At 61.3% G+C, this 57,671-nt stretch carries 47 protein-coding genes and 2 pseudogenes (1 of these 49 running past the window's edge); 21 read left to right on the top strand and 28 right to left on the bottom strand.

Annotated features, from left to right (window positions below; genetic code table 11):
* The 5 genes from AC1DW2_RS33960 to AC1DW2_RS33940 all read right to left on the bottom strand — a co-directional run.
* Positions 1–281, bottom strand: the beginning of a protein-coding gene (locus AC1DW2_RS33960) for a flavin-containing monooxygenase (protein ID WP_477008158.1). The gene continues 1,186 nt to the left of window position 1, outside the view; 281 of the gene's 1,467 nt are visible here — the first part of the coding sequence; the start codon lies at positions 279–281; the stop codon falls past the left edge of the window.
* 49 nt (positions 282–330) lie between these two features.
* The gene (locus AC1DW2_RS33955; RefSeq protein ID WP_477008157.1) at positions 331–750 is read right to left on the bottom strand and encodes a nuclear transport factor 2 family protein; all 420 of its coding nucleotides are present in this window, start codon (positions 748–750) and stop codon (positions 331–333) included.
* Positions 751–913: 163 nt separating this feature from the next.
* Positions 914–2,335, bottom strand: coding sequence for an adenosylhomocysteinase (ahcY, locus tag AC1DW2_RS33950; protein ID WP_063982186.1), 1,422 nt, complete (start codon positions 2,333–2,335; stop codon positions 914–916).
* A gap of 125 nt (positions 2,336–2,460) precedes the next feature.
* Positions 2,461–3,657 carry a methionine adenosyltransferase gene (metK, locus tag AC1DW2_RS33945; RefSeq protein WP_028151996.1) on the bottom strand — a complete coding sequence of 399 codons (1,197 nt, stop codon included), beginning with the start codon at positions 3,655–3,657 and terminating at the stop codon, positions 2,461–2,463.
* Positions 3,658–3,719: 62 nt separating this feature from the next.
* Positions 3,720–5,075 carry a hypothetical protein gene (locus AC1DW2_RS33940; RefSeq protein ID WP_038957543.1) on the bottom strand — a complete coding sequence of 452 codons (1,356 nt, stop codon included), beginning with the start codon at positions 5,073–5,075 and terminating at the stop codon, positions 3,720–3,722.
* Between the two features lie 166 nt (positions 5,076–5,241).
* On the opposite strand from AC1DW2_RS33940, the gene AC1DW2_RS33935 reads away from it, so the two are divergent.
* Complete coding sequence (locus tag AC1DW2_RS33935) at positions 5,242–6,948, top strand: caspase family protein (RefSeq protein WP_477008156.1); 1,707 nt, start codon at positions 5,242–5,244, stop codon at positions 6,946–6,948.
* 175 nt (positions 6,949–7,123) lie between these two features.
* On the opposite strand, the gene AC1DW2_RS33930 is transcribed toward AC1DW2_RS33935, so the two are convergent.
* From AC1DW2_RS33930 to AC1DW2_RS33905, 6 genes are all read right to left on the bottom strand, one after another.
* Positions 7,124–8,242 (bottom strand): cobalamin-independent methionine synthase II family protein, encoded by a 1,119-nt coding sequence (locus AC1DW2_RS33930; protein ID WP_038957542.1) that lies wholly within the window; start codon positions 8,240–8,242, stop codon positions 7,124–7,126.
* 19 nt (positions 8,243–8,261) lie between these two features.
* On the bottom strand, positions 8,262–8,978 hold the full coding sequence (locus AC1DW2_RS33925; protein WP_071912048.1) for an ABC transporter ATP-binding protein: 717 nt from the start codon (positions 8,976–8,978) through the stop codon (positions 8,262–8,264).
* The gene (locus tag AC1DW2_RS33920; protein ID WP_135214497.1) at positions 8,971–9,726 is read right to left on the bottom strand and encodes an ABC transporter ATP-binding protein; all 756 of its coding nucleotides are present in this window, start codon (positions 9,724–9,726) and stop codon (positions 8,971–8,973) included. Before AC1DW2_RS33920 ends, AC1DW2_RS33925 begins: the two co-directional genes overlap by 8 nt.
* On the bottom strand, positions 9,723–10,751 hold the full coding sequence (locus AC1DW2_RS33915; RefSeq protein ID WP_477008155.1) for a branched-chain amino acid ABC transporter permease: 1,029 nt from the start codon (positions 10,749–10,751) through the stop codon (positions 9,723–9,725). Before AC1DW2_RS33915 ends, AC1DW2_RS33920 begins: the two co-directional genes overlap by 4 nt.
* Before the next feature lie 8 nt (positions 10,752–10,759).
* The gene (locus AC1DW2_RS33910; protein ID WP_283017111.1) at positions 10,760–11,629 is read right to left on the bottom strand and encodes a branched-chain amino acid ABC transporter permease; all 870 of its coding nucleotides are present in this window, start codon (positions 11,627–11,629) and stop codon (positions 10,760–10,762) included.
* Between the two features lie 134 nt (positions 11,630–11,763).
* On the bottom strand, positions 11,764–12,954 hold the full coding sequence (locus AC1DW2_RS33905) for an ABC transporter substrate-binding protein (RefSeq protein WP_477008154.1): 1,191 nt from the start codon (positions 12,952–12,954) through the stop codon (positions 11,764–11,766).
* A 523-nt stretch (positions 12,955–13,477) separates the two neighbouring features.
* On the opposite strand from AC1DW2_RS33905, the gene AC1DW2_RS33900 reads away from it, so the two are divergent.
* Positions 13,478–13,762 (top strand): hypothetical protein, encoded by a 285-nt coding sequence (locus AC1DW2_RS33900; protein ID WP_212095446.1) that lies wholly within the window; start codon positions 13,478–13,480, stop codon positions 13,760–13,762.
* A gap of 72 nt (positions 13,763–13,834) precedes the next feature.
* On the opposite strand, the gene purU is transcribed toward AC1DW2_RS33900, so the two are convergent.
* Positions 13,835–14,698 (bottom strand): formyltetrahydrofolate deformylase, encoded by an 864-nt coding sequence (gene purU / locus AC1DW2_RS33895; RefSeq protein WP_477008153.1) that lies wholly within the window; start codon positions 14,696–14,698, stop codon positions 13,835–13,837.
* Positions 14,699–14,840: 142 nt separating this feature from the next.
* Here purU and AC1DW2_RS33890 point away from each other — a divergent pair, with 142 nt between their 5' ends.
* Complete coding sequence (locus AC1DW2_RS33890) at positions 14,841–15,680, top strand: uroporphyrinogen-III synthase (protein ID WP_354134770.1); 840 nt, start codon at positions 14,841–14,843, stop codon at positions 15,678–15,680.
* Between the two features lie 17 nt (positions 15,681–15,697).
* Here the strand turns inward: AC1DW2_RS33890 and AC1DW2_RS33885 are convergent, their stop codons facing one another.
* On the bottom strand, positions 15,698–16,378 hold the full coding sequence (locus tag AC1DW2_RS33885) for a redoxin family protein (protein ID WP_354134769.1): 681 nt from the start codon (positions 16,376–16,378) through the stop codon (positions 15,698–15,700).
* A 21-nt stretch (positions 16,379–16,399) separates the two neighbouring features.
* Entirely contained in the window at positions 16,400–19,720 is a 3,321-nt protein-coding gene (locus AC1DW2_RS33880) for an adenylate/guanylate cyclase domain-containing protein (protein ID WP_477008152.1), read from the bottom strand.
* Positions 19,721–20,010: 290 nt separating this feature from the next.
* On the opposite strand from AC1DW2_RS33880, the gene AC1DW2_RS33875 reads away from it, so the two are divergent.
* Complete coding sequence (locus tag AC1DW2_RS33875; RefSeq protein WP_354134767.1) at positions 20,011–21,261, top strand: MFS transporter; 1,251 nt, start codon at positions 20,011–20,013, stop codon at positions 21,259–21,261.
* Here AC1DW2_RS33875 and AC1DW2_RS33870 read toward each other — a convergent pair.
* A complete protein-coding gene (locus AC1DW2_RS33870; protein WP_028160237.1) occupies positions 21,258–21,932 on the bottom strand; it encodes a Crp/Fnr family transcriptional regulator in 675 nt (224 codons plus the stop codon). The two genes, AC1DW2_RS33875 and AC1DW2_RS33870, sit on opposite strands and share 4 nt — an antisense overlap.
* Positions 21,933–22,269: 337 nt before the next feature.
* Between AC1DW2_RS33870 and AC1DW2_RS33865 the strand changes: the two genes are divergently transcribed.
* The 6 genes from AC1DW2_RS33865 (at position 22,270) to AC1DW2_RS33840 (ending at position 29,508) form a co-directional block, all read left to right on the top strand.
* On the top strand, positions 22,270–23,091 hold the full coding sequence (locus AC1DW2_RS33865) for an ABC transporter ATP-binding protein (RefSeq protein WP_354114940.1): 822 nt from the start codon (positions 22,270–22,272) through the stop codon (positions 23,089–23,091).
* Positions 23,088–25,019 (top strand): AMP-binding protein, encoded by a 1,932-nt coding sequence (locus tag AC1DW2_RS33860; protein ID WP_477008151.1) that lies wholly within the window; start codon positions 23,088–23,090, stop codon positions 25,017–25,019. The genes AC1DW2_RS33865 and AC1DW2_RS33860 overlap by 4 nt, the downstream gene beginning before the upstream one ends.
* 223 nt (positions 25,020–25,242) lie before the next feature.
* Positions 25,243–26,136: a branched-chain amino acid ABC transporter permease gene (locus AC1DW2_RS33855; RefSeq protein WP_477008150.1), complete on the top strand. Its 894-nt coding sequence runs from the start codon at positions 25,243–25,245 to the stop codon at positions 26,134–26,136.
* Positions 26,137–26,139: 3 nt separating this feature from the next.
* Positions 26,140–27,213: a branched-chain amino acid ABC transporter permease gene (locus AC1DW2_RS33850; RefSeq protein WP_071912027.1), complete on the top strand. Its 1,074-nt coding sequence runs from the start codon at positions 26,140–26,142 to the stop codon at positions 27,211–27,213.
* A 46-nt stretch (positions 27,214–27,259) separates the two neighbouring features.
* Positions 27,260–28,543, top strand: a complete 1,284-nt coding sequence (locus AC1DW2_RS33845; RefSeq protein WP_208070463.1) for an ABC transporter substrate-binding protein — start codon at positions 27,260–27,262, stop codon at positions 28,541–28,543.
* 125 nt (positions 28,544–28,668) lie between these two features.
* Positions 28,669–29,508, top strand: a complete 840-nt coding sequence (locus AC1DW2_RS33840; protein ID WP_354134765.1) for an ABC transporter ATP-binding protein — start codon at positions 28,669–28,671, stop codon at positions 29,506–29,508.
* Positions 29,509–29,511: 3 nt separating this feature from the next.
* Here the strand turns inward: AC1DW2_RS33840 and AC1DW2_RS33835 are convergent, their stop codons facing one another.
* Complete coding sequence (locus tag AC1DW2_RS33835; RefSeq protein ID WP_477008149.1) at positions 29,512–30,663, bottom strand: AGE family epimerase/isomerase; 1,152 nt, start codon at positions 30,661–30,663, stop codon at positions 29,512–29,514.
* Positions 30,664–30,749: 86 nt separating this feature from the next.
* Here AC1DW2_RS33835 and AC1DW2_RS33830 point away from each other — a divergent pair, with 86 nt between their 5' ends.
* A complete protein-coding gene (locus AC1DW2_RS33830) occupies positions 30,750–31,973 on the top strand; it encodes a phenylacetate--CoA ligase family protein (protein ID WP_477008148.1) in 1,224 nt (407 codons plus the stop codon).
* Between the two features lie 152 nt (positions 31,974–32,125).
* Here AC1DW2_RS33830 and AC1DW2_RS33825 read toward each other — a convergent pair.
* The 3 genes and pseudogenes from AC1DW2_RS33825 to AC1DW2_RS33815 all read right to left on the bottom strand — a co-directional run bounded on the left by AC1DW2_RS33825 (position 32,126) and on the right by AC1DW2_RS33815 (position 33,974).
* A pseudogene (locus AC1DW2_RS33825) lies at positions 32,126–32,661 on the bottom strand (NAD-dependent epimerase/dehydratase family protein).
* 151 nt (positions 32,662–32,812) lie between these two features.
* Positions 32,813–32,896, bottom strand: a complete 84-nt coding sequence (locus tag AC1DW2_RS33820) for a hypothetical protein (RefSeq protein ID WP_477008173.1) — start codon at positions 32,894–32,896, stop codon at positions 32,813–32,815.
* 544 nt (positions 32,897–33,440) lie between these two features.
* A complete protein-coding gene (locus AC1DW2_RS33815; protein WP_477008147.1) occupies positions 33,441–33,974 on the bottom strand; it encodes a D-glycero-alpha-D-manno-heptose-1,7-bisphosphate 7-phosphatase in 534 nt (177 codons plus the stop codon).
* A gap of 2,421 nt (positions 33,975–36,395) precedes the next feature.
* On the opposite strand from AC1DW2_RS33815, the gene tnpA reads away from it, so the two are divergent.
* From tnpA to AC1DW2_RS33795, 4 genes are all read left to right on the top strand, one after another.
* The gene (gene tnpA / locus AC1DW2_RS33810) at positions 36,396–36,818 is read left to right on the top strand and encodes an IS66-like element accessory protein TnpA (RefSeq protein WP_477008146.1); all 423 of its coding nucleotides are present in this window, start codon (positions 36,396–36,398) and stop codon (positions 36,816–36,818) included.
* Positions 36,812–37,054: an IS66 family insertion sequence element accessory protein TnpB gene (gene tnpB / locus AC1DW2_RS33805; protein ID WP_477008145.1), complete on the top strand. Its 243-nt coding sequence runs from the start codon at positions 36,812–36,814 to the stop codon at positions 37,052–37,054. The genes tnpA and tnpB overlap by 7 nt, the downstream gene beginning before the upstream one ends.
* 150 nt (positions 37,055–37,204) lie before the next feature.
* Entirely contained in the window at positions 37,205–38,770 is a 1,566-nt protein-coding gene (gene tnpC / locus AC1DW2_RS33800) for an IS66 family transposase (protein ID WP_477008144.1), read from the top strand.
* On the top strand, positions 38,767–39,369 hold the full coding sequence (locus tag AC1DW2_RS33795; RefSeq protein ID WP_477008143.1) for a plasmid pRiA4b ORF-3 family protein: 603 nt from the start codon (positions 38,767–38,769) through the stop codon (positions 39,367–39,369). The genes tnpC and AC1DW2_RS33795 overlap by 4 nt, the downstream gene beginning before the upstream one ends.
* A gap of 303 nt (positions 39,370–39,672) precedes the next feature.
* On the opposite strand, the gene AC1DW2_RS33790 is transcribed toward AC1DW2_RS33795, so the two are convergent.
* Positions 39,673–41,598 carry an acyltransferase family protein gene (locus AC1DW2_RS33790; RefSeq protein WP_477008172.1) on the bottom strand — a complete coding sequence of 642 codons (1,926 nt, stop codon included), beginning with the start codon at positions 41,596–41,598 and terminating at the stop codon, positions 39,673–39,675.
* 525 nt (positions 41,599–42,123) lie between these two features.
* Positions 42,124–42,336, bottom strand: coding sequence for a hypothetical protein (locus tag AC1DW2_RS33785; protein ID WP_477008142.1), 213 nt, complete (start codon positions 42,334–42,336; stop codon positions 42,124–42,126).
* Positions 42,337–44,235: 1,899 nt separating this feature from the next.
* Here AC1DW2_RS33785 and AC1DW2_RS33780 point away from each other — a divergent pair.
* Positions 44,236–44,568, top strand: a complete 333-nt coding sequence (locus tag AC1DW2_RS33780) for a hypothetical protein (RefSeq protein ID WP_477008171.1) — start codon at positions 44,236–44,238, stop codon at positions 44,566–44,568.
* A 308-nt stretch (positions 44,569–44,876) separates the two neighbouring features.
* On the opposite strand, the gene AC1DW2_RS33775 is transcribed toward AC1DW2_RS33780, so the two are convergent.
* Entirely contained in the window at positions 44,877–45,062 is a 186-nt protein-coding gene (locus AC1DW2_RS33775) for a hypothetical protein (protein ID WP_477008141.1), read from the bottom strand.
* A 523-nt stretch (positions 45,063–45,585) separates the two neighbouring features.
* Here AC1DW2_RS33775 and AC1DW2_RS33770 point away from each other — a divergent pair.
* Positions 45,586–46,554 carry a hypothetical protein gene (locus tag AC1DW2_RS33770; RefSeq protein WP_477008140.1) on the top strand — a complete coding sequence of 323 codons (969 nt, stop codon included), beginning with the start codon at positions 45,586–45,588 and terminating at the stop codon, positions 46,552–46,554.
* Positions 46,555–47,359: 805 nt separating this feature from the next.
* On the opposite strand, the gene AC1DW2_RS33765 is transcribed toward AC1DW2_RS33770, so the two are convergent.
* The gene (locus tag AC1DW2_RS33765) at positions 47,360–47,578 is read right to left on the bottom strand and encodes a hypothetical protein (protein ID WP_477008139.1); all 219 of its coding nucleotides are present in this window, start codon (positions 47,576–47,578) and stop codon (positions 47,360–47,362) included.
* 549 nt (positions 47,579–48,127) lie between these two features.
* On the opposite strand from AC1DW2_RS33765, the gene AC1DW2_RS33760 reads away from it, so the two are divergent.
* From AC1DW2_RS33760 to AC1DW2_RS33745, 4 genes are all read left to right on the top strand, one after another.
* A complete protein-coding gene (locus AC1DW2_RS33760; protein WP_477008138.1) occupies positions 48,128–49,150 on the top strand; it encodes a hypothetical protein in 1,023 nt (340 codons plus the stop codon).
* 242 nt (positions 49,151–49,392) lie between these two features.
* The gene (locus AC1DW2_RS33755; protein WP_477008137.1) at positions 49,393–49,569 is read left to right on the top strand and encodes a hypothetical protein; all 177 of its coding nucleotides are present in this window, start codon (positions 49,393–49,395) and stop codon (positions 49,567–49,569) included.
* A gap of 582 nt (positions 49,570–50,151) precedes the next feature.
* Positions 50,152–51,894: an oligosaccharide flippase family protein gene (locus AC1DW2_RS33750; protein WP_477008136.1), complete on the top strand. Its 1,743-nt coding sequence runs from the start codon at positions 50,152–50,154 to the stop codon at positions 51,892–51,894.
* Positions 51,891–53,216, top strand: coding sequence for a hypothetical protein (locus tag AC1DW2_RS33745; protein ID WP_477008135.1), 1,326 nt, complete (start codon positions 51,891–51,893; stop codon positions 53,214–53,216). Before AC1DW2_RS33750 ends, AC1DW2_RS33745 begins: the two co-directional genes overlap by 4 nt.
* A gap of 64 nt (positions 53,217–53,280) precedes the next feature.
* Here the strand turns inward: AC1DW2_RS33745 and AC1DW2_RS33740 are convergent, their stop codons facing one another.
* The 5 genes and pseudogenes from AC1DW2_RS33740 to AC1DW2_RS33720 all read right to left on the bottom strand — a co-directional run.
* On the bottom strand, positions 53,281–54,390 hold the full coding sequence (locus tag AC1DW2_RS33740; RefSeq protein WP_477008134.1) for a DegT/DnrJ/EryC1/StrS family aminotransferase: 1,110 nt from the start codon (positions 54,388–54,390) through the stop codon (positions 53,281–53,283).
* A gap of 4 nt (positions 54,391–54,394) precedes the next feature.
* Entirely contained in the window at positions 54,395–54,862 is a 468-nt protein-coding gene (locus AC1DW2_RS33735) for an acyltransferase (RefSeq protein WP_477008133.1), read from the bottom strand.
* The gene (locus AC1DW2_RS33730) at positions 54,859–55,920 is read right to left on the bottom strand and encodes a Gfo/Idh/MocA family protein (RefSeq protein ID WP_477008132.1); all 1,062 of its coding nucleotides are present in this window, start codon (positions 55,918–55,920) and stop codon (positions 54,859–54,861) included. The genes AC1DW2_RS33735 and AC1DW2_RS33730 overlap by 4 nt, the downstream gene beginning before the upstream one ends.
* A 405-nt stretch (positions 55,921–56,325) precedes the next feature.
* Entirely contained in the window at positions 56,326–57,273 is a 948-nt protein-coding gene (locus AC1DW2_RS33725; protein WP_477008131.1) for an NAD-dependent epimerase/dehydratase family protein, read from the bottom strand.
* Positions 57,270–57,671 (bottom strand): annotated as a pseudogene (locus AC1DW2_RS33720) (glycosyltransferase family 4 protein); the annotation flags it as partial. The pseudogene AC1DW2_RS33720 and the gene AC1DW2_RS33725, both read right to left, overlap by 4 nt.

Genomic DNA, 57,671 nt, shown 5'->3' with positions numbered 1-57,671 from the left:
TCAGCTGCTGTCTCGCGCACGTAGTTCAGGATCTGCGGCCCGTCCGCGATCGCCTTCGGATCGGTCCACGGCTTGAAGGAGTAGCCGAGCGTGAACATGTCGCTGTCGGAGCGGACGCCGGGATAGCGGAACAGGTCCCAGGTGCCGCCGATACAGTCGCGGCCTTCGAGGATGACGTAGCTCTTGTCCGGGCACTTGCTCTGAAGATGATAGCCAGCGCCGATGCCGGACAGGCCGGCACCGACGATCAGGACGTCGAAATGTTCTGCGGCTTTAGCCATAGCGTTCTCCCCGGCACAGGATGGGCGACGCCGTGCCGAATTGCAACCGTCAGGCGGTGGTAGCGCCGTAGACAAGGGCTGTGTCGAAATACTCGTAGAATTCGACTGCCTTGCCATCCTTGAAACGCCAGAAATCGACCTTCGGGGTCTCAGCGATCTTCCCGGTCCTTTTGTTGGTCCAGGCACATGAGCCGCGCGCGAAAACAACGTCGCCCTGCGCGACGTATTCATTCATGGTGTAGTACTGCATGCTCCAGTCAGCCAGCAGACCGTCGAAATAGCCACGAAGCTGCGCGCGGTCGTCATAACACTTGGCAAAGGGCACCGCCGGAGCCCCCTGCGGAAGCGAGTCGAATTTGATCTGCGGGCCGATGACGCTGTCGAACCAATAGTCGACGCTGCCGCCCTTGCTGTCGTTCCACCGACGATAGGCTTCTTTGAGCAACTGAACGTTGGCTTCGCTGGACATCGCATTCCCTCCATATGCATTTGACAATGAACGTGGGAAACGCGGCCACCCGCTTCAGAAAGTGGCGGGCTTGTTTTGGCTCTACCTCCGAGCGTAGCACAATGAGTCTACAAAAAAGGCCCCGGATCGCTCCGGGGCCTTCGTGTCGCAGCTGGATGCGATCTCAGTAGCGGTAGTGGTCCGACTTGTACGGACCTTCCTGCTTCACGCCGATGTAGTCGGCCTGGTCCTTGCGCAGCTCGGTGAGCTTGACGCCGATCTTGGCGAGGTGCAGACGCGCGACCTTTTCGTCCAGCGACTTCGGCAGCACGTACACTTCCTTCTTGTACTTGCCGTCCTTGTTGTTGGCGAACAGCTCGATCTGCGCCAGCGTCTGGTTGGTGAAGGAGGCCGACATCACGAAGGACGGATGGCCCATCGCGTTGCCGAGGTTCACGAGGCGGCCTTCCGACAGCATGATGATGCGGTGCTTGTCGGGGAATTCGATCTCGTCGACCTGCGGCTTGATGTTGGTCCACTTCAGGTTACGCAGACCCGCGATCTGGATCTCGTTGTCGAAGTGGCCGATGTTGCAGACGATGGCGCGATCCTTCATCGCGCGCATGTGCTCGATCGTGATGATGTCCTTGTTGCCGGTCGCGGTGACGAAGATGTCGGCGCGCGGGGCGGCGTCTTCCATGGTCACGACCTCGTAGCCTTCCATCGCGGCCTGGAGCGCGCAGATCGGATCGACTTCCGACACCATCACGCGGCAGCCGGCCTGGCGCAGCGACGCGGCCGAGCCCTTGCCGACGTCGCCGAAGCCCGCGACCATCGCGACCTTGCCCGACATCATCACGTCGGTGCCACGACGGATGCCGTCGACCAGCGATTCACGGCAGCCATAGAGGTTGTCGAACTTCGACTTAGTGACGCTGTCGTTGACGTTGATCGCCGGCCACAGCAGCGTGCCGGCCTTCTGCATGTCATAGAGACGATGCACGCCCGTAGTGGTCTCTTCGGAAACACCCTTGATGCTCTTGGCGATCTCGGCGAAGTAGCCCTTCGGCTTCTCCTTGAGCTGCTTCTTCAGGAGCGCGAAGAAGACTTCCTCTTCCTCGGAGCCAGGCTTGTCGAGGAAGGCGGTGTCGCCGTTCTCGGCGCGCAGACCGAGATGGACGTACATGGTGGCGTCACCGCCGTCATCGAGGATCATGTTCGGGTGGCCGCCGCCGTGCCAGTCGAACAGTTTTGCGGTGTAGTCCCAGTATTCGGCCAGCGTCTCGCCCTTGACCGCGAACACCGGAATGCCGGCGGCCGCGATCGCGGCGGCGGCGTGGTCCTGCGTCGAATAGATGTTGCAGGAGACCCAGCGAATGTCGGCGCCGAGGGCTGCCAGCGTCTCGATCAGCACGCCGGTCTGGATCGTCATGTGCAGCGAGCCGGCGATGCGCGCGCCCTTCAGCGGCTGCTTCGGGCCGAACTCCTCGCGGGTGGCCATCAGGCCGGGCATCTCAGTCTCGGCCAGCGAGAGTTCCTTGCGGCCGAAGTCGGCCAGCGAAATGTCCTTGACGATGTAGTCGGTGAAGCCGGGCTTCGCATTCATAGCGGAGGTCCTGTTGTTGAATTGGTCGTTCCGGGTCGCCCTGGAGGGGCGGCCCGGAATCTCGGCATGATGGATAAGGATCCCGGGTTCGCCGCTGTCGCGGCGCCCCGGAATGACGTTGGTACTTAGACTGCGCGCTTGAGCGCTTCGACCAGGTCGGTCTTCTCCCAGGAGAAGCCGCCCTCGTTGTCGGGCGTGCGGCCGAAATGGCCGTAGGCCGAGGTGCGCGCGTAGATCGGGCGGTTGAGGTCGAGATGGCTGCGGATGCCGCGCGGGGTGAGATCCATCGCCTTGGCGGCGGCCTTCTCGAGCTGGTCCTCCGACACCTTACCGGTGCCGTGGGTGTCGATGTAGATCGACAGCGGACGCGCGACGCCGATGGCGTAGGCGAGTTGGAGGGTGCAGCGATCGGCGAGACCGGCGGCAACGATGTTCTTGGCGACGTAGCGCGCTGCGTAAGCCGCCGAACGGTCGACCTTGGTCGGATCCTTGCCGGAGAACGCACCGCCGCCATGCGGGGCCGCGCCGCCGTAGGTGTCGACGATGATCTTGCGGCCGGTCAGGCCGGAATCGCCGTCCGGACCGCCGATGTAGAACTTGCCGGTCGGATTGATGTGCCAGATGGTCTTCGGCGTGATCCAGTCCTTCGGCAGCGCCTCGCGGACATAGGGCTCGACGATGTCGCGGATCTGCTTCGACGAGATGTCCTCGACCAGATGCTGGTGCGACACGACGATCTCGCGCACGCCGACCGGCTTGCCGTTCTCGTACTGCACGGTGACCTGGCTCTTGGAGTCCGGACCCAGCACCTTCTCGCGGCCGGAGTGACGGGCTTCCGAGATGAGACGCAGGATCTTGTGGGCATAGAAGATCGGCGCCGGCATCAGATCAGGCGTCTCGTTGGTGGCGTAACCAAACATGATGCCCTGGTCGCCTGCGCCCTCTTCCTTGACCTCGCCCGGCTGCAGCGCATCGACGCCCTGCGCGATGTCGGCCGACTGCGGGTGCAGCAGGATCTCGATGTCGGCCTTCTCCCAGTGGAAGCCGTCCTGCTCGTAGCCGATGTCCTTGATCGCGGCGCGCACGACGCCTTCGATCTGCTCGTTGGTGACGGATGCGGGACCGCGGGTCTCGCCGGCGATCACCACCTTGTTGGTGGTCGCGAGCGTCTCGCAGGCCGCACGGATCTGCCACGGATCGATGCCAGCCTTCGGCCCTTCGCGGTAGAACAGATCGACGATTTCATCGGAGATCCGGTCACAGACCTTGTCGGGATGACCCTCGGACACGGATTCGCTGGTGAAGAGATAGGACGCGCGCATCAGTAACCCCTTGTTCCGCCGTTAACCTGGCGGGCGTTTGCGATGTTTAACCTTGGATTATGTCAATCACGCCGTCGCGAGATGACGTAGGACTCGTCGAGAAACCAGAGCCCGTTGTACTTCCGCAGCACGTCCCGGGCGGCATCCAGAGTGCGGCCGTTTTGAGTCATTTCTGTCAATCGGTCGTCCTCGATCTGCGCCACATACACCGCCGCATTCCACGCTGCAAAGGCCGTCGAGGTTCCGATGGTACCCGTCACCTCGTTGGGCAGCGCTTCCATATCATACCTGAAGATCGACCGGTTGTCCGCATAAGCATTAAAATTTAGGTCCCGGCCCAACGACCCAAGCTCGTACTTCACGGCGCGCAATAGCTCATGACGGCTGACCGCGAAAGGATTTTCTCCAGGCCAGATCGCCTGGATCATTTCCATGCCGGGATCGTGACCATGGGAGTGGATTCCGATCAGCCGCCCGCCCGGCCGAAGCGCCCGCGCCAGCGGCGCAATGATCCGTTTTGCCCGGAAATTGACCGAGGACAGGGCGCGGTAGGGCTGGGATGCAATGACCAGGTCGAAATTGGCCTCGGTCTGGCCCGGCCGCGGAATGGTCGAATCCAGCAGGAACCTGTGGTCCTCGCGGTACAACACCAGGACGACGGGCCGCTCGTAAAGCGGCATCGCCGTGCGTGGGCTGATCGCGGCGCGCCAGTTCTGCTCCAGGAACGGCCTCAACTCGGCGATCTGCTGCTCGAACTCGCCTGACGAGGCGCCCCGTAGCGGAACCTCGTGCCAGACGGTGGCCGCCGCCGCCGCAGGCGATGCCGGCGTGAGCCAAGGCGCCTCGGAGTAGAACATGTTGGTGAACACGAACACCGACGCCGGATGCTCGAAAATGCGGTCCGGGACCCTCTCCAGCGTCAGCCGCAAGTCCTCGAGGCTGAGCTCCTTGCCGGCGACGTAGAACGGCATGTGCGGGTAGCGCTGGTGCGTTGCGCGCAGCACCCGGGCCAGCACCGTGCCGTCGCCGACCCCCGCGTCGAAGATGCGCAGCGCCGGCGGGCGCGGATGGATGCTGGCGAGTTCCAGCGCGACGCGCTCGGCGACCACCCGCTTCTCGCTGCAGGTATGGACGAACAGCAGGTATTTTTGCCGGTTCTCGAAGAAACGGAAATTGCCGCGCGGATCGCGTTTTTCCGGGGGAACCTGGAGTCCCCGCGGCGGCGGCAGGCCGCCCGTCGTCGATGCGGCGATATAGGCCTGGATCCGCTCCAGCGTGTCGATCGTGATGCGCTTTCCCTCGCGCAGGCGATGGACCAGCTTCCCATCGTTCACCGCGCGCCGGCCAAACGTCGATTCCGCCATGTCCGCCTTGCGGCAGAACTCGGTGATTTGGCTAAGGATTTCGTCGTTCTTCATGAGTGGGAAAGCGGTGGGCAGAACTGTTGGGACCAGCGTCGTAGCAAAATCTGCCCACTGAGGGAATACCCTCTCTTGGCTTTACCCCACGTCCAATGACGAGCGCGTGAACCCCGGCGCACCGCCGGGCAACAAACAAGCGCTTCTCCTTCAAGGGACCATCGCCATGCGCCGCCTGCTCGTCGCGCTCTGCCTGCTCACAGCACCCCTGTGGGCCGCGCCCGCCCTCGCGCAGGCGCGCAGCCAGCTCGGGCCGCTCTGCACAACCGACACCACGCCGCCAGACCAGATGATCGACGCCTGCAACAAGATCGTCACGCTGAAGGTGTTCAAAGGCGAGCAGCTCGCGACGATCTATTTCTGGCGCGCGGTCGGCTGGAACAAGAAGGGCGACTATTCGAAGGTGATCGCCGACACCACCGAGGCGATCCGGCTCCAGCCGAGCCAGGCGGTCTACAATCTCAGGGGATCGGCCTATTACGACAAGGGCGACTACGACATCGCGATCGCCGATTTCGACGATGCGCTGAAGCTCGGCCCGCCTGATGGCACCATCTTCCACAATCGTGGCAACGCCTGGCGCGGCAAGGGCGACTACGCCAAGGCGATCGCCGACTACGATGCCACGATCAAGCTGCAGCCGAAATCGACGTTCTCGTTCCAGAATCGCGGCATTGCGAAGGAGGCGCTCGGCGATCTCGACGGCGCGCTTGCCGACATCAACCAGGCGATCCGGCTCGACCCGACACTGCCGCAGCCGCYGATCAACCGCACCGCGATCTGGCGCGTGCGGGGCGATCTCGATCGCGCCATTGCCGATGGCAGCGAGGCGATCCGGCTTGCGAAAGAAAAACCGCCCGTCAACATCATGACGCCGCCGAACAGCGTGCTGATCTCCGGCTATGTCCACCGCGCGCTGGCCTATGAGGCGAAGGGCGACTACGCCCATGCGCGCGACGACTACAAGGCGACGCTGGCGATCGTGGCTTCCGATGCCGGCAGCAAGGCCAACCAGGCGACCGCCAAGGTGCGGCTGTCGCTGGTGACGGATGCGCTCACTCCCATCCCGCGCGATGCGCCGTCACCGGTGACGCAGCCGGCCCCGCAGCAAACGGGCGCGGCACCTGCGCCCTCGCCTACCCCGGCGACGCCTGGCAAGCGCCTCGCACTGGTGATCGGCAATGGCGCCTACGCGCATGTCAAGGCGCTGCCCAATCCGGCCAACGATGCGCGCGCCGTCACCAGGAGCCTGCGCGACATCGGCTTCACGGTGTCGGAGGGTATCGATCTCGACCGCGCAGCGATGCAGAGAGTGACGCGCGACTTCCTGCGCGAGGCGGCGCGGGCACAGGTCGCGTTGGTGTACTATGCCGGCCACGGCGTGCAGGTCGACGGCCGCAACTATCTCATTCCCGTCGACGTCGAGCTCAAGCCGGGCGCGGGCATGACGGAGGCGATGATCGACATGGACACGATCATGGCCGGCCTCGACGACCAGGTCCGCACCAACATTTTGATCTTCGATGCCTGCCGCAACAACCCGATGGCGCAGCAGGTCGCAGCCGCCGGCATCAACCGAGGCATCGAGGGCGCTTCGGGCCTCGCAGCGCCAACGAGCCTGGGCGCCGGTGCAACGCTAGGCGCGGGGACGCTGATCGCGTTCGCCACCGCGCCGGGCCAGGTCGCGCTCGACGGCGAAGGCGCCAACTCGCCGTTCTCCGCCGCCCTCTCCCGCCATCTCGGCACGCCGGGGCTGGAGGTGCAGCAGATGCTGACGCGCGTGCGGGCGGAAGTGGTCTCGAGCACGAAGAACAAGCAGGTGCCGTGGTCGAACTCGTCGCTGCTGGGCGAGGTCTATCTGGCGGAGAAGTGAGGGCGGGTGAGCGCACTGGTTTTCAAGGGTGCGACGCTGCCCGCCACTCACTCGGTGTCGTCGCCCGGCTCGACCGGGCGATCCAGTAATCCGAGACACCAATGATTCACCGAGAAGCCGCGGCGTACTGGATTCCCCGCTTTTCGCGGGGAATGACAGCAGCCACGTGGCAAACTTAGTTGCCCCACACTTCCTTGGCGATCTCCACCGCAAGGCCGAGCTTGGCCCACTGCTCTTCCTCGGAGAGGATGTTGCCTTCCTCGGTCGAGGCAAAGCCGCACTGCGGGGACAGCGCGAGCTGCTCCAGCGGCGCGAATTTGGCGGCCTCTTCGAGGCGACGCTTGATGTCGTCCTTTTTCTCGAGCTCGCCGAACTTCGAGGTGATGACGCCGACCACGACGACCTTGTTGCCTTTGGGCAGGAAGCGCAGCGGCTCGAAGCCGCCGGCGCGGTCGCTGTCGTATTCGAGGAAGTAGCCATCGTAATTGGTACCGGCGAGCATGGTCTCGGCCACGGGCTCGTAGCCGCCCGAAGAAATCCAGGTCGAGCGGAAATTGCCGCGGCAGACATGCGTCGTCACCACCATGTCGGCCGGCTTCTCGGCCAGCGCGTAATTGATGACGCGCGCATAGATCTGCTGGAGACCCTCGGGATTGTCGCCGCGCTCGCGCGCCTTCTTCAATTCGTCCTGCGAACAGAGATAGGCCCACACGGTGTCGTCGAACTGAAGATAGCGGCAGCCGGCATCGTAAAACGCCTTCACGGCCTTGCGGTAGGTCTTGCCGAGGTCTTCGTAGAACGCGTCGAGATCGGGATAGACGTCCTTGGAGATTGCCTTGCGGCCGCCGCGGAAGTGCAGCACGGCCGGCGAGGGGATCGTCATCTTGGCGGTGACGTGGGCCTGGTCGGCGGACTTCTTCAGGAAGCGGAAGTGATCCAGCATCGGATGGTCGTCGGGGAAATCGAGCTTGCCGATCACGCGGACCGCGTCATGCCGCGTCTCGACGCCCGCGAACTGGATGCCCGTGTCCGGGTGAAACATTTCGCAGCCGGTGAGCTTGGCCAGGAAGTCAAAGTGCCACCAGGAGCGGCGGAATTCGCCGTCGGTCGCGAGCTTCAGGCCGATCGAGGCCTGCTTGTGCACGACCTTTTCTATCTCCATGTCCTCGATCTTGCGCAGATCGTCGACCGAGATCTCGCCCTTCTCGAGCCTGGCGCGGGCTTCCTTGATCTTGGCCGGACGCAGGAGGCTGCCGACTTCGTCGGCGCGGAAGGGGGCTTTGGTTCGCTGCATTTTCTACTCCCGGGATATTTTAGTGGGCCGCCGCCCCTGCGACGCCGAGGTGGCGCTCGAGGACCGACGGGTCGGCCTTCAGCGCGGCGCTCGGGGCGTCGTGGACGATCGTTCCGCGCTCCAATATCACAACACGGTCGGCGAGCCCCAGAATCTTTTGCGCGTTCTGCTCGACGATGATCGAGCAGATGCCGCCCGCCCGGGTGATGGCGCCGATCGCCTTCAGAAGCTCCTCGACGATGATGGGGGCGAGGCCCTCGGTCGGCTCGTCCAGCAGCAGGACCTTCGGGTTGAGGGTCAGCGCCCGGCCGATCGCCAGCATCTGCTGCTCGCCGCCGGAGAGCTGGTTGCCGAAATTGCTCCGCCGCTCCTTCAGCCGCGGGAACATCTCGTAGACCCTCTCGACCGTCCAGGGGCCGGGCTGCGCCACCGCGGTCATGTTCTCTTCCACCGTCAGCGAGCGGAAGATGTTGCGCTCCTGCGGCACCCAGCCAATGCCGGCCCGCGCCCGCTGATCGGGCCGCAAGCTCGTGACATCCGTGCCAGCGAGCGCGACCGAACCAGAGAAGCGGCGGGTCACGCCGACGATAGAGTTGATCAGCGTGGTCTTGCCGGTCCCGTTGCGGCCCAGCAGCGCAAGCACCTGCCCCTCGGCAAGGCGCAGGGACATGTTGGGCAGCACCACCGCCTCGCCATAGCCGGCGCGAAGTGCGTCGATCGCGAGCAGGTCAGACATTGACCGCCTCCTCGCCGAGATAGACGGCCTTGACCTGCGGGTCGCGCGCGACCACGTCGGGCGGACCTTCGGTGAGCAGCGCGCCCGAGACCAATACCGAGATGCGGTCGGCGAAGGAAAAGACGAGGTCCATGTCGTGCTCGATCAGGAGCACGGTGACGTCGCGCGGCAGGCTGCCTACGACGGCGAGAATGTCGTGGCGTTCGCTCTCGGGCACGCCGGCGGCGGGCTCGTCGAGCAGCAGCACGCGCGGCTTGGCGGCGATCGCGACCGCGATCTCGAGCAGGCGTTGCTTGCCGTAAGGCAGCGTCACGGTCTCTTCGTTCATGACGTCGAGCAGATGGAAGCGCCTCAGGAGATCGGCGATCTCGCCGTTGACGTCGCCCCGCGTGCCCATCCGCCGCCACCAGTCGCCGCCATGGCCGAGGCGCTCGGAGACGGCGAGGCCGATGGTCTCGAGCGGGGTCAGGTCGGGATAGAGCTGGTTGATCTGGAAGGTGCGCGACAGGCCGCGCAGCACGCGCTTGTGCACGGGCAAATCCGTGATGTCCTGGCCTTCGAGCAGGATCCGGCCCGAGTTCGGCTTCAGCACGCCGGTGAGCTGGTTGATCACAGTGGTCTTGCCGGCGCCGTTCGGGCCGATTAGCGCGTGGCGGGCGCCCTGCTCGATCTTGAGCGACAGGTCCCGCGTCACGCGCAGACCGCCGAACTGCTTTTCGAGATTTTGGGTTTCGAGCGCGATGGTCATGCGTCGCTCTCCGGCACGGCAACGACGGCCTTGCGTCCGGCAACCTGCTTGATGACCAGGTTCGGCACGTACAGCACCCAGCGATGCAGGCGCTGGCGGCCGACCAGCACGACCACGACCAGCACGAGACCGATCCAGAACTGCCAATATTGCGGGGTGATGGTGGAGAACAATTCCTGCAGCATGCGGAACACCACCGCACCGACCAGCCCGCCATAGAGATATCCGGTTCCGCCAATCACGAGCACCAGCATCAAATCGGCCGAACGCTCAAAGGCGAACACGTCGAGGGAGGCGATCGCCGTGGTCTGGGTGAACAGCGCGCCCGCGATGCCGGCATAGAACGCCGCGAGCGTGTAGATCGCGATCAGGCGGCGGTTGACGGGGATGCCGATGGCGGCTGCGCGCAGCGGATTGTTCTTGATCGCGCGTAGCGACAGCCCGAACGGCGAATGCACGACGCGGCGAGCGAACAGGAACAACAGGAACAGCACCGCCAGCGAGTAGAAGAAGCCGGTCTTGCCGAACATGTCGAACGCAATCTCGCCGAAGATCGGCTGCATCTCGATGCCCTGAAGGCCGTCGGTGCCGCCGGTGATGTTGGAGAAGCGTTCGGCGAGTGCCTCGAGCAGCAGCGCGATGCCGAGCGTCACCATCAGCCGGGTCAGATCGACGCCGCGGATCACGAGGAAGCTGGTGGCGAAACCCAGCACCATCGCGGCAAGGCCGGCTGCGATCAGCGCGAGCACCGGCTCGTTGATGATCCCATGCAAGGCGAGAAGCCCCGCGGCGTAGGCGCCGACGCCGAAGAAAGCGGCGTGGCCGAGCGAGACGATGCCGGCATAACCGAGGATGAGATCGAGCGACATCGCGAACAGCGCCAGCCGCAGGATGTCGGTCATGATCAGATAGCGCGTAGGAAAAGCGAAGCCGCAGGCCAGCACGACGAGCCAGAAGGCGACTTCGCCGTAGTGCCAGCGCGCCTGGCGCTGGGCGTGATAACCGACGTCGGAGGAAGCGCTCATCGGCAAACTCAACGCGCGGCCGTGCGGCCGAACAGGCCGTTCGGGCGCCAGATCAGGATCACGATCATCATGGTGTAGATCACGAAGGGGCCCATCTTCGGCACGTAATATTTGCCGGCAACGTCGCCGATGCCGAGCAGGAGCGAGGCCAGGAATGGACCGGTGATCGAGGACGAGCCGCCGACGGTGACCACGATCAGGAAGTAGATCATGAACTTCAGCGGGAAATACGGATCGAGGCCGAGGATCTCGGCGCTGAGCGCGCCGCCGAGACCGGCGAGCCCGCAGCCGAAAGCAAAGGTGAAGGCGAACACCTGCGGCACGTTGATGCCGAGGCCGCTCGCGGCACGGGGATCATCGACCGCGGCGCGCAGCCGGCTGCCGAACCGGGTCTTGGCCAGCACCATCTGGAGAGCAATGGTCAGCAGGCCGCAGATCACGATGATCATCAGCCGGTAGCGGCCGATGCCGACGCCGAACACGTCGAACTGGCCCTGGAGCGCAGCCGGCAGATTGATGAAGACGCGCGACGACCCCTGGATGTAGTCGACGGCCGCGACCGACATGAACGTAAGACCGATCGTGAACAGCACCTGGTCGAGATGGCTGCGCGCATAGAGATGCCGGTAGAGCGTTCGCTCCAGCACGATGCCGATCGCAGCCGACGAGACGAAGGCGAGCGGCAGCGCGGCGAAGAACGGCCAGCCCATCCGGTTGACCAGGACCATGCAGACATAGCCGCCGGCCATGGCGAAGGCGCCGTGGGCGAGATTGACGAAGTTCATCAGGCCGAGCGTGACCGCAAGCCCGCAAGCGAGCACGAACAGCAGCATGCCGTAGGCAACGCCATCGAACAGGTTGGTGAGGATAGAGGTCATTGGAAGCGGGTGAACCCTGGTAATCACTCGTCATTCCGGGGCAGCGCGCAGCGCTGAACCCGGAATCCATTTCCATCACGTCGAGATCCCCGATGCGCGCTAAGCGCGCTCGGGGATGACGCGCTTTTCGCGCGTCACTTCTTCGTCTTGCCGAGATCCTTGACGGCTTCGAAGGTCGCGAACTCGACATTGTAGAGCTCGCCGTCGACCTTCTCGACCTTGCGGATGTAGATGTTCTGCACAATGTCGCGGGTCTCGGGGTCGATCGAGATCGGGCCGCGCGGGCTTTCCCACTTCTGGCCCTTCATGGCTTCGACCAGCTTGGTGCCGTCGGTGTCGCCATTGGTCTTCTTCAGCGCCTCGTAGATGAGGTGGATGCCGTCATAGCCGCTCACGGCCATGAAGCCCGGACGGTTGCCGTAGGCCTTCTTGTAGGCCGCGACGAAATCCTTGTTCATCTGCGAGGGATGCGCCGCGGAATACAGATGCGCGGTGACCGTGCCGAGCACGGCGTCGCCCATGTTGTTGAGCAGGTCGTCGTCGGTGACGTCGCCCGGTCCGATTACCTTGATGCCGGCCCTGTCGAGGCCACGCTCGGCATACTGCTTCATGAAGTTGCCGCCCTGGCCGGCCGGCACGAACACGAAGATCGCGTCGGGCTTGGCGTCCTTCATGCGCTGGAGGAACGGCGCGAAATCGGGATTGGCGAGCGGCGTCTTCACCTCTTCGACCACCTCACCGCCACCGGCGGTGAAATTCTGCTTGAAGAAGTTCAGCGCGTCGTTGCCCGGCGCGTAGTCGGAGGTGAGCGTCGCCACCTTCTTGATGCCGTTCTTCACCGCCCAGTCGGCGATGATAGTCGAGGACTGCGCCAGCGTGAAGCTGGTGCGCACGATGTAGGGCGAGCGCTCGGTGATGATGGAGGTGCCGGCCGCCATCACGACTTCCGGGATCTTGGCCTGCGTTGCGAGCGGCGCGGCCGCGAGCGCGGCTGGCGTCACGCCGAAGCCGGCGATGAAATTGACCTTGTCGTTGACGATCAGCTCCTGCGCGGCCGTCTTGGTCTTGTCCGGAATCGCGGCGTCGTCCTTGAGGATGATCTCGATCTTCTTGCCGGCGACGGTGTCACCCTTCTGCTGCATGTAGAGCTTGATCGCGTTCTCGATCTGCTTGCCGGTCGAGGCCTGGCCGCCGGTCATCGGCAGGATCAGGCCGACCTTGACGGTGTCCTCGGCCTTGGCCGGCACGATGGCCGCAAGGCCCGCGATGGCGGCCGCTGCTGCGGTCCAAGAGACCTTATAAGAAAACGTCTTCCGTTCGAACATCAGATGTCCCTCCCCTTCATTCCTGACCTCTTGTGCGCCGGACCGAGTGCCCGGCCCTTGGCTCAACCTTAGCTCACGCACGCGCGATGTCGCGCCACATGGCGTCTTTCGCGCCCTTATTGTCAATCGGACGTTTGGCGACCATTCGGCGCAAGCCGCGCGTCCCGATTGCCGACGACAGGGAGCGATGCCGTGGTTACGTCGGGGTAACCCGAGCATCCCCATCCTGGCCGCTCCTATTTGTACGATTGTACAAATCAAATGGACCTGTCAACGAAAAAGCCCTGCCGCYGACCAAGCCAGTTTGTCGCGTGCCCCTTGCCACAGTCTAGAAAGCGACCGGCCGCGTGGATGGAGGATTTCGTCTTTCTTTTGCAGAATTCGGACACTGGCGAGGCCTCCGTTCAGCGTAAATCGGTAACTAATTACCCACCTCGAATAAGTCTATTTTACCTTGTTGAAGACTACTCTTCCCGCGCCAGCCTAACCCGGCGTCCAACCTGACTGAATTCGCGCGCGCACAATGCTCAAGCCCTTCCGCTCCGTCCTCACCCTCGTTGCGCTCGCCGCGGGGCTGTCCGGCTGCGGCACCGTCAACGAAAAACTCTCCGCCGGCATGGGCGACTACGTCCCGCAATGGGCCGGCGGCCTGCCAGCCGACGCACCGCCGCGGCCCGGCACGCCGCAATACGACGCCTACATGAAAGAGCGCGAACGCAAGCGGCTGCTGCCGGCGGCCGATCGCGAGAAGGAAGAGCAGGCGCAGAAGGGTGCGACGGGGACTACTTCGGGCGGCGCGGTGCGCTAGGGGAGCGAATGGCGAATAGGGAGTGGCGAATATCGCCACCCTCTCCATTCGCTACTCGCCACTCACCATTCGCTAATCCATGAACACCACGGTCTTGCGGCCGTTGAGGATGACGCGGTCGTCGAGGTGGTAGCGGATCGCGCGGGCCAGCACGCGACGCTCGATATCGCGGCCCTTGCGGACGAGATCCTCCGGCGTGTCACGGTGGCTGATGCGCTCGACGTCCTGATCGACGATCGGGCCTTCGTCGAGGTCGCGCGTGACGTAATGGGCGGTAGCGCCGATCAGCTTGACGCCGCGCTCATGGGCCTGGTGATAGGGCTTTGCGCCCTTGAAGCCCGGCAGGAACGAGTGGTGGATGTTGATGCAGCGGCCGGAAAGCTTGGCAGACAGATCATCCGACAATATCTGCATGTAGCGCGCGAGCACGACCAGATCGGTGCCGGTCTCGGCGACGAGATCGAGGATCTGCGCCTCCTGCTCGCGCTTGGTCTCCTTGGTGACGGGCAGATGGTGGAACGGGATGCCGGCGAAATCGAGCCCGGCATAGACCTCGCGCGGATGGTTGGAGACGATTGCGGTCGGAACCATCGGCAGCTCGCCGGTGCGCCAGCGATAGAGGATGTCGACCAGGCAATGGTCGGATTTCGACACCAGCAGCATCACCTTGCGACGCGCGGCACGGTCGCGCATCTGCCACTCCATGCCGAAACGCTCCGCGATCGCGGCAAAGCCGGTCTGGAGCGCCGACAGCTCCACGGCGAGATCGGCCGCGGTGAACACCACGCGCATGAAGAACTTCTTGGTCTCGACGTCGTCGAACTGCTGGGCATCGAGAATGTTCTGTCCGTTGTGGGCCAGAAAGGTCGACACCGCAGAGACGATGCCGGGACGATCCGGACAGGACAGGGTCAGGACATATTGATGATCGGGCATGGCTCTTGATGAAGGTTTGGGCAGCGACTACGGAGTGACCCGCGATTTGCGCCCTGCTCTATCACCGACCCCGCCCTTGCGCCAATCCCGACAGCGGAGTCAGGATGAACGGACCATTGCAATTTACCGCCGGAGCACACCCATGGCCGACCGCTTGAACGGCTACCGCATCCTGATCCTGGAGACGCGCGAGGAGGCGCAGTTTTCAAAGCTTCTGGCCGAGCAAGGTGCCGATGTCGTGCAGTGCCCGATGTTCACCATTCACGACGCGCCCGATCCCGCCCCGGTCGAGGCCTGGATTCGCCGCGCCATCGGCCAGCCCTTTGACGACCTCGTGCTGATGACGGGCGAAGGCCTGCGGCGGATCATGAAGCTCGCGCGGAGCCGTGGTCTCGACCAGGCCCTGGTCGCAGCCCTCGCCAAATCGCGAAAATTCACCCGCGGCCCGAAGCCCGGCAAGGCGTTGCGCGAGATCTCCCTCGATGCGCAGCAGACCACGGAGAAGCCGACCACCGAGGGCGTGATCGAAATGCTGGGCAGGCTCGATCTGAAGGGGCGACGCGTCGGCCTTCAGCTTTATCCGGACAAGGACCACAGCGCACTGACCGGCGCACTTGCCGCGCAAGGCGCCGATGTCGATACCGTGCTGCCTTATGCCTACGATTCCAAGGCAGCGGATGCCAACATCGTCGCCGCCATCGACGACATGGCCGAGGGGCGGATCGATTCCATCGCGCTGACCAATCTTGGCCAGGTCCGCCGCCTCGTGGAAGCCGCGAAGGCACATGGCAGTGAGGCGAGGTTGCGCGCAGGGTTGGAGCGGACGCTGATTGCGTCGGTGGGTCCTGCGGTGTCGGGAGAGCTCGCCGCGCATGGCCTGCGCACGGACATCGCACCGGCGGAAGACCACTATTTCATGCGCCCGCTGATCTCGGCGATGGCGGCGGCGCTCGCCGAGAAACGGCCGAGGGTGGCGGGTTAATCACCGGCCGACGATGCCTAGCTCGCCACCTGCGAGGCGGCCGACATCAACTCCTGAGGGCTCGGAGCCCCGAACATGCGGTGGCCGCCTTCAGGAACCTCGGTAAAGGTCCAGCGCACGATCCCCTCGCGATCGAGCAGGAACTGGCCGAACAGCTGGCCCTGGCCGGTTGCCGCCATGCGCTGATCGGCCTCCATCATCTCGTAACCGTCCTTGCTGTTGAGGTACTCGGAAGCCGCCAACCGATTCATCGACCCCGACGTTTCGCCGGGCACATCCACCTGCATGCTCTTGACGACGTCCATACCCACCTTGCGCGGCCACTCGGTTTCGTTCTCCGTAAACTCGATAGTGGGCAGGCCGAACGCGCGGTGCGAGACCCGCTCGGGGTCGGACGCGGCGAGCAGATTGGGCAAGGGATGATAGCGGAAGTAGAGCCGCGCGCGTTCGATGGGCGTATTCACGACCGTGAGACTTTCGACGCCCTTGTCGCGCAGGGCTGCGTCAAGTTGCGCCTGGGCCGCGATGTGGCGCCTACAGAACGGGCAGTGCAGCCCGCGAAACAAGCCGATCAATATCGGACTGTGCCCGCGAAAATCCTGGAGCGAGATCGTTCCATCGCGTGTGATGGCGTCCAGCACGACGTTTGGCGCGCGATCGCCCGGTTGAAGCGGTCCATCGACATGAAGTGCTGACATGGTTGAACTCCTTCATATGACCTAGTCAAGAAATGGCAGCACGATCAGCCCGGCGGGATCGAGCCCGTGGCGAGCGCAGACATCATGGGCCAGCGCGAAATATCGGTCGGCCTCGGGCATGTCGCCTCGATCAAGGCTCAGCGTGGCAAGACCATCATAGCATGGAAAGAGCTGCTGCGGTTCGCCGGTTTCGTTCGCCACCTCGATAGCCTCATTGTAGCAGAGGGCGGCCAGATCGGGGCGGAAATGGCATTGATGGATTTGCCCGAGCACGATCAGCGGCACGGAGAGATGCTCGCGCTGATCGAGCGCACGGTCGATTTCGATCGCCTTCTCGGCAGCAGGTACCCCTTCCTCGGTACATCTGTCCGTGAAGGTGCAACAGGCAACGGCAAAATTGGCAAGAAGACGCGCCTGGAAGCCGAGATCCCCGATCCGACGCGCGACATCGAGTCCACGCCGGCAGACCTCCACGGCCTTCGCCGGGTCGACAATCGTGTAGAGCACGCCGAGATTGGTGTAGCCGCGGCAGGCTACGTTGAGGAGGCCGGCGGTTTCGGCGGCTGCGACGCTTTGCTCCACCTCGCGTACCGCCTCCTCGTGTCGTCCAAGGCGCGCCAGCGCAACGCCCTTGGTGTTAAGGGCCTCCGCAATGGCACGTGCCGCCTCGAGCCCGCCCTGCTCGTCCGCGTCCGCCGGTACGGACCGTGCATAGCCGAGCGCCTCGTCTGCCCATCTTGCGGCGGCCACGTGATCGCCGGTCCGAAACGCGAGACGGCCACGCTCCTGCAGGAGATGCGCCCACTCGATGGGTGCGTCGGTCCCTCCAAGCAGTTTGGCCGCCTCGGCGTAATGCGTCTCTGCCTTGATCCGCTTGCCGGCGTCCCACAGCAATCGGCCAAGCTTGCGAAGGATTCGCGCTTCGCCGATCCGGTCCTGGATCGTGCGGTGYCCCTCCAACGCGCTCTGATAGTGCTCCTCGGCCGTGTTCCGGCGGCCAGCCGCGGCACAGAGGTCCGCAATCCGCTCGTACAGGACCAGACGTTCCGGCTCCCGTTCGCCGCCGGTCAACAGCACGGCGAGGGCCTGCTGGTAGAGACGGATGGCATCGTCATTGGCATAGCTGTCGCGCGCGCGATCGCCGGCCGCGCGCAGATAGCGCGCGCCTTTCGGCTTGCTCGCGCTCAGACTGAAGTGATGTCCGAGCAGTATGAGATCTTCGAGGCGCTCGGGCTCGGTGCCATAGAGCCTCTCGAGCGCCCCGCCGATCCGTCCATGGAGCTCGATCCGGCGCTGCAGAAGCAGGTTTTGATAGATCACGTCCTGAAGCATGGTTTGCGTGAAGCGGTAGGTCCGCAGCGAAATCGAGTTCGCGCCCGCGATCTCCTCGATGATCTCCGCGTCGCACAGAAGCTCGAGCCCCGCTTCAACCCTTGCCGGCTCGGTTGCCGCCGCACCGAGAGCAGCCGCATCAAAACGCGGGCCGATCACGGCGGCTTCCTGTGCCAAGCGGCGCACCTGATGCGGCAACCGGTCGAGACGCGCCAGCAACAACGCCTGAATGCTTGCCGGAATATCGGCGGCGGCTTCATCCGATTTCATCCGCCACTGCGCGCCGTCGCGCTCCAGAGTGCCGGCTACGATCAGGCCGCGTATGATCTCCTCGAGGAAAAGCGGATTGCCGCCGGCGCGATCGAGGATTCGACCGAACAGAGCTCCCGGCGGTTCACGCCAACCGTGACTGAAATAGGCCGCGAGCAGCCTTTGTCCGTCGGCGTCGCCAAGCGGGGGCAGCCGGAGGGTTGTGTGACTGATCCTGCTCGAACCGAACTGGTCCAGTTCCAGCATCGGCCGATGCGTAAACAGCAGCATCAGCCGCGTCCGCTCCAGTCGGTCCATCAGGAACCGCAACGCTTCAAGCGACACCGCATCGGCCCAATGCAGATCCTCGACGATGATCAGCAGTGGCGACAGTGCCAGGCGGCGTTCGAAGACGGTGCGAATCGCGAAGAATACCTGCCGGCGAAGCTGTTCGGGCTCGACATGCCTTAGCGCGGCGTTGGGGTCGCCGAGACCGAGGACATGCAGATAGAGGGGCATCAGGCGGTCGGCCTCGTCGGTCGCGAGGCCAAGCTCCGACAGCGCTTCCGCGACCTTCGCCTCCGCCTCTGCGGCGCCCGCCTTCTGCGCGATGCCATAGGCGCTGCGCAGCACGGCGGCGAGAGTGCCGTAGGATTGTTCGCCGAGCGGCGAGCACGCCGCGTGCCGGATCGCCACGCCGGCGAATCGATCCTGATCGCGGATGCGCGCGACGAATTCGCTGACCAGGCGCGTTTTCCCGATGCCGGCCTCACCGACCAGCCGCACCAGTTGAGCAGCGCCGCCGCACGCGCGATCAAGGCTGCCGATCAGGCGCGCAAGCTCGGCGTCGCGCCCGATCAACGGCGCATTGAGGCCCAGCGTGTCGAGGCCTCGCGCCGCACGGGGCGTGTCGAGCGGCTCCTTCAGACGGTGGACCAGCACGCTGCCCATCTTGCCCTTGAGCGAGACCTCGCCAAGCGAGTCATAGGAGAACGCATGCCGCGTCAGACGGTGGGTCAACGGCCCGACCAGCACCTCGCCCGGAGCCGCCATCGACTGTAGCCGCTGGGCGGTATTCACCGTGTCGCCGGTCACCGAATAGGATTTGGCAACACCCGCCCCGAGCCCGCCCGCGACGACGTGCCCGGTGTTGATGCCGACATGGAGCAGCAGCGGTGAACCGGCATACGCCTCCGCGCGTTCGCTGAGGCGCGCCGTCCGGCCGATCATGTCGAGGGCAGCGCGCACCGCCCGCTCCGGGTCGTCCTCGTGCGCCGCCGGCGCACCAAACAGAGCCAGCAGCGCATCGCCGATGAATTTGTCCACGAAGCCGCCAAAGCTTTGCACCGCGGCCGTCAACTCCTCGAACAATTCGTTTTGAAGCGTCTGCATGACCTCGGGGTCGAGCCGCTCGCTCATCGCAGTGAAGCCGCTGAGGTCGGCAAACAGCACGGTGATGGTACGGCGGTTCGCCTCGCTGTCGATCTTGTCCGACGGAGCTCGAAATGCGGCTTGAGCGTCCTCCGTCGGCACGAGCGGCGGAGAGGAGGACCGGATCGGGAGCGTCGTCGGGCTCGTCCGCGCCGATGCCTGCCCGCCTGTGGGGACCTCAGCGACGAAGGCACCGCATTTCGGGCAATAGGCGAAATCCGGCGCGCATGGAAACCCGCAGCCAGGGCACGCGTTCGGCTGCTTCGTGCCGCACTTCGGGCAGAAGGCAAAGCCGCTCTGGACCTCTAAACCACAGCAAGAGCAGTTCATGGGTCAGGACCTCGCGGAAGCCGCGATGGCGCGAGCTCCTGGACCTGCCGGATGGGCCCAGGAACAAGGCAAGCATGGGCTCGTCGCACGGGAAGAGCAAGCGGCGGTTGGTCAACCTCACCGCATCGGCTGGGCGACGAAGCGATGCTGCGCGCGCACTGGCGCACCGCAAATCGTCGGCAAGCATGGCGGCATGCGGTAGCGCCAATTGACAGGGGCATGGCCGGGGCTACCCTGCCAACAGAAGAACAAAAATAAGGGGGAATCGCCATGAAACCCGTCATCGCATCTTGAACACATCCGCACTCGCGCCTTTCCGCATCCGCAACTATCGCTTCCAGTGGCCGTCCGATCTGCTCACCTCGTGGGCGTTCGAAGTCGAGACGCTGGTGCTCGGCTGGTACATCATGGTCGAGACAGGCTCGGTGCTGCTGCTCACCGTGCTTGCGTCGCTGCAGTTCGTCGGGACCCTGGTCGCGCCGGTGCTCGGCATGGTCGGCGACCGGATGGGTCATCGCGATCTCCTGGTCGTGATGCGCCTTGCCTATACGGCGCTCTCGTCGACCATCATGGTTCTGGCGCTGACCGGTCATTTGTCGCCGCTGAGCGTGATGATCATCGTCGCGCTCATGGGCCTGATCCGCCCCTCCGATCTCGGCGTTCGCGGCGCGCTGCTTGCCGAGATCATGCCGCCCGAGCAACTGGTGGGCGCCATCAGCGTTGCGCGCACGACCCAGGACAGCGCCCGCATCGCCGGAGCGCTGACGGGCGCAGGCCTGTTCGCCGTCCTCGGCATCGGCCTCGTTTACGTGGCGATCGCCTGTCTGTATCTCGCGGCCGCACTTCTCATGCTCTGCCTGACCCGGCCGAAGAGGACCGTCACGACGAGCGATCTTCCGGCGAACCGCCACGCGGTCTCGCGATTGCTGGGCGACCTCAAGGAAGGGATCGTCTATGCCTGGAACGGCCCGGGAATGCGCGCGGCGCTGTGCGTCGCCTTCCTGGCCAATCTCACCGCCTTTCCTTTCACCGGCGGACTATTGCCCTACATCGCGCGGGACATCTTTCATACCGACCAGACCGGCCTCGGCTATCTCTCGGCGAGCTTCGCCGTGGGCTCGCTGATCGGCTCCATCACGCTCAGCCTGGTCAGCGGACTGCGCATTGCCCGGCTTCTCATCGGCGCGACGCTGGCCTGGTACGCCATGCTGCTGGTGTTCGTCGAGATCAGGACCATGCCGGTGGCGATGGCCTGCCTCGTTCTCGCCGGCATCGCCCAGAGCATGTCGATGATCTCAGCTGCCGTGATCCTGATGCGGACGGCGAGCGCGCACCTGCGCGGCCGCGTCATGGGCGTCCGCATGATGGTGATCTACGGCCTGCCGCTCGGGTTGCTCGCGGCGGGCAGCCTGATCGACATCATCGGCTATTCCGCGACGGGCTCGCTCTATGCCGCCGCGGGCTTCATCGCGATGCTAGCGATCGCGGTCCGCTGGCGCGCCGACCTCTGGCCGGTCCACGCCCCCGCAAACGCGCGCTAGTCCCCGTAGCCGCGCAGCCGCTCGACGTCCAAAATGGTGACGCCGCCATATTCGAGCCGCAGCAGCCCCTCCTTCTCCAGCCGGTTCAGCGCGCGGTTGGCGTTCTGCCGTGACATGCCGGAGAGCGCCCCGATCTCCTCCTGGGTGATTTCCAGATGCGCGGTCGACTCGGGATAGAGGATCGGATTGAACAGCGAGGCGATGCTGCGCGCGAGGCGTGCGGTGGCATCCAACGTGCGGTTGACCTCGAGCATGCCGATGAACTGGCCGAGCCGCTCGTTGAGCTGACGCACCAGGAAGCGGTTGAAGCCGACGCTGTTCTCGAACAGCCACATGAAGGCGCTGCGTTCCATCAGCGCGACGCGGCTGTCGCGCAGCGCGACCACGTCGTAGCGGCGCGGCTCGTTCTTGAGCACGCTGCCCTCGCCGAACCAGGCCCCGGCCGTCAGCCCCGCAAGGCTCGTCTCCTTGCCGTCGCGCGAGACCCCGCCCATCCGTGCCAGGCCGCTCACCATGCCCGCCCAATAGCCGAACGTATCGCCGCGCATGAACACGGTCTCGCCGGTGCGGTAAGACCGTTCCGTGATTCCGGCGCGAGCGACCTCGATCTCCGCTTCCGTGAGCTCGCGCGACCAGGCGGCGACCCGCTTCAGTTGATCCTCTGAAATCATGATGCCGAAGCCAGCCGCACCGTTCGCCACCCAATCTCTCTGCTGCACTGCAACACGACCGCTTCGACCGCCATCCGACGAAAGATGAAGGCCACTCCCGCCTGAAAAAACTTTGTCGCAGAATTGTCAGGCGGGAGACATTTCAAAATAGCGCTTTCCCCTATTGAGGACCACCTTGGGCGATGCGGCTTTTGATCCCGATCGGGAGCAAGAGTGGCGCGGCGCCGGTCGAGACCAATAGCTGCATGGCCTCACCGGCACGGCCGTACTAGGATCGCCCGACAGGAACGGACGAAGAGCGCCGCTGAATGCGCCATCACCGGGAGGGATTTGTTTGGTGGCTACCAGTCTCGAAGTGCGCGGCGTGTCCTTGCGATTCGGCGGCGTCCGTGCGCTGACCGATGTCAGCTTTGCCATCAATGACGGCGAGCTGTTCTCGATCATCGGCCCCAACGGCGCCGGCAAGACCTCGATCGTGAATTGTATTTCCGGCCGCTACAAGCCGACCGAAGGCCAGCTGTTCTACCGCGGCCGCGACATCACAGGGCTGACGCCGAACGCGCGCCCCACGCTCGGCATCGGCCGCACCTTCCAGAATCTCGCCCTGTTCCACCACATGAGCGTGCTCGACAACATCATGGTCGGCCGCCATCACCTCCTGAAGAACAATTTCCTCACGGGATCGCTGTACTGGCTCACCGGCGCGCGCAAGGAAGAACTCGCGCACCGCCGCAAGGTCGAGGAGATCATCGACTTCCTCGATCTCCAGTCGGTGCGAAAGGCGCAAGCCGGCACCCTCTCCTACGGCCTGCGCAAACGCGTCGAGCTCGCCCGTGCCATGGCACTGGAGCCGCGCCTCATTCTCCTCGACGAGCCGATGGCCGGCATGAACTTCGAGGAGAAGGAGGACATGGCCCGCTACATCGTCGACCTCAACGAGGAGTTCGGGATGACGGTGGTGATGATCGAGCACGACATGGGCGTGGTGATGGATATCTCCCACCGCGTCATGGTGCTCGATTTCGGCCGCAAGATCGCCGAGGGCGATCCGGCCGCCGTGCTCGCCGATCCCCACGTCAGGCGCGCCTATCTCGGCGAGGAGGACGAGGTGCTGGTCGACCCGGACGATGCTCCGCCAGCGCAGGAGAGTGCGGCATGATGGACTACGCGGGCCGCGTCGCCCAGGCCGACACCTATCCAAAGATGCTGCGGCTCAATGCCAGGGAGCACGGCAACGAGATCGCGTTGCGCGAAAAGGATCTCGGGCTCTGGCGCGTCTTCACCTGGAATGACTACCACACCCGCGTACGCGACTTTGCGCTCGGCCTGATCGAATTGGGCTTGGGGCGCGAGGACGTCATCGGCATCATCGGCGACAACCGGCCGGACTGGGTCGCGGCGGAAGTGGCGACCCACGCCATCGGTGGATTGAGCCTTGGGCTTTATCGCGACGCGCTGGACGAGGAAGCTTCCTACCTCCTCAACTATGGCGAGGCGCAGGTCGTTTTCGCCGAGGACGAAGAGCAGGTCGACAAGCTGCTCGTGCTTGCCGAGCGTGTGCCGCGGTTGAAGCACATCATCTATTCCGATCCGCGCGGCATGCGGAAATACGACGATCCCAGACTGATGTCGGCGGAAGCGTTCGCCGAGCTCGGCCGCGGCCGCGCCACGCGTGAGCCGGAGCTCTACGATCGCCTCGTCGATGCCACCAAGGGCGAGGATGTGGCGATTCTCTGCACCACGTCGGGCACCACCTCGCACCCGAAGCTCGCCATGCTCGCCGCCGGTCGCGTGCTCGGCCATTGCGCGACCTATCTCGCCTTCGATCCGAAAGGGCCCGACGACGAATACGTCTCCGTGCTGCCGCTACCGTGGATCATGGAGCAGGTCTATGTGCTCGGCAAAGGCCTCTTGTGCCGGATGAAGATCAACTTCGTCGAAGAGCCTGATACGATGATGAACGATCTGCGCGAAATCGCGCCGACGTTCGTGCTGTTTGCGCCGCGCGTCTGGGAATCCATCGCTGCCGACGTTCGCGCCAAGGTGATGGACGCGACGCCTTTCAAGCAGCGCCTGTTCGACATCGGCATGAAAAGCGGCCTCGCCGCTCTCGCAGACGGCAAACGTTCGAGCTTTGCCGACGCAATCCTGTTCCGCGCGCTGCGCGACCGCCTCGGCTTTACCCGCCTGCGTTCGGCCGCGACCGGCGGCGCGGCACTCGGCCCTGATACCTTCAAGTTCTTCCAGGCCATGGGCGTGCCGCTGCGCACGCTCTACGGCCAGACCGAACTGCTAGGGGCCTACACGCTGCATCCCGAGGGCAAGGTCGATCCCGACACGACGGGCGTGCCGATGGCTGACAGCGTCGAGATCCGCATCGACAATGCCGACGTCCACGGCGTCGGCGAGATCGTGGTGCGGCATCCCCACATGTTCCTGGGTTATTACAAGAACCCGGAAGCGAGCGTTGCCGACATCAGGGACGGCTGGATGCTGTCGGGCGACGCCGGCTACTTCAACGATAACAAGCAGCTCGTCGTCATCGACCGCATCAAGGACCTGGCCGAGACGTCGCGCGGCGAGCGCTTCTCGCCGCAGTTCATCGAGAACAAGCTGAAGTTCTCGCCCTATATCGCGGAGGCCGTGGTGCTGGGGGCCGGCCGCGACGCGCTCGCGGCGATGATCTGCATCCGTTACTCCATCATCTCGAAATGGGCGGAGAAGAGCCGGCTCTCGTTCACGACCTACAGCGACCTCGCCTCGCGGCCCGAGGTCTACGCGCTGCTCAAGAAGGAAGTCGAGACCGTCAACGCCACATTGCCGCCGGCGCAACGCATCTCGCGCTTCCTGCTGCTCTACAAGGAGCTCGACGCCGACGACGGCGAGCTCACCCGCACCCGAAAGGTGCGCCGCAGCGTCATCAACGAGAAATACGAAGGCATCATCAACGCGATCTACCGCGGCGACGCCGACATCCCCGTCGACACCGTGATCCGCTTCCAGGACGGCACCACGCAGCGCGTGCGAACGACGCTGCGCGTGGTGGATCTCGGCGGACATGGGCATATGGCGGAGGTCGCGGAGTGAACCTGCTTCGAACCGAGACCGCGCTGCCAGCCGATGCGCCCTCTCCCCTTGTGGGAGAGGGCATCTCCGCCGCTAGCCACACGCTCACCCGAGTGAGGGATCCTCTCTCCGCACCGTCGCTGCCGAGAGAACCCCTCACCCGGCTTCGCTTCGCGAAGCCACCCTCTCCCACAAGGGGAGAGGGTGCACCGTCATCGCTTCTGCATTTTGCGCGGGCATCGACATGAACACCGCCTTCCTCATCCAGCTCCTGGTCAACGGCCTCGTGGTCGGCACGCTCTATGGCGTGGTCGCGATGTCGTTCGTGCTGATCTACAAGGCGACGCAGGTCGTCAACTTCGCGCAAGGTGAACTGCTGCTGGTCGGCGCCTGGGTGTGCTGGGCGCTGCTTGCGAAGTACCAGGTGCCGTTCTGGATCGGCATGCCGATGACGCTGGTGTTCATGTTCGTATTCGGCATCGCGATCCAGGTCCTGATCCTGAGACCGATGATCGGCGAACCCATCATCTCGGTGATCATGGTGACGATCGGCCTCTCGACCGTGCTCCAGGCCACGCTGAAATGGATGTTCGGCGTCAATCCGCAACCGTTCCCGCGCGTGTTCGAGAGCCAGTCGGTCAGCCTGCTCGGGCTTCAGATCCAGACCGTCTATGTCATGAGCCTCGTGGTCTCGGTCGCGATGATGATCGGCATGGCCTGGTTCTTCCGCGCCTCCAAATACGGCCTCGCGATGCGCGCCACCGCGTTCAACCAGCAGGTCGCGCAGTCGCTCGGCATCTCCGTCAAGAGCGTGTTCGCGATGGCGTGGGCGATCTCCGCGACAGTGTCGGCGGTCGCGGGCGTGGTGGTCGCCGTCGTCAACGGCGTGTCCTCGGGACTTGCGGCCTACGGCATCAAGGTGTTCCCGGCGACGATCCTCGGCGGGCTCGATTCCGTCGGCGGCGCCGTGCTCGGCGGCATCATCATCGGCTTGCTCGAGAACATCGCGCAATATGTCGACAGCGAGTATCTGCACTGGGGCAATCTCTACGAGATCGCACCGTTCTACGTCCTCATCATCGTGCTGATGATCAAGCCCTACGGCCTGTTCGGCACCCACGACATCGAGCGGATCTGATCCATGGCCGGCCCTGCCCTCATCCCTGCTGGTGATTTCCGCACCTCCTACGCGGCGGACACCACGATCTTCCCGACCACGACCAGCCGCAACTTTGCGATCATCGGCGTGCTGTTGCTCTGCCTCGTGCCGCAACTCCTTGGCGGGTACTGGCTCAGCATCCTGATCCAGATCGGCATCTTCTCGATCGCGGCGCTCGGCCTCAACATCCTGGTCGGCTTCACCGGCCAGATCTCGATCGGCCATGCCGCCTTTTTCCTGCTCGGCGCCTTCACTTCGGCCTACATCTCCAACAACGCGCCGATCCCGGTGTTCTTCGCGATCCCGCTTGCGGGCGTCGTCACCGCGCTGGTCGGGCTGATCTTCGGCATCCCGGCGGCGCGACTGAAGGGGCTCTACCTCGTCATCGCAACGCTGGCGGCGCAATACATCCTGCTCGACTTCTTCTCCCGCGCAGAGTGGTTCACCGGGGGCTCGGTGCCCGCCAGCGCCAATCCGTTCTCGATCTTCGGCTTCACGCTGCGCGGCGACAGACAGTATTTCTATGTCGTGCTGGCCTATGTGGTCGCGAGCTACGTCCTCGTCACCAATCTGATGCGCACGCGCGACGGCCGCGCGCTGGTGGCGATCCGCGACCATTATCTCTCTGCCGAGATCATGGGCATCAACCTCACCAAATACCGCACGCTGTCGTTTGGGCTGGCCGCCTTCTTCGCCGGCATCGCCGGTGCGCTCTATGCCCACTACCAGCTCGTGGTCTCGCAGGAGGGTTTCGGTATCGAGCGCTCGATCCTGTTCCTCGCAATGATCATCATCGGCGGCACCGGTTCGATCATGGGCACGCTGATGGGCACCGCCTTCGTGGTGCTGTTGCCTGAGACGATGGAATTCATCAGCCTCTACCTGAAGGGTGGCGCGATCGACAAGGCGCTGTCCCTCAACACCAACATCACCTTCCTGCGCGAGATCGCGATCGGAGTGATCATCATCGCGTTCTTGATGTTCGAGCCGGACGGGCTCGCCCATCGCTGGCGACAGATCAAGGCGTACTGGAAACTCTACCCGTTCTCGCATTGAGCACGGGCAACTCGCTAACCAACTAATAAACAGGAGGAGGCAACCAATGAAGACAAAATCCCTTTTGAGCACTGCATCGCTCGCGCTGGCGATCGCCGCATTCTCGGCCGGCGCGCAGGCGCAGATCGCGATCGGCCATCTCGCCGATTATTCCGGCGGCACCTCCGACGTCGGCACGCCCTACGGCCAGGCCGTCGCCGACACCTTCGCCTGGGTCAACAAGAACGGCGGCGTCGGCGGCAAGCAGCTCAGCGTCGATACCAACGATTACGGCTACCAGGTGCCGCGCGCGATCGCGCTCTACAAGAAATGGTCGGCGCCGGACTCGAAGGTCGCCGCGATCATGGGCTGGGGCACCGCAGACACCGAAGCGCTGACCGGCTTCCTCGCCCAGGACAAGATCCCCGACCTCTCCGGCTCCTATGCCGCAGCCCTCACCGATCCCGAGGGCGTCAGCGGCAAGGCCAAGCCTGCGCCTTATAATTTCTTCTACGGCCCGAGCTATTCGGACTCGCTGCGCGCGATGCTGATGTGGGCGGCCGAGGACTGGAAGGCCAAGGGCAAGCCCGGCAAGCCGAAGTTCGTGCACATGGGCGCCAACCACCCCTATCCGAACGCGCCGAAGGCCGCAGGCGAAGCCATGGCGCAGGAGCTCGGCTTCGAGGTGCTGCCGCCGCTGGTGTTCGCGCTCACACCGGGTGACTACAGCGCGCAGTGCCTGAGCCTGAAATCCTCGGGTGCCAACTACGCCTATCTCGGCAACACCGCGGCTTCCAACATCTCCGTCCTGAAGGCTTGCAAGACCGCCGGCGTCGAGATTCAGTTCCTCGGCAATGTCTGGGGCATGGACGAGAACGCCGCCAAGACCGCCGGCGATGCCGCCAACGGCGTGATCTTCCCGCTGCGCACCGCAGTGAGCTGGGGCGGTGATGCGCCCGGCATGAAGACGGTGATGGAGATCTCCAAGATGTCCGACCCCACCGGCAAGGTCTACCGGCCCGTGCATTACATCGCGGCGGTCTGCTCGGCGCTCTACATGAGGGAGGCGCTCGACTGGGCTGCCAAGAACGGCGGGGCGACCGGCGAGAACGTCGCCAAGGGCTTCTACCAGAAGAAGGACTGGGTGCCGGCCGGAATGGACGGCGTCTGCAATGCCTCGACCTGGACCGACAAGGACCACCGCGGCACGCTGAAGGTCGACCTCTATCGCACCAAGATCGCGGGTGCGACCGACGGCGACCTCAATGATCTCATGGCCAAGGGCACGATCAAGCTCGAGAAGGTCAAGACCGTCGAGCTGCCGCGCAAGCCGGAATTGCTGGGGTGGTGAGCGCTATCTCCGACGTCATGGCCGGGCTTGTCCCGGCCATCCACGTCTGACCACTCGGCATGAAGAACGTGGATGCGCGGGACAAGCCCGAGCATGACGACAGTAGCAGATTGGCGGCATACCCAATGACCGAAATCATCGATGCAACACGATCCTCCCCGACCGTCGTGCCCGCACCGCCCCTCCTCGCCGTCCGCAACATCGAGGTCGTCTATGACGACGTCATCCTGGTGCTGCGCGGCCTCAGCCTCGACGTGCCCAAGGGCGCGATCGTGGCGCTGCTCGGGGCCAACGGTGCCGGCAAGTCGACGACGCTGAAGGCGATCTCGGGGCTGCTCAAGACCGAGGACGGCGAGGTCACTCGCGGCGAGATCCTGTTCGAGGGCTCCGCTATCGCCGGCGTCGATCCCGACAAGATCGTGCGTCGCGGCATCTTCCAGGTGATGGAGGGCCGGCGCATCGTCGCCGACATGACGTCGCTCGAAAACCTCAAGCTCGGCGCCTTCACCCGCAGGGATCGCGAGGTCGATGCCGATCTCGACATGGTCTTCAACTATTTCCCGCGCCTGAAGGAGCGCACCGGCCTTGCCGGTTATCTCTCAGGCGGCGAGCAGCAGATGCTTGCGATCGGCCGCGCTCTGATGGCGCGCCCGAAGATGATCTTGATGGACGAGCCCTCGATGGGCCTGTCGCCGCTGCTGGTGAAAGAGGTGTTCTCGATTATCCAGAAGATCAACCGCGACCTCGGCGTCACCATCCTGCTGGTCGAGCAGAACGCCCGCGCCGCGCTGTCGGTTGCGAGCCACGGCTACATCATGGAACAGGGCAAGGTCGTGCTCGACGGCACCGCGGACGAACTGCGCGACAACGAGGACGTCAAGGAGTTCTACCTCGGCGGCGCCGGCGATCAGCGCAAGAGCTTCAAGAACCTCAAGAGTTTCAAGCGGCGCAAACGGTGGCTGTGAAACTCAGCTCAGCACCTGCTCCGCTTCCGTGACTGCGCAGAGAACATGATAGAACGACGACGCAGGAATGGTGTCGACCAGCGATTTGCCGTCGCGATCGAACTGGTCGTACCAGCCGCCCTTCACGGGATGGCTGAGATAATGCCGTTCGAGCCGCACCAGCGCCGCGCGCGCCTCGTCCGCAGCGCCCGCCTCGCCGGACTCGGCCTGCGCGATCCACGCCTTGGCCATCTCGGTCTGCGGCCACAGCCGGCGCGTGCTGCGACGGATGTTGCCGCTGGCATCGCCCTCGTCGACCAGGCACCCCGTGGCCTCGTCGCGATAGCGCAGCGCGGTCGCGAGCAGTTCGGCGCGACGCTCTCCGGTCGGGCATCCCGTGATGCGTTCAAACCCTTTCAGCAGCCAGACCCACTCGGCCTGATGGCCGGGCTCGACGCTGACCGGCTCGATCTTGGACCAGTCCTCCTCGAAATACTCCGTCAGGATCCGCTTCTGCTTGTCGTAGAGATTGGCGAGGAACAGCGCGAAGAACTCGCCGGCGCGGTTCTGGAACGACAGGTCGTGGGTCGCATCGAAGCACGCGATCATCGCCTCGAACAGATGCATGTGCGGGTTCTGCCGGCGCGGCAGCGAGACCGGCAGGCCTTCATGCACGCCGCCATGCGGCGAGCGCAGATGGCCGTCGAGGAAGGCGAGCAGCGCATCGATCTCGGCGCGAATTTGCGCATCCTGGTCGAGCCCGTAGACGGCCGCGAGCGCAAACAGGATGAAGGCGTGGTCGTAAGCATCGCGTCGGCCGTCCAGCACGGCGCCGTCCGGCGTCAGCCGGTGCACGTAGCCGGGCCGGCCGTCGGGCGCCTTCGCTTTGCTGAGCAGATGCTCCAGCCCCTTCAGCGCGATGGAGCGCCCCCCAGGGTACCAGCCCATCTGCGCCGCCTTGGCGTAACAATAGATCTGGCGCGCCTGCACGAGCACGCGCCGCGGTGCGGCCGCATCGGCCGTGCCGTCACGGTGCAGCCGGTCGATGAAACCGCCTGCCGCATCGTCCCAGCCGACGGACGACCACAGCGGCAGCGCCTCGTCGATCATGCGGCGCTTCAGGCGCGCGACGACGTCCGCCGCCTCGTCCGCCGCAATGATGCCTTCGTCCGCCATCGCGTCCTCTCCACGCCTCGACACTGGCCGTCTGATACCCATGCCGGCGGCGGCGTGCAACGGATGCCAACCCGGAAAGACCAGCCATGACCGCCCATTACGACGCCCGCGAGACGCGCGAACCGGCCGTGCGCGAGGCGGAGCTGTTCTCCCGCCTGCCGGACGTGCTGTGCGGCGCGATGGCCGCGCCCGCCTATGCCGAACGGCTGAAGGGCATAGATCCGGCCGCAGTGACCTCCAGGGCGGCGCTGGCGGGCCTGCCGGTGCTGCGCAAATCGGAGCTCCCCACCCTGCACAAGGCCTCTGCGCCCTTCGGTGGCTTCGTGCCGGCAGCCCCGGGATCGTTCGCCCGCCTCTTCACCTCTCCCGGTCCGATCTTCGAGCCTGAAGGGCGGCAGGCCGATCCCTGGCGCGGTGCGCGGGCGCTGTTCGCGGCCGGGTTCCGCCCCGATGACATCGTGCTCAACACCTTCAGCTACCACCTCACCCCCGGCGGCTTTATCTTCGATGCCTCGGCGCGCGCGCTCGGCTGCGCGGTGATCCCGGCCGGCCCCGGCAATACCGAGCAGCAATTCGAGCTGATCGAGGCCTACCGTCCGGTCGGCTACAGCGGCACGCCGGACTTCCTGAAGATCCTGCTCGATGCCGCCGCAAGCTCGGGGCGCGACGTCTCATCGATCAAGCGCGCGCTGGTCTCGGGTGCGGCCTTCCCACCCTCGCTCCAGGCCGAAATCAAGGCGCGCGGCATCGACGCCTACCAGGCCTTCGGCACCGCCGACCTCGGCCTCATCGCCTTCGAGACCGAGGCGCGTGAGGGCATGGTCGTGAACGAGGATCTGATCATGGAGATCGTCAATCCCGGCACCGCCGATCCCGTCGCGCCGGGCGACGTCGGCGAGATCGTGGTGACCTCGCTCGATCCGCACCATCCCTGGATCCGTCTGGCGCTCGGCGACCTCACCGTGGCGTTGCCGGGCGCGAGCACATGCGGGCGCACCAACATGCGCATCAAGGGCTGGATGGGCCGCGCCGACCAGAGCACCAAGGTCAAGGGCATGTTCGTCCGCCCCGAGCAGGTCGCCGAGATCGGCAAGCGCCACCCCGCCCTCGGACGCATGCGCCTCGTCGTCACCCGCGAGCGCGAGACCGATGCGATGACCTTGAGGGCGGAAACGGCGGCGACCAGCGATACGCTGCGCGATGAGATCGCGGCTAGCTTGCGCGCGGTGACGAAACTTGGCGGGAGCGTTGAGCTGGTGAGCCCTGGCGTGCTGCCGAACGACGGCAGGGTGATCGCGGATGAGCGGTAGACCCAAGGCGGCGTGCGGAGATGGCACACGTAGCGTTTGGTATCGCGGATAACGCTGGTACGATTAGACCCCATAGTATTCGCGATACCATTTGACGAACTTGCTTATCCCCTCTTCGGCGCTGGTTGACGGTCGAAAACCGACGTCGCGCATTAGGTCAACGACATCCGCGTATGTCGCCGGGACATCGCCGGGCTGCATTGGAAGAAATTCCTTCGCTGCAACACGACCAACCTCCTTCTCGAGGAGGGAAAGTTCCCGATGTTATTGATCTTCCAAGGTGCGGCGCTGCACAAGGGATCCGTCGAAGCTGGCTGCCCAGGAGCGGGCGGACGATCAATCAGCCGGACGATTGCCTCCGCGACGTCGTCGACGTAGGTGAAGTCACGCGACATCTGCCCGTGATTGAACAGCTTGATGGGCATGCCCTCCACGATCGCCTTCGCGAAAATGAACATCGCCGTATCGGGTCCCCCCAACGGTCCATAACCGTAAAAAGCCGCAGGCCGGTGGTCGGCAGCGAGAACAGACGGCTATACGCATGAGCCATCAACTCATTCGCTTTCTTCGAAGTCCCATAGAGGCTGATCGGGTGATCGACGTTGTCGTGTACCGAAAACGGCATACACAAAGGATGATAGAGAAGGTGCCGACATTGCGTCTGCCGACAGCCCTCAAGGATGTTCATGAAACCTTGCAGGTTCGCCCATGGGAGAAGCGGGATTCAGAAAAATGGAGCGATTGCATCGCGATTAGCGAGGTCCACCCGGACAAAGCGGAAGGACTGAAGCTTTTCAAGCACACGAAAGCGCGCTTCCTTCAGCGTGGGATCATAATAGTCATTGACGATGTCGAGACCAATGACCTCCCGACGCAAGCCGATGCGCGACGTGAAAACCTATGAAGCCGGCGGCACCGGTCACCAGTATCTTTTGATCAATCCTTGCGCCCGTTACCTGCTCAGGACCTAAAGTCGCCAGAGTTCTATCTCGGCCGGCTTGCTACCCAGTTCAGCCGGGATTTTTTGTCCAGGACAAGACCCTCCTGTTCTTTCAGGAGCGTCCGCAAGACTGACCAGCGAGATTGACGAAAGCCACGTCCCGCGATGGCGCGGGCTTCAGGACCGATGGCATCCGCCGTCTCCTCCACCCCAACCATCCGATCGCCCCTCACCTTCTCTCCGGGTCACCCAATTGCCATCCAGTACCGACGCTGGCGGCGGCGCGCAACGGATACCCTCTTGAGGGTCGGACATACCCCCCATCCACCGGCGACGTCGATCAATGGGAAAGGATCAATTTCGGTTTTGATGCCTTTCGCTTCGAAGCCCGAGTATACTATACGTGCAACCTCCTCCGCTTGTATCGTCTGCGGTTGGTCGAAAAGGGGATGGCATCAAGTCCCCCAAGCCTTGACCAACATTCCGCTGCAGAATTGACTGGCATTCCTTGGCTTTTGGAGCGTTTGTTACGTCGGCCTGGGCGAGAAGTACCCGTGCGATCGATGGACCAGAAGTGGGGTAATGAACGCTTCAAGGCTGGGCCCCTCAAACAGATGTCCTGCAATTCCGGCTGCTTTGGCAGCATCGAGGTCACTCTGCTTATCACCAATCAAGAAGCTTTCACTTACCTTCACTGGATAACGGCTCAGCAGAGCTTTGATCATTCCAGGCTGCGGCTTGCGGCAGCTGCAGATGCGTCGGTATTGTGCGATGCAGGCGTCGGGATGGTGTGGGCAAAACTCAAAGGCGTCGATATGCGCGCCAATATTGGCGAGCTCGTCCGACATCCATTCATGCAGACTTCGAACATGGCGCTCCTCGTAAAAGCCTCTGGCAATTCCTGATTGGTTCGTCACAACAAAAGCAAAGTAGCCGGCGTTATTGACTGCTTTGACGGCCTGCTGGGCGCCCGCGATCCACCGAATTTTGTGCGGATCAAAAGCATAGCCATCATCCTCGTTGAGGACACCATCGCGATCAAAGAAAACGGCGGGACGCATAGGTTTCTTCTGGCTCCGGACGCACCGAACAGGCACCGACATTTTCGGACAGTTGGCGCCACTTCTCAACACGTTTCGCTTCATGAGAGGTCGGATAGGTGCCGCAGTGTCCACTCGGAGCCCACCCAAAAGAGCAACAATCTTGCTGCAGAACGGACTGGCATTCGTCTGCAATTGGAGCGTTACTGACTCGAGCAGGTGCTCGGCTAGTAGGTTTTGCGCTCGCTGTCGGTATGCCCGTTTGGGCCTGCGCCTCGTTCGCTCTCGGCGGAAGCAGCAACGATGCGACTAGTCGTCGACCCGGCGCGAACGGGACCACAGCGATTACCTGACCGTTGTTGACTCCGGTTCTCGCAGGCACGGCCGTGACACGTTGCGCAAGGCTCTCGATTGCTGTAGCGACATATTGAGCCAAACCTAGCGATGGCTGCGGCGAATGGGATGGCGCTCGTGACACTTACTCGCGAATCTCCGATCCATACAATCATAGCCAGGGTCAACCAACAAGGTTGACCCCGCCAGCGTGAAGCGGTGAGCCCTAACAGGTCGAGATCCGAGCGTGAACGTCAGGCAATCAAGACGCTTTTCGATCCGCTATTTCTCCGGTCGTGGACTTAGAATTTCCTTTTCGATGCCGCCAATACGAGCGAACTCGACAAAGCCTCGACCCACACTGTTCGTCGCCCCCATACCAGCAAGTCGACCTGCCTCGTCTTGTTGAGAAAGACGTAAGCTAGATAGCACCCGCCAATGATCGAAGCCCCCGCAATATCTACCAAGTCGCGCGGGATAAGTACGGGGACCGCTCTCAATTTGAAATGCAACGGCGTTTCCCGATCGCATGCTGATATGACTGACCGGGAACTCTAAGCTCCACATCTCACCTCGCTGAGCGCGCGCGTTCAACCGAACCGTTATTGGCCACAGCCGCGTTACTTTGCCTACGTTTAGGACTTCGATCTCTATCGACTTTGCGGCACGCCGCAGCGCTTGAATGTCAAACGATGAGAATATCGTCTCATTGTCTGCTTCGCTATCCTTATTCCCGGAGGCTTCGCCGTCTCTAACGATCGCATGGCGCTTACGCGTCGCAATAAGCTGGTACGAGTAGGGAGGATCCAAAGGTAAGCGGTCCTCGCCGAAGATCTTCCCCGCCATCACCGCGGGTGCCAAGCAAGTGCAATCGGGGGATCCCTGCCGACAGGCCGTTGCGATAATGCGCCAGCTTCCGTCGATACCATCCTTCGTTGTCTACGAAATAGGCGCCTGCTCAAAGTTTACAGCTTGCATCGTCGTTACCCCTAAGCTGACGTTCCTCGAAATTCCGAGGGACGCTAGGCCTGTCGCAACTAGCAGTGCGCGACGCCGGGTCATACTTCTCACCGCCCGAACTTCTGATATGATGAGTTTCTCTTTCTCAAACTTACAAAGCAAGGAGCGCCTTTCGGGCTGTCTGCCGGCGTGATCACGGCAAGCGCGGCGATGGTCCCGGAACCACCAGCGTATAAATGTTACCTCGCATGAGCGCTCCATGCGCCCTCTGCAAAATTCCGGGCTTCAAAAAGATCTCATCAACCGTATCATATGGTCACTTTACGAACCATCGAAATTTCGAGCTAGTGACGCCGCCTCGCATTGGTGGTTTGGAGGCCGTTAGCGGATACCGTATGCAATCTCAATCTGAATAGGACGCCAGTTAGTCTCAGTCTACGCGCGCTGGCGGCAAGCCGTCGGGCACGATCACGGCGGACCAGAGACGCGCTTGGCTTCGCCCACGGTCCGCGGTCCGCAGCATTCGGTGGGGAACAGTATGGATGCGCCGACGATCAAACCGAGTATACGCCAACAATAGCGGATCTCGCCAATCGGCTGCGCACACGTATTCGATTGCGGCAGCTGTACACTCGATCTCTTCGTCCATTTACCGTCGAGCACACGCCAGCGCGTGACGGAATGCGCTTCGGCTTGTATGGCTCTTTTTCTAGCCCCAGTCTTCGGACCAATGGTTCGCATCGCATTCGCTCCATTGGTTTCGATTTGTCGTTTTGACGTCGTTTTGTGGGCTTCTCGACCTTGCATGTCAGCAGCTGGTCGCAAGAGGAAGGAGATCAACAATTATCGGATCGAGCGAAATGGATTTCGATCGCGTTTCAGTCGATCGGGCCAGCCGCCCGGTTGACAAAGATCCGATAAAGATCGGCATGGGCGAGTGTCGTTTGAGCAGCAGGAGTAAACCGCTACGCAGCCAAGGGCACGATATTGATCGCCGACCACCGGAGATTCCTCAGTCCAGAGATGTCGGCGCGTCAAAGGCGCGGACCCGCAGCTTGGCCGTAAGCGTAGCGCCGCGGCCCTTTAGATTGTCTGTGCGCGATCTTGGGAGCACCGTTAGAAGAGTCATCTTCTGCAAGGGTGCTCACAATGGACGACCATTCGGACGACATAAGACGACCATTGACACAGCGTATCGAAGTGTACGCCGGCGCAGGCCGTAAGCAGTGGCCAGATGATTTGAAGGCCCGGATTGTCGCGGAAAGCCTTGAGCCGGGCGCGGTTGTAACAGATATCGCACGCCGGCATGGCTGCCGGCCACAGCAGGTGCATGACTGGCGGCGCCGGGCGCGTTTAGGTCAACTGGTGCTGCCAGCTGCGGCGGGTGCACTGTCGTTTGTGCCGTTGGTGTCGGAATCGTCGCCATCGGTGGCTGCCGCGCCCTCCGGATCACCGGAAGCAGCCACTGTTACGGTTGAGCTCCTGGGTGCGCGGGTAGAGGTGCGCGGAACGCCTGGGCTTGCCGTGCTGAGTGATGTGTTTATGGCGTTACGCCGGACACGTTCATGCTGACGGCTCCCGCTGGCCTCATGATTTACGTTGCGACCCGACCCGTAGACTTCAGGAAGGGCGCGGATGGCCTGGCGCTCTTAGCGAAGGAGGCGCTGGGCCACGATCCGATGAAGGGCGTGGCGGTGGTCTTCCGTGCGAAGCGCGCCGATCGTGTGAAGATTGTCGTCTGGGATGGCAGTGGCTTGTGCTGTATTGGAAGCGGCTTGAGGGCGGCGGCTTCATTGTTGACGGCGTGATGCGGATGAACGCCGCGCAGTTGTCGGCGCTTCTGGCCGGCATGGATTGGACACGCATGCACGCACCTCGAATCCCGCAGCCGAAAGCGCTTGCGTAAGGATATAAAATCTTCGCTGCATCGGGGCGCGAAGCATGGCAGACTCGGGCCAATGAGTAATTTGCCTGATGAGCTGCCGAGCGATGCAGCCGAGCTGCGTGTCTTTGCCGCGGCTCTGCTGGATCGCTGTGCCAGGCTCGAGCGGTTGCTCAAGCTTGCAAAAGATGCGCAGTTCGGTCGATCGTCGGAAAAGCTTGACGCTGATCAGCTACAGCTTGTTCTGGAGGATATCGATGAGGCCGTCGCGGCTCTCGAAGCAGCCGAGGATCGCGCCGATCCCAAAAAATGCGAGAGGAGAACTGCCGAGCGCAGGGCCAATCGTGGCAAGCTGCCGGAGCATTTGCCACGCATCGTCGAAACCCTGATGCCCGCTGAAATCTGTTGCCCGTCCTGCGAAAGCGTCCTTTTTGAGATTGGGAGCGATGAGAGCCAGAGGCTGGACGTGGTACCGGCGCAGTATCGCGTAATCGTTACCCGCCGGCCCAAACTGGCCTGCCGCGCCTGCCAGGGCGTCGTTCTCCAGCACGCTGCTCCCGAGCGACTGATCAGGGGTGGATTGCCGACCGAGCGGCTCGTCGCGCATGTGATCGACGCCAAGTATCATTGGCATTTGCCTCTCTACCGTCAGGCGCAGATGCTGGCGACCCACGGTATCGCGCTCGACCGCTCCACGCTCGCCTTCTGGGTCGGCTACGCCGCCCAGGAGCTGAAACCCCTGTGGCATCGACTGCGCGAGATGTTGCTCGCCTCCTCGAAGCTTTGTGTCGATGAGACACCAGCACCGGTCTTGGATCCGGGGCGTGGCAGGACCAAGACCGGTTACTTCTGGGCTCTGTCGCGCGATGACAGGCCTTGGGCCGGACCTGAACCACCTGGGGTGGTCTATGCCTATGCACCGGGCCGTGGCGCCGTTCATGGCTTGAGGCTGCTCGAAGGCTACCGCGGCATCATCCACTGCGATGGCTATGAGGCCTACAAGACCATGACCCGGACGACGCGTGCGGACGCACTGTCCGGCACGCTCGCCTTCTGCTGGTCGCATCTACGGCGCCAGTTTGTGAAGATCGAGCGCGAGGCTGCTCCGGCGCCGGCGCCGGTTGCCCGCGAGGCTCTCGAGCGTATCGCCCAGCTCTACGCGATAGAGAAAGCCCTCCGCGGCCGATCTGATGCCGAGCGCCGTGCGGGCCGGCAGGCGCATGCCCGGCCTCTGGCCGCAGCCTTGAAGCAGTGGTTTGAGGCAAAGCTTGGTCACCTCGCGCAGAAGGGTGAGACGGCGAAGGCTTTGCGTTATGCGCTGCGTCATTGGGACGGCTTGACGCTCTACCTTGATGACGGGCGTATAGAGATGGACACGAATGCAGTCGAACGTGCGATGCGGCCGATCAAGCTCAATGCCAAGAACGCCCTGTTCGCTGGGTGCGACGAGGGTGCCGAGAATTGGGCATTGCTGGCTTCGCTCATTGAAACGTGCAAGCTCAATAGAGTCAGCGCCGAGCATTGGCTCTCCGACGTCCTCGCAAAGCTCGTCAATGGATGGCCTGGGTCGCGACTGGACGAACTGCTTCCCTGGGCGTCGACCTACACGATGCACGCGCACGATCCGAGGCTGGCAGCATGAGCCTGAACACGACCGCCGTCCGGATCAGGATAACCCTCAAGGACGTGAAGCCGGAGGTGATGCGGTGCCTTGTTGTACCCGTCAGCCTGCGGCTTGATCGGCTGCATCTGACGCTTCAGGCGGCATTTGGCTGGACCAACAGCCACCTCTTCGAGTTCCTGGCTGGCCAAGGGCGTTGGGGCATCCCTGATCCCGACGGTGATTTTGGCCCGCAGCCGATCGATGCTCGCAAGGCGCGGCTCTCCGATATCGTTCAAGAGACCGGCGCCAAGACGATCCATTATCTCTATGACTTCGGCGACAGCTGGGACCATGTGATCAAACTCGAAAAATGGTTCGACAACACGACGACAGAGGGACTTCCCCTCCTGCTCGAGGCCGCCGGTCGTTGTCCTCCGGAGGACGTCGGCGGTGCGCCAGGCTATGCCGAATACCTCGACGCCATCAGCGACCCCACTCATCCAGAACATGAAAATATGCGCCTCTGGGGTCCCGAACAGTTCGATCCCAACGTCATCGACCGGAAGGCGATCGAGGCCGCCGTCAACGCATTGTCCGGAATTTGGAAGCCACGCCCGCGCAAGCTGCGATCAAAATAGACGCAAGCGCCAATCAAAAGGGCCACAGAGCTACGCTTACGCTTGGCCCTTGGCGCGCGGGAGGACGACTCGAGCTCGGAGCGCCATCGATGGCGGCCACCACCAACCGCGGCCGCGACGAAGCGCCGCTCGCCGTCAGAGTGCTGAGAATGGTCGCGGGTGTCTCAAATAATGATCCGCTGCGCGACTTGCCCTGAGGCATTTGATAACACGAGCGGCGACCTTATTTCGGGCGTCTCACCATTGAGTAGGCTTGCTGCGGCAGGCCAAGGCGCTCAGTCGCACCAGTGAGCGCAGCGTACCTCACTTCTCAGAAAGTGCGTCCTCGATCTTTTGGCGAAAAAAGAACATTACCAGCTCAGACCCGCGCAGCGTCAAATGATTGGCGTCGCTATAGATGGGCGCGATATCGTCAAACGTCCTACACATTGTTTTGTCGCACAGAGCGTCAAACGGATCGAGAAATACTGCACTGTCTCGAAGGACAGAGGAAAACAGCGCATTGTTGGCTTGCCGGCGGGCATCCGGCGGCGCGTTTTCACAGCCGCGATCGAACAGCACCGGTCGGAATATGCAATCAGTCGAAGCGCCGTGATTTTCAGGGGCTCCGGGAATCGTGCCTATCACCAGCAGCGAGCGTGCACCGAGATCATGCCTCAACTCAAGCAGTTGATTGGCATAGAAAGATATGGCATCCGCAAATTCAGAGAAGCGGAGCTTTTTTCCGCTCTTTTCAGAAACCAGGGGGAAGTTGACCCAGTTTTGACTTACGATAAGCGCGGCGTGCGATCGACTGATCTCGCTGAAGGCCTGCGCTCTCGCCGCGCGGCAGCCTTCGTCATAAAGCTTCGGATCGGGATAGTCTTTGAAGTCCCGCGTGAACTCATGCGAGAAAAAAGGGCAACTAGAAAATTGCAAGATGCGGAAGTTGCGGTCAGGAAATGCCGTTTTGAGACCCGCAAAGTACTGCTGCGCGTTGGAATCACCGATCACGAATGCGGCTATCGGCTCCCCAGGATTTGTCTCGCAACTGTTGCCACAGCCGTCCCCACCATAAGCCACCGCCGTCTCTTTGGCCAAACGGTCGTACGCGAAGGCACGGCTGCCGAGGCGCCACCGCCACCCGCTCTGAGCCACAGACATGCTAACAATAATCACTAGGAGTGTTGTAGCCATAAGGTGTGGAATGAAACGTCGATTCGACAGAGAGGCGCCGCGCGTCGGATAGCGAAAGGGTTGCTCTATGCTGCGATAGAGCAATTCAGAAGCCGCTAGCGACACTACGGCCAGCCATAGGCCGGTTTTCCAGCCCCATGGATTTGATGCGGCATAGGTGAAGAAGACCGCGATTGGCCAATGAACGAGATAAAGCGAATAACTTCTGCTGCCAACGTACACCGCGCCGCTATTGCTCAGAACAAGCTGGCTTATGCGATTATTACCGCACACAATGATCAGCGCTGTCCCGGCGCACGGTAGGAGGGCGGGCAAAGACGGAAATCCTGTGGTGGCATCGAACAGCGTATAAGAGATCAGGATCATGACGATGCCGGCGCTCGCACCTGCTTCCTCTAACGGACGCGGCACGTGCCAAGCTTCACGCTCTAACTCGGAGATCAAGCCACCAATGCAGAACTCGAACACGCGAAAAGGCAGAAGAAAGAAGATGGACGAAGTGTGCCCTTCGAATGCAACGTTGGCAGCTAAGCTTGTGACGAAAAGCATCAGCAGGGTCGCGGCAAATCCATTCCGACGCCGCATCAGCCAAAACGACAACAATGGCCAGAGCAGGTAAAATTGTTCTTCGACGCCGAGGGACCAAGTGTGCAGCAGAGGTTTTAAGTTAGCGGAAACGTCGAAATACCCTTGCTGACTCCAGAACAGAATGTTTGAGACTGATAGACTTGCCGCTGCAGCAGATGCGCCGAGGCTTCGGAAGCTATCCGGTGAAAGCAAGAGAGCCCCGACGGCTAACGAGCCTACCAAGGTGGCAAGTAGTGCGGGGAGGAGGCGTCGAGCGCGGCGGACGTAAAACGCTTTGAAGCAAAAAGAGCCGGCTTTGATATCTCTAACGATCTGACTTGTGATGAGGTAGCCGCTAATGACAAAAAATACGTCCACGCCGGCATAGCCACCGGGAAACCAGGACGACCTAAAGTGGCATAAAAGTACTCCGCCGACGGCGATCGCTCGAAGACCATCAATCTCTGTCCGATGTCTGAAGCCCATGGTCACGCTTTAACCCAGTTTATCGACGCTGAAAGCGTGGACGGAAATTCGGACGGAAATCGCGCAGGACCTCTGCTTTTCGGCGCCGCAACGGCTCTTGCGACCCAAATGAGCGGATTTTCGGTATTGGAGGGGTGAAATGTCTCCATGAGTGGGGCGAATCCCTATGCTCAACTGCGGCTCTCACTCTCATTTGGCCCGATCTGCTGCAGCCGCGGGAGAAAACTGTCGGAGAGATTCTGGCTTATGAGAAAATACCCCGGTCGACTCTGTTGTGGCGGTACACCAGAGGGCATCGATAGCGCTGTACCAGCAAGTGATCTCCAGTACCTAACGCGGCCTCGCCAAGGGAATGCGGAGAATCGCGAAAGGCCCGAAGCGCACAGGTGCTAAACCTAGCCGGTTCTTCATCAGAGTCCCAAACATTTCGGCCGCAAGGGACGGCTCAGCTGGTGAGGTACGTGCGGAGGCCCAAGAAGTTGATCGGGACCGCAGCTAGACCCGTCAGTCCGCGGTTAGCGAGCTCTACTTTTCCGATGTTCCATGTCTTTGTGCATTTTCCAGCACCTTCCGATAATTCTCTGCGATTGCCAAAAGAGCCTGTCGCGAGGGTTCGTGACTGATTTCATCGGCCCACTGGTAACAGGCATGTAGCATGCGCTTCCAGCCCTCAAGCTCGACCTGACGCCGCCGCACCGCTGCGCTCAGCGCGATTTTGTCTTCGATTGCGCGTTTCATTTTCTGAAGCCGCATAACTAGCTCGCCAAGCAATTCACTGCAATCCCAAATTGCTATAGCATCAGCAAAACGGCTAGAATCCTAAGGGTTCAAGGGCCTAGATTTATCCTGCTGAGACGCTGCGCCTCCGCTTTTGTCCGTTTTGCCGCRAACGTCGGAGGCCTCTCTTTCTGCACCGTCGACTTTCAGGTCCGTCGCAGTGAAAGCAAGAAGATCAAGCTCAGCATCCCATTGTCCTGCACGTCCGCCACGACTAGTCACTCGCGCTTTAATCGGCCGCTCAGGGAGCGTGGAGAAGTATTTTCCGATTGCTGCTACTTTTCTTCTTCAGCACCTGGCTGCGCGCGCAGCTTTCTCCAAGTTCTCGTGATTGCGATCGGTATACATTTTGAGCGGATACTTGACGGGATTCCACTTCGGCAGCTTCTTCGCGTAATCCCTCGCTGTCTCATTTGTATCCCAGGCGCCTTGTTGGCTTAAATCCAAGCCGGGGGGTGCTGGGTCCGCTGCAACCTTCTTGCCTGCTCGGAGCGGTTGCGATCCGCGCGGCTGATACTCTGCTTGTATCGGCGCACCCTTGTTAGTCAGCTTGATTGGGGCGGCCTTCGCAGTTGGCTTGCCTTGCGCCGCCACATCAGCACCGCTTTTGCCTCCGATCCGAGTGACTTCTATCGACCCATACGTCATTACGGCGTCTGACTGTAGCGTATAGACATAGGTGCCAGCACTGTTTGTGTAAGTCAGACTGTTGCCGCTGCATGTCCAGGCGCCTTGGACGCAGAAAGGGTTGCTGGTGCAGAGCGCTTGCCCGTCAGGCTTGAGAGTACCGATGTTGCTCGTACCGTGCTGCCAGGTACCAACGAATTTGCTGGCACAGGAAGATGGTGGGGCTGCTAATGCGGGACCAGCAATAAGCGCAAACGCAACAACTCCTGCAACCCGCGGCAAAGTCATTTCCACCTCTGTCCAAGCAACAATCGGAAAGCCCGCAGTGTGTCACGAGGATCACGCCCGAATCAATAGCCACCATGACCTTGAAGGAGCGTGGCCACAAACAAGGTAACCACGGTACGCAATTGGGGGAAGCGATCTACAGCTCGGCACTATTCGGCAGCGCCAGTGATGAAGTCCGCCGCTTCTACTTCGTGTTACAACTGGCTGATGACCAGCTTCTCGCGGTCTTTTTGCAGGCGCTCGCGTCCCGGCCACTCCGGGATCGGCCCACACAGCCGCGTAGCCCCTCTCGGCGGCTACTGCCTCGCCCGACGCCCGCTTTCTACCTACCCGCCGACCGACCCCGAAAGCGTCTCCAGCCCACCTCAATGGCTGCGATATCCTGCTCGACCTGAGCGATCGACGACCGGCAGTCGAACCCCATCCTGGTCTTAAGGTCGACCGCCAAGCGCCGACGGTGCATCCGCAGATCCCCGAGCGATTGGCGGTCCTTCAGTCGGGCATAGCCGTCAACAATCACAGCTCAATCGCACTCGACATAATGCTACCACCACTATCGCAATTCGGATTTCCAATTGAATTAGCCTAGCCCTTGGTCGAGCCCTTTGAAATAGAACAAATGGCGTGGGCTGAGCTGCTGCCGGTCTCATGAAACACCTAATCTCGGTGTCCATCAAACCGGCAGCAACTCACAGTGGTTTCCGGGGGCTTTGAACGCTGGTCGGTGGAGTGGAAGCCTCCCGGCGGAAGATCGAGCTGATCGTCTACGGCGGGCTCTCCGCCGTTCTTGCTTCCCAAGACGAACCGCTCGCCGGTGGGCCCGTTCTCCATAGTGGCCCGCTTTGTTCTCACACTATCTTAGCGGGTATCCGTAAGCGGAACGCTAGGAAGCATTCAGGTCGCTGCGGCTGACAAGAGCGATCTGGATCGGTAGACTTGTCTCTGATGATTAGGGTATTGGCGGTCATCGCCTTCCTGCTACTGCCAACAAATCCACTTCGTGCCGGGGCAACTATCGTCGGCGCCGGTTCGCAGTCATGCTCGGCATGGACGAACAGAACAAAGAGTGCCGTTGCAAAAGGCGCGTTCGAGTCCTGGGTCGTGGGCTTTCTTAGCGGGCTCAATGTTAGCGGTGACCGAGAAATCGTCGGCGGCGGCGATTTCACCGCGATCGTCGCTTGGATGGATCAGCGCTGTCGATCTCGTCCGACCGACCAAATTGGAATTGCTGCCTTAGATCTCGCGATGGAATTAGCCGGCAATGCTGCGAAGCGGTGATTTTAAGCTTGGTAACTTTCGGGTGGGCGCTGCACAAAAAAAAACCGACCTGAGGATCTCCGGGCGAGCACGACGCCAGGGGCGAAGTAGGGCCACTCTAAACGAATCACGCTCAAGTAGCGTAAGGCGACGGCCAGACAGACCCGACACCAAAAAAGCCTCTTTGAAGAGACCACTGTTTTCCGCCCGTATTGCTCGCAAGCCCAACAATTTGACAGACAGCGCTTGCCGGTGAGCGCCACCAGAGGAAAGCTGCAACGATTGCAAGCAACGCCGATAGCAAATTGAGCCAATTCATCGTTCAGCGTCTATCTGCCCTTGGAAATGAGACGCAGGCGTTCTTCGCGACCGGCCTTAAGCGCGTCGTCCCGCGCGCCCGTTACGATGCCGGTCTTTACCGGCGCAGAATTGCCGACAGCCAATGTCCATTTCCATTTCTTCGGGCCAGCCGGCTGCGCGGAAACCTGCAATTCGGCAGGATCGTACCTGGTCATGCTTTGCTCCCCAGCCCGATGCTAGTCAGTGCCAGCACGAGAGCCACCCTGCTGGCGTCCTGCGGGGATAAATTGCCGCTTCAACCTGCTAGCGTGCACTCGGCCAGATCGGCTCTTCCACACCTACGACGCGCAGTAGCTCGCGCGCATTCCGCGCGGCTCCAGCGATTGAAGATGCTAGGCCTTCGGGTAGGTCAAGCAGCTTGCGGGCCCTGCCCAAAGCTTAAAGCGCCGTTCGTTCGTTTCGGTAGATTGCCAATACTTGTTTGGACAGGAACAGAAATCTGGGAATCGGGCCGCGCATGCCTCAATATACTGTGGAAACAACCCAAGCGTGCTAGTAATGCGAAAGCCCCCCGAGCCTGTTACAGCGCTCTTAATCGGCCTCCCGCTTTGGCTCCCCCTCTGGTTCCCTGGAGAAACTAAGGACAATCCGCTGTCGTCGAATGGCATCGATTGCACTCTCATCACTGGATCGAGCGACATCACATCGTCAGGCAACTACTGCCTGCACGGAGATTCCGTGGCTTCGGGCGGCATCGAGATTCAAGCGAGCGACGTAAGCTTCGATCTTCGCGGCTTTTGCCTAATCGGCCCGCGCGACAACGGGCTCGTCAACTATGGAATCCACATAGCTAGCGGTACCGAGCGAGTGTCGATCACGAATGGCTGCGTCCGCGGGTTCTTTTACGGTCTGAAGGTGGACGACGATCTCCCTGCACAACCAACAAGGGACATCTCAGTCAGCAAAGTGAGCTTCCAACAGAATGCATTTCGTGGCGCAATGATCGATGCCGACCAAGTGAATTTTAGGAACAATACAATTAGTAATACTGGCGGAACGACTGTTTACGATGATGCCTTCGCTATCGGTCTTGAGCTATCTGGCGATTACTGCACCGTCTATTCCAATTTAGTCAGCGAGACTTATGGTCGAGACGCGGGCGAAGGAGTCGGCATCTCTATTTCCAGCGATAGAGACGATCATTGCAGCGTGACAAACAACGTCATCTCAAATCGCGCAGCTAACCAGCTCGGACGTACATTCGGGATCTGGAGTGATAACCTGTCAGCTGTGATAGGAAACACCGTCCAAAACGTTGACTACGCGATCGTACAGCCACCGTTGGCAGTTCGTGGCAACAATATTGTCATCGATGAACACTGCCACGGATTATTCTACGCCAAGACCGAGCAAGCCCCCGGCGATACACAGATCTCACGCCAGTCATCGCCACCGTGCCCCGATCTGAAAGAGGTCATCAACGCGCTGAAGGCCGTCAACCGGAAGGTCTATTTTTATCGCAAGGCACAAAGACTGGCGATGAAAGATAAGTGGTCGAGAGCCACGGCCTACTTCCTCGCTGCCGAAAAGCTCGGGAGTGTCGAAGCGGCAAGGATCGCTCGAAAGCATCTTGCGTTGAAGCTCGTATCGGAAGGTGAATTTCAATCCGCTGAGCGGCAAGCCGCGAACCTTCTGGCGGATAAATGACGCAGGCCCGCCAGCGTGAACTGGCGGGCCTGGGTCTCTAACAAAGATCTTTGCGCATTAGGACGGCGTACAGTTCGGCCGGCGCAAGCCTACCCTTGATCACCCAGCAGGCAAGTCTGATCCGCGCTCGCGGGATGAGGAGCTCGATCAAACGCAAGTGAACGTCACTACGGACAAGGCCGAGGTAAAACCAAGTTGACTCTCCTTAGGTTGACTTCTGCTAGGGCCCAGGTGGAAGATTCTTCCCGGCTCGGGGAAGGAATTTGGAATGAACGTAAGTACGTGGATCGCCCCAAAGTCGACTGCGCTAGTGAACATCAGGATAAGCAATCCGAGACACTTGCTGATCTTGATGTTGGGCAGAGACCGAACGCGGAAGATAGCGGTAGAATTTCTGTTTCACTTCCACTGGTTGAACAAACTGTCTCCTCAACTGGGAAGTCCATGTCTGTTCGAGGCAGCGGATTTTAGCGAGCCCATTAGCCCCCAAAAACGACCGATCGCTGATCGCTCGAGCAGGGATTTCGGAAAGCGGCAAAAGGAGCCAGCGGCAAGTCAAGCTAACGACAGCCGACGTTTAGAACGGGGTAGCGATCTTCGGAATGATCGTTATTGATCGCCGAAGTCCAGCGCGTAAAGTTGCTATCGAGGTTGGCGCCCGACGTGTTGCGGATATATCCGCACGTTGGACGCGATAGGCCCGCCAGCTTGATCCGTGGCGCCAAGCTGCCGAAGAAGGTAACCGAGCTCTGGCTGTTTTCGCCAAATGATCTCCGTTATTGGCCGCAATCAAATTGCACTTTCATCATTTGAGGATTTCGCGATTATGCCCAAGGAAAATTGCCTGATCGTCCATGCAGCCGGAAGTTAGCTCGATCAACTGCGCGGAGAGGCTTCCCGTATTGCGAAGGAGAATAAGGTCGACTGGTGGATCGATCGCGCCGACGTCGGCACGGTCTTCTGCTTTGAAGACTCGAAGGCGAAAGAGGCTATCGCGCTCACTTGCGACAGCTTCGGCGTCCATGCCAAGACGGGTTAGCCAAAAAGAAAACCGCAGCCGGCTGACGCGAACTGGCGAGATGGCATTGTCAACTGAGGCGGCCGCATGAGAACCGACCCATCGCCCGACGCGCGTCAGACGATGGGCGGTTCCGGGTGGATGGCGCGAACCTAGGACGGGTCCCGATATCGCGCCACAGACCGATTGCTCAATCTTTCTGTCGGAGGGTCGTTCCTATCAGATGCCCTGAGGCTGTGGCTGCCGACTGAGGCGACTTCAATCCTCCCAAATACGTTCGCCGCACCTGTCGCACTGGTAAAGGCGGCCCATCCGACCGGTCTTATCGTCTAGCATTGAAGCCGTCAGGCGGAGGGACTCGCACAAGCTGGGCAATGAGTGAGCTCGGGACGCGGTGGGCGAGAAGAATCGGGCATGACCAGCTCATGCGCTTGAAAAAAACTGGCCAGCGCCCTATTCCGGCGGCCGCAGCCCGGGCGATCTCAGCCAATCGCTAATGTGCGAGCCGGTCTCGGCTTGCCGCGCCCTGCGGAGGTCGGCCTCTCGGACAGGTCCATGAGGGAGCAATTCGGCTTCTTCGCGAAGGCGCCTCGCTTCTTCGGCAAGGTGTTCTTCAAAGGACATGGGTTGCGTGAAATCTGCTGCGCGCATGAGCCTGTCCACCTGTTCCGACGAACCATGCCCAAGCGCGCGATGGCACGGCGTCTGGCGTCACCGGCGGCCGAGCCAAACGCATCACACCGCCAAGCAACCACCGCTACTTTCCTGGACCGGAGGAGGAACGATGGATTCATGCCGACCGTTGTTGTTCTGGGAGAAGCAAGGGAGAGTTCCAATGCTCTGGCGCGCTTTTCGTCGGGCGGGACGTTTTCTTCTTTTCTTCGCCCGGTGATCGCATTTGGCTGGCCTTGGCTTGTCCTATGGATATCGATCAAGAGCTGGATGTGGGCCCTTGCATCGCTCGGCTCGGATGCCTCGATTCCCGCTCTGTTGGTCACGATTGTCGTTCTCGCACGGCCACTTTACGAAGTGCTGTGGCCTGGGAACGCGTGGAAAGCGATCGGGATTATCGTTGGCGCTGCCGGGTTTTGCTTCGGCGTCAGCACCTGGCTGGCTCCGCATCTCGCCGCTGAAGGTCTCCAGCACGCTATCCACACGCCTTCGGGTGACGAGCAATACGCCAAGGCCGTTGTGGAAAAGCAGCTCCTCGTCTGGTTCTACCCCGAGATGGCTCTGCTGATTGTCATTGCTGTGGTGAGCGCGATCATCGCTCTTTCCCAGCTTGGACCGACCATCCAAGTTTTGCGTTCGATTGGACGGCGTATACGCGAATATCGGCGCTACGGCTGCCTACAACCGGATCTGCGCGAACTGAACCGCACATTTGCGCATTGTTTGACCCAATTCGCCTGCGCTGTGCTTCTCGCGCTTGCCGTCTCCGAGGTGGCGATTTGGTTCAACGAATTGGAAGATGGCGGAAGCTTACGACTCCACCGTGACCAATCCGAGCGGCGCGCAACTATTCGCGGATGGCGCACTATTCAACAACAATGCGCCGCTCAAGTATTACTTGGATAACCATCTTCCTGCGCCACCGGATGAGCTCATCTGCAGTAATTTTGGACGCTACGTCTTGATCCACAAAATAGGGTCCGGACGCGTCGACGTGATCCCTCGTCCGATGGTCCAAACCGGACCAAGCTCATGGGAGACACGAAGGCAACAGCCGCTGCGAGATGTTGTCTGCGTACCCGGTGCGCCCACTTAAGCCCACGCCGTTGCCGAGCCGCTGGCCCCTCAGCGGCAGGATTAGTCGAACATTGGCCAGCAGCCGTCCACATCGTACCGACCTGTTCGACTATCGCTACTCGAAGGCGGAAGACGGGAGTGCGTCGGCCTACTTCATCAAATTCTGCGAATCGCTATTCGGTGCCGGTATCGTGCTATCGAAATCGGACCCTGATGCCGAGGTGGCCGCCGAGGCTCGCGGTGACTAGGTTCATCCGGCCCAAGTGACGGGAGGACTGCCGGCCTGAAGAAGTAGGTTGCCGCGGGTCATCTCCAGACGAGAAGGCCCCGGCCTCTCGCGGAACGGTTGCGATCCGGGCCGCCGATTACGTGCGGGACGCGATCGTCGGAACCCTCGTGCTCGTCGATGACGACGAGCTTACGGTTTCGATCCGCGGGGACCAGGCAGGGGACAGCGTGGTCCACTTTCCGCGTATCGGTTTCGAGCTAAGAGAGGCTCGCTAGTCGCTTTCGCACCTCCTCGAATCTATTTCGCGCAACGCCCGGAGTATGAAGGCGTAAGTCGATTTCGAGCTACAGGCAGATACCCCTCACAGCCCCCTGTACTCCTGACCAAGCATATGTTCGCTGCCTGGAGTGGTTCCACCAGCACCGACGAATCTAGTGTGCCTCATCTTGGGTTGATTGGAATCAGCCGCCCATCGAATCGACCGTCGAGTGCTAAACCGGGCCAACGCCGAATCAACATTGAGAACTCGTATAGCCGGCTTGCCGGTAACTTCCGATTCTAACTTGAAGACTTTGATCGGCCGTGCCAAAGATCAGCTCGCGTGGTCAAATGGCAGCGATTGACGGAAGAGGCTGCATCCATGGGAAGATTGGGAATCTTTTGTTCGCGCACTTACCCTTATATGAGGAAGAATGCAGCGCTTATCAAAGCTGCCTTCATTTACCTTTCAACCGCAGCAGTTACAGCAGGCGCTCCGCTTCTTTTATTGCCATTTCTTACTCGCATATTGACGCCCGAAGACTATGGCAAATTGGCGATGTTCTCTGCGATCGTTCAGATATTCAGCATTACGACAGGACTGAGCACACACGGCGCGGTTGGGATGAAGTATTTCGATCGCGACAGACTAGATTTCCCTCGCTTTGTTTCATCTTGCCTAATCTTGTTGCTAGCGAGCACCGCTCTCACGTTACTCGCGACGTCGATAATACTCGGATGGCTTGAGCGCCTCACGAGCCTTCCCGGCACTTGGCTACTCATTGCAGTCATGTTTTCCGCATCGTGCTTCATCGTTCAAGTTCAGCTCTCAATTTGGCAGTCGAGCAGAAGCGCAGCCAAATTCGGCGCACTCCGAGCCTTCCAGGGCGCCGTCGACTTGGCGTCGTCTGTTGTTCTGGTCTTCATGCTGGGACTGAGCTGGCAGGGCCGCGTCGCGGGTATTGTCCTTGGGGGCCTTGCAGCTTCAGCCTGTGCCTTGGTCTCACTCTACCGCGGCCAGTGGCTGCGTCTCCCTCGGGATACAAGTCATGTGCAGAACGCCCTGCGTTTTGGCTTGCCGCTCGTGCCACACGCGACGGGCGGAATGCTCATCATGCTTTCTGACCGCCTCCTCATCACAAGCGTTCTCAATGTTTCCTTCACCGGCATCTATTTGGTTGCGTCCCAGCTGGGAATGGTTCTGTATCTCGCCACTGACGCACTGAACCGCGCGTATTCTCCCCTCCTGATCGAGACGCTCAAGCACAACGACCCTCGTCGTGACAGAAGCGTGGTCAGGCTCACCTATATCTACTTTGTAAGCCTTATCGCTGTTGCTCTCGTATTTGCAGAAGCAGCGCCCATTCTTCTCGTCACTCTAGTCGGTCCGAAATTCCAAGCTGCGGGTTCGATCTTCATCTTCATCGCCGTCGGCCAAGCCTTCAGCGGCATGTATCTGATGGTTGCCACTTACATCTTCTACGCCGAGCGAACGGYCTACCTGGCTATGCTAACCATCGCGGCCGGCACAGCGAACGTCGTGGTCACGTATTGGATGCTTAGCCTGCACGGGCTGATCGGCGCTGCTGAAGCGTTCATGGCGACCCAAATTCTCTTCTTTTTGGGGGCCTGGGCCTTGGCGCAGCGCTGCCGACCAATGCCGTGGTTCAGCGCAATTGCTTTTGACCCAACTTCGTGCGTCAAGGCAGGAGCAACAGGGCTCGCAATGTTCGCGTACGCGTCAATTTTCATACCGCCGGGCAAGTGGAATCTATCGGCGAAGACAACCACCGAGAAACAGAACGAAGCGCGTTATTTGATCGCCGCATCGTTCGAAGGAAACCTCGAATTGATTAGCAAACTGTTGATCAAAGGCGCTAACGTCAATGCAACGAATGAGGAGGGCGTGACTCCGCTCATCGCCGCATCATCTTCCTCGCAGCGACTTGCCGTTGAATTGTTGCTCTCCTATGGCGCAAGCCGTTCGTTGAAAACGAAGGAGGGTTACACCGCTTATGATTTTGCAAAGAACCAGTTGAACGACGAACTGGAGTATCTGTTGGACCCAAGAGACCGGCTCAGATGACCAGGAACGTTAAACCGGTCTGGCGCAGTACCGGCGCAACACTGACCTCCGCAATTTCTCAACATCCGATCTCTTCTAACTCCAGCAATCCTTGGCTGGTGCTTTTTGTCTGCAACTCGACCGTCATTCAGATGATTATCGGGCAGGATGACGTGATTACCCGTTTTTCAGCGATCTATTGGGCGCTGGTCCTGCCTGCATTGGTTATCCCGCTTTGGTCTTTGAGACAGATCGCGAAGTTTCTGCTTGGGCCGGGCATCCTACTTCTAGGCTTCCTGGTTTGCGCTGGCACCTATCATGCTGCTCGATATGACTTCCAGATAGTTGCTCAAGTCTCTCTCTTGGTTTGGGTAATCGCATGGTGCGCCTGCGAGGATGTACGTTTGTCGACTGACGATATTGCCAGAATATTCATTGCTTCTATTGTTCTCGGCGCACTCATCGCGTTGACGACCGATCTCAACCCTTGGGGCCTTTTTCCGGGCCAGACTAAGATGGGCTACGGCGCCTGGCGAATATCATTCTTTCCGCATATAGCTAATTCGGCCGTCTCTTCGCTGATTATTCTGATGTTCCTGACACGCAACTCCAACGAAATTCGAGCTCACAAAATTGCGTTGGTCCTTTGCGTCTACTTCATCTTATTCAGCTTTGTCCGCACAGTCCTCGTTGCGTCGGCGCTCTACCTGTTCCTTCACTTGATCTACCGCGTAACTCGCAGCAATCGGCCGACCGTTCTATTTAGTGTTTCCGTTCTGATCACAATTGCGAGCATCGGCTGCGAGTGGTCCATAGTTCCGGTTCTGGACACATTACAGACTAATCCTCTCGTCTCCAGACTTCTTCTGCGCGGAGAGGCAGGACTTAGTACATTCGCAATCTACGAGCAGCTCTATCGTCCCTGGCTTTGGAAAGAGCACACGTCGATATTCATTTCGAGCCCCTACCTGATGGGACTTGGCAATTTCAATCTGCTCGACCATGTTTCTGGTAACCTGCTGCCGGGGCTGGGAGCTTCTGGCTCGGAAAGTTTTCCAACGCGTCTCCTAGCATCCTACGGGCTTCCCACCCTGCTTCTCCTCGTTTATCTCCTCGGCCAACTTGCACGCGTTGCGCGCTCCGGCGATGTTTGGGCGTGCGCGTGCTTCCCTGCCATCGTCTTTACTATGATGAATTGGGGAAGCGTATTTCATCCGACGAATGCGTTCTTCGTGTTGTTCTTTTTGCTGATTAAGGGAAATGGAGCACTCGTCAATCAGCACGACTCAGTAAGCTCGGCGCCGCTCCCGGCAACCATAAATGAACTGGACGTTTCCGGTTAACTGACGCCGTTTGCACAGCAAAGCTTGATTATGCGCTGGACTCCGGACCGTACCTAAGAGAAGCCTAAGACCTATCCTGAAAGGCGCGGATTTCTCTGACGACTTCCTCCTGCTGTTCCCGGCTTATCTCGGCGAACATCGGGAGAGAGATAATCGTATTTTGATCGGCATAGGCGTTAGGAAATTGCTCTTGCCGATGCCCGAAGCGTTGGTAAGCAGGCAGCAGCGGCAACACGGACGGGTAATTGATCGACGTTTGGATGCCTCTCGCACCGAGGTATTTTGCAAGTGCATCGCGATTGCGATGCCTAATTGTGTACAGGTGATAGACGTGAGTCCTCATCGGCGCGACGTGAGGTACGTCGACGTGCTCGTTTTGCACTAAAGCTGCATCATAGAATTTTGCCGCTACCTGGCGCGCTTTTGTCCATGTGGCAAGATGCGTAAGTTTGGCGGAGAGTATGGCGGCCTGAAGGCCATCCAAACGGCTATTGATACCTTCAATTTTATGCTGATGCTTCACTATTCCGCCGTGACGCGCAAGCATGGTGATGTACTCAGCAAGGCTGTCATCGTTGGTCAGAACCGCTCCCGCATCACCCATCGCACCCAAGTTCTTACCAGGATAAAACGAAAACGTCGCGGCGTTGCCGAAAGTGCCGACCGACCGACCTTTGAACTGGGCTAGATGAGCTTGTGCGCAGTCCTCGATCACCCACAATCCACGTTTCTTTGCGATCGCCATAATCGCATCCATCTCCGCGGGTTGGCCGTACAAATGCACGGGGATGATACCAACCGTCCTCGGAGTGATTGCAGCTTCGACGGCCGCAGGATCAATCGTGAAGGTCGCGCCATCCGTGTCGCAGAATTTTACAGTTGCACCTGCATGCGTGATCATCGCCGACGTCGAGACCCAAGAATGCGCCGTCGTGATGACCTCGTCTCCTGGCCTCACCTTCAATGCGGCCATTGCAAGGTACAGCGCGTCCGTGCCATTGGCGCATGAGACGCAATGCTTGACGGACGCAGCTGCAGCAAATTCTTGTTCGAATGCGTCGACATAGGGGCCGCGAATGAATGCATTGTCGCGGATCACGGCGGCAATTGCCGCGTCGATCTCGGGCTTGATGCTCTGATACTGAAGCTGAAGATCAGCGAAGGGAACTGCCATATCGCTATTTCCGGAACCTGAGAGGCCGCGCCGGATTTCCGGCGTAGACGCCGACGATGGTAATGTCCTTAGTCACCACCGCCCCCGCACCGATCACCACGTCGTCGACGATCTTTACCGGCATGATAGTGGCGTTCGAGCCGATTGATACGCGGTTACCTATGCAGGTCTCGCGCCATAATTCCTTTCGTCCGCGCGCCGGCCCACCGCCGGTAAAAGTGTCATTGATAAACATGACGCCGTGACCGATGAAGCAATCTTCTCCGATGCTCACGAGCTCGCAGACGAAACTATGCGATTGCACGCGCGTACGGGCGCCAATGACGACATCTTTCTGGATTTCAGTGAACGGCCCGATAAAGCAATCGTCCCCGATCGCGCAACCATAGAGATTACAGGGTTCAACAACTTTGACGCCGTCACCGAAAACTACGTCACGGATACCTGACTGATGGCGTATGGGGCCCTTCACGATACTACGCCCAGCCGGCTGCGACGCGGTATGAAAGAGAGTGGCACCTCCTGCTCACTCTCGATCGATTCGTAGAGCGCCGAAATCAACTCCAGGCTCTTGCGGCCCTCAAGCCCGTCAACCAATGCAGCGCCACGATCAGCAAGGCACTCGACGACGTGCTGATAGTAGGCTTGGTGACCGAAGCCGTAGACGTTCGGCGGGTTCACCGAAAATTTCTCGATCACCTCGTGGTCCGAAGGCAGTTCGGTAACAAACCGCCAATGCCGGATGTGGTTCATGGCAAATCCACCGATCTCTACCGCGCCCTTCTCGCCTAGAATCGACAGCGAACCCTCCAAGTCAGCAGGGCGAGTAGCGGTCGTGGCTTCGATGATCCCAAGCGCACCGTTACGAAACTTCAGGGTAGCGACCGCGGTATCTTCGGTCTCGATGTTTACGAGCGCGGTGGTGCTGCGCGCATGAACACTGACTACATCACCGAAGAACCATTCGAGCATGTCGATGTGATGGCTGGCTTGGTTCGTAAGAACGCCGCCATCATGGGCCCAAGTGCCGCGCCAAGCGTCTTGATCATAATAGGCCTGATCGCGGCACCAACGCACTCGGACCGTCCCAAGAACAAGCTTGCCAAACCGGCCGGCATCGAGCGCCTGGCGCGCTTTCATAATGGGTACGTTGAAGCGGTTCTGCTTGACGACGAAGAGCTTGACTCCTGCCTGATCGCACGCCCGGTTCATGTCGTCGGCATCCTGCAGCCGCAGAGCCATCGGCTTTTCAACCACGACATGCTTTCCGGCTTGAGCGCAGGCAATCGCATGCTGCGCATGCAGTCCGCTCGGGGTCAAGACCGCGACCGCGTCAACCTTCTCATCCGACAATAAGTCGACTAGGTTGTAGTAGACAGAAACCCCAAATTTGGAGCCTGCTCCGTCAGCACGCTGGCGGTCGGTATCGCAGACCGCGACCAGCCTAGCACCATGAATGTGATTGCCACCGAGCAGGTCGGAATGACGCTTTGAAATGCGCCCGCAACCCAGGAGACCGAACCTTATCACAATAGCTTCCTCGATACGTGGTGGTCCCAGCGGGAAAAGTGGAGTTAACTCTATATTCAGCTGCCGTCCGTGGAATCAAGCAATTGCTCCACATCCACAACGCAGCCGATTTTGCAGCTAGCGAGAATGTCTCGTATTATCAAGCACTAAGATCGGCTCTTGGCAAGCCCGCAAGCCGGATCTTAGTGTCAGGGCCGTAATTCTGATTCCGCGACGCTGTGGCCTGCAAGCAGACCGAGCCTCGGCCATCGAGTAGGATGCCCTCCAGCTCTGCTCGTCGCTCGCGTAAGAGACATTGCGGTGATAGTTGCGATGCTACCGGTTTGGTTGGTGCGCCGACTCGACGATTACGACGGTCGTGGCGGGAGGGATCGCGATCGGCGTCGTCCTGCGCCCCTGCTCCACTCAGGTGTCCCGAGACGACAACGCCAGCCGTAAGCCCTCATCGAGCGATACCTCAGGCTGCCATCCTGTCGCGATCGCCTTTGAGACGTTGAGCTCAAGCGAGCCGATCAGGCTGTCGTACGAATCCTGCCGACCGGCAATGCCGAGAAGCGAGCCCAATAGTTCGGACGGCATGCGGAAGAGCCGCGGACTCTTGCCCGAGGCTCGGGCAAGATGCTCGATGAATTCGGGCGTCGAGACCTGTTCTTTGTCGGCGACCAGGAATATCTCGAAACCGCTCGTCGCCTCGGGAGGAGCCAGGCGCCGGAGGATGAACGACGAGAGGTTCTGTACGGCAAGAAAGGCGCGCCGATTTCGGATCGCGGCGAAGGGCAGCGGCAATCCCAGACTCACCGCACGCCTTAGCAGTGCAAAATTGCCCTTGGCGCCCGCACCATAGACCAGCGGCGGCCTAATCACCGAAATCTTCATCGCGCTGTCGCGCGCCAGCGTTTTGAGCCCTGCCTCGGCCGCGGCCTTCGACATACCGTAAAGGCCGCGTGGCGTGAGGATATCGTTCTCGCTGCACGGAGGGCGGCCCTCATTGCTGCGGCCATGCACGAGAGCCGTGCTGACGAAGATAAACTGCCGTACGCCAGCTATCGCTGCGCTACCCGCCAGATGCAACGTGCCGGCGAGGTTGACATTGCGGTAGAGCTGGACCGCGTGCTCCTCGTGCTTGTGATGCACGCACGCGGCAAGATGGACAACGGCATCGACACCGGCGAGTGCGGCCTGCCAGTCGGTCTCGGGACCGATCGACCCGATGACGACCTCGTCGTCGATCCCTTCCGCACTGCGAACCGCGCGACGGATAGCCCACCCTTCGCGCGCGAGGGCGGGCACGACATGGCGGCCAACGAAACCGCTCGCCCCTGTCACCAGCACGACTGGTTTTCGCTCGCTCATCGTTGCTCCGCCGGTTCCGGGCCGCGCAGCAATTCGTCGACCAAACCCGCACACGCATTCATGGCAGTAGTCCGGTCAAATCGTGACGCCGTCTTCACCGGGCGTTCGGCCATGGCGTCATCGCCGCTGCGGGATGCTGCACGGATCGTATCGGCCAATTGATCCGCCCGCCCCGGCGTCACGACCCATCCGAGCCCGTTCTCCACCACCGTCAACGCAGCCTCGGCCTCCGGCTCGGAGACCAGCGCCACGGGACGGCCGACTGCCAGCAGATTGTAGAACCGGCTCGGCACCGACACCCCCACCACGTCCTTCCGGTACGGAATGATCCAGAGATTGGCAGCCGCCAGGAACGCCTCGAGCTCGGCATCCGCGACCCGCGCCACGAAGGACACATT

This window comes from Bradyrhizobium sp. P3_C3 (assembly GCF_056402655.1).
Note: the sequence above shows the minus strand (reverse complement) of the source record. Positions and strands in the feature narration are given on the sequence as shown.

What these genes read in the sequence shown, in the direction of transcription:
- AC1DW2_RS33955 (WP_477008157.1), bottom strand. Translation starts at nt 750, where the DNA reads ATGTCCAGCGAAGCCAACGTTCAGTTGCTCAAAGAAGCCTATCGTCGG.
- ahcY (WP_063982186.1), bottom strand. Translation starts at nt 2,335, where the DNA reads ATGAATGCGAAGCCCGGCTTCACCGACTACATCGTCAAGGACATTTCG.
- metK (WP_028151996.1), bottom strand. Translation starts at nt 3,657, where the DNA reads ATGCGCGCGTCCTATCTCTTCACCAGCGAATCCGTGTCCGAGGGTCAT.
- AC1DW2_RS33940 (WP_038957543.1), bottom strand. Translation starts at nt 5,075, where the DNA reads ATGAAGAACGACGAAATCCTTAGCCAAATCACCGAGTTCTGCCGCAAG.
- AC1DW2_RS33930 (WP_038957542.1), bottom strand. Translation starts at nt 8,242, where the DNA reads ATGCAGCGAACCAAAGCCCCCTTCCGCGCCGACGAAGTCGGCAGCCTC.
- AC1DW2_RS33925 (WP_071912048.1), bottom strand. Translation starts at nt 8,978, where the DNA reads ATGTCTGACCTGCTCGCGATCGACGCACTTCGCGCCGGCTATGGCGAG.
- AC1DW2_RS33920 (WP_135214497.1), bottom strand. Translation starts at nt 9,726, where the DNA reads ATGACCATCGCGCTCGAAACCCAAAATCTCGAAAAGCAGTTCGGCGGT.
- AC1DW2_RS33915 (WP_477008155.1), bottom strand. Translation starts at nt 10,751, where the DNA reads ATGAGCGCTTCCTCCGACGTCGGTTATCACGCCCAGCGCCAGGCGCGC.
- AC1DW2_RS33910 (WP_283017111.1), bottom strand. Translation starts at nt 11,629, where the DNA reads ATGACCTCTATCCTCACCAACCTGTTCGATGGCGTTGCCTACGGCATG.
- AC1DW2_RS33905 (WP_477008154.1), bottom strand. Translation starts at nt 12,954, where the DNA reads ATGTTCGAACGGAAGACGTTTTCTTATAAGGTCTCTTGGACCGCAGCA.
- AC1DW2_RS33900 (WP_212095446.1), top strand. Translation starts at nt 13,478, where the DNA reads ATGCTCAAGCCCTTCCGCTCCGTCCTCACCCTCGTTGCGCTCGCCGCG.
- purU (WP_477008153.1), bottom strand. Translation starts at nt 14,698, where the DNA reads ATGCCCGATCATCAATATGTCCTGACCCTGTCCTGTCCGGATCGTCCC.
- AC1DW2_RS33890 (WP_354134770.1), top strand. Translation starts at nt 14,841, where the DNA reads ATGGCCGACCGCTTGAACGGCTACCGCATCCTGATCCTGGAGACGCGC.
- AC1DW2_RS33885 (WP_354134769.1), bottom strand. Translation starts at nt 16,378, where the DNA reads ATGTCAGCACTTCATGTCGATGGACCGCTTCAACCGGGCGATCGCGCG.
- AC1DW2_RS33870 (WP_028160237.1), bottom strand. Translation starts at nt 21,932, where the DNA reads ATGATTTCAGAGGATCAACTGAAGCGGGTCGCCGCCTGGTCGCGCGAG.
- AC1DW2_RS33860 (WP_477008151.1), top strand. Translation starts at nt 23,088, where the DNA reads ATGATGGACTACGCGGGCCGCGTCGCCCAGGCCGACACCTATCCAAAG.
- AC1DW2_RS33855 (WP_477008150.1), top strand. Translation starts at nt 25,243, where the DNA reads ATGAACACCGCCTTCCTCATCCAGCTCCTGGTCAACGGCCTCGTGGTC.
- AC1DW2_RS33850 (WP_071912027.1), top strand. Translation starts at nt 26,140, where the DNA reads ATGGCCGGCCCTGCCCTCATCCCTGCTGGTGATTTCCGCACCTCCTAC.
- AC1DW2_RS33845 (WP_208070463.1), top strand. Translation starts at nt 27,260, where the DNA reads ATGAAGACAAAATCCCTTTTGAGCACTGCATCGCTCGCGCTGGCGATC.
- AC1DW2_RS33840 (WP_354134765.1), top strand. Translation starts at nt 28,669, where the DNA reads ATGACCGAAATCATCGATGCAACACGATCCTCCCCGACCGTCGTGCCC.
- AC1DW2_RS33835 (WP_477008149.1), bottom strand. Translation starts at nt 30,663, where the DNA reads ATGGCGGACGAAGGCATCATTGCGGCGGACGAGGCGGCGGACGTCGTC.
- AC1DW2_RS33830 (WP_477008148.1), top strand. Translation starts at nt 30,750, where the DNA reads ATGACCGCCCATTACGACGCCCGCGAGACGCGCGAACCGGCCGTGCGC.
- AC1DW2_RS33815 (WP_477008147.1), bottom strand. Translation starts at nt 33,974, where the DNA reads ATGCGTCCCGCCGTTTTCTTTGATCGCGATGGTGTCCTCAACGAGGAT.
- tnpA (WP_477008146.1), top strand. Translation starts at nt 36,396, where the DNA reads ATGGACGACCATTCGGACGACATAAGACGACCATTGACACAGCGTATC.
- tnpB (WP_477008145.1), top strand. Translation starts at nt 36,812, where the DNA reads ATGCTGACGGCTCCCGCTGGCCTCATGATTTACGTTGCGACCCGACCC.
- tnpC (WP_477008144.1), top strand. Translation starts at nt 37,205, where the DNA reads ATGAGTAATTTGCCTGATGAGCTGCCGAGCGATGCAGCCGAGCTGCGT.
- AC1DW2_RS33795 (WP_477008143.1), top strand. Translation starts at nt 38,767, where the DNA reads ATGAGCCTGAACACGACCGCCGTCCGGATCAGGATAACCCTCAAGGAC.
- AC1DW2_RS33790 (WP_477008172.1), bottom strand. Translation starts at nt 41,598, where the DNA reads ATGGGCTTCAGACATCGGACAGAGATTGATGGTCTTCGAGCGATCGCC.
- AC1DW2_RS33785 (WP_477008142.1), bottom strand. Translation starts at nt 42,336, where the DNA reads ATGAAACGCGCAATCGAAGACAAAATCGCGCTGAGCGCAGCGGTGCGG.
- AC1DW2_RS33780 (WP_477008171.1), top strand. Translation starts at nt 44,236, where the DNA reads ATGATTAGGGTATTGGCGGTCATCGCCTTCCTGCTACTGCCAACAAAT.
- AC1DW2_RS33775 (WP_477008141.1), bottom strand. Translation starts at nt 45,062, where the DNA reads ATGACCAGGTACGATCCTGCCGAATTGCAGGTTTCCGCGCAGCCGGCT.
- AC1DW2_RS33765 (WP_477008139.1), bottom strand. Translation starts at nt 47,578, where the DNA reads ATGGACGCCGAAGCTGTCGCAAGTGAGCGCGATAGCCTCTTTCGCCTT.
- AC1DW2_RS33760 (WP_477008138.1), top strand. Translation starts at nt 48,128, where the DNA reads ATGAGGGAGCAATTCGGCTTCTTCGCGAAGGCGCCTCGCTTCTTCGGC.
- AC1DW2_RS33745 (WP_477008135.1), top strand. Translation starts at nt 51,891, where the DNA reads ATGACCAGGAACGTTAAACCGGTCTGGCGCAGTACCGGCGCAACACTG.
- AC1DW2_RS33740 (WP_477008134.1), bottom strand. Translation starts at nt 54,390, where the DNA reads ATGGCAGTTCCCTTCGCTGATCTTCAGCTTCAGTATCAGAGCATCAAG.
- AC1DW2_RS33725 (WP_477008131.1), bottom strand. Translation starts at nt 57,273, where the DNA reads ATGAGCGAGCGAAAACCAGTCGTGCTGGTGACAGGGGCGAGCGGTTTC.